This window comes from Bradyrhizobium sp. LTSP849, from assembly GCF_000938255.1.
Taxonomy (GTDB): domain Bacteria; phylum Pseudomonadota; class Alphaproteobacteria; order Rhizobiales; family Xanthobacteraceae; genus Bradyrhizobium.
The window spans coordinates 1-55100 of record NZ_JYMR01000034.1 but is presented as its reverse complement, the minus strand read 5'-3'; the positions used below and the strand labels follow the sequence as shown (position 1 = coordinate 55100).

The 55100-nt window shown below is 61.6% G+C and carries 60 protein-coding genes, 2 tRNA genes and 1 pseudogene (1 of these 63 running past the window's edge); 33 read left to right on the top strand and 30 right to left on the bottom strand.

The features are described from left to right. Both chrA and UB31_RS21510 read right to left on the bottom strand, forming a co-directional pair. On the bottom strand, positions 1–754 hold the 5' portion of the coding sequence (gene chrA / locus UB31_RS21515) for a chromate efflux transporter (RefSeq protein WP_045012316.1). The gene continues 632 nt to the left of window position 1, outside the view; 754 of the gene's 1386 nt are visible here — the first part of the coding sequence; the start codon lies at positions 752–754; the stop codon falls past the left edge of the window. Then, positions 754–1572, bottom strand: coding sequence for a chromate resistance protein ChrB domain-containing protein (locus UB31_RS21510; protein WP_045012315.1), 819 nt, complete (start codon positions 1570–1572; stop codon positions 754–756). The genes chrA and UB31_RS21510 overlap by 1 nt, the downstream gene beginning before the upstream one ends. 195 nt (positions 1573–1767) lie before the next feature. Between UB31_RS21510 and dmeF the strand changes: the two genes are divergently transcribed. The 3 genes from dmeF (at position 1768) to UB31_RS21495 (ending at position 4610) form a co-directional block, all read left to right on the top strand. Continuing rightward, on the top strand, positions 1768–2727 hold the full coding sequence (gene dmeF, locus UB31_RS21505; RefSeq protein WP_045007983.1) for a CDF family Co(II)/Ni(II) efflux transporter DmeF: 960 nt from the start codon (positions 1768–1770) through the stop codon (positions 2725–2727). An 89-nt stretch (positions 2728–2816) separates the two neighbouring features. Further along, the gene (locus UB31_RS21500; RefSeq protein WP_045012314.1) at positions 2817–3647 is read left to right on the top strand and encodes an N-acyl homoserine lactonase family protein; all 831 of its coding nucleotides are present in this window, start codon (positions 2817–2819) and stop codon (positions 3645–3647) included. Positions 3648–3731: 84 nt separating this feature from the next. Then, positions 3732–4610, top strand: a complete 879-nt coding sequence (locus UB31_RS21495) for a DMT family transporter (protein WP_045012313.1) — start codon at positions 3732–3734, stop codon at positions 4608–4610. Here the strand turns inward: UB31_RS21495 and UB31_RS21490 are convergent. Then, entirely contained in the window at positions 4607–4798 is a 192-nt protein-coding gene (locus UB31_RS21490; RefSeq protein WP_045012312.1) for a hypothetical protein, read from the bottom strand. The genes UB31_RS21495 and UB31_RS21490 overlap by 4 nt on opposite strands. A 31-nt stretch (positions 4799–4829) precedes the next feature. Continuing rightward, positions 4830–5987 carry an MFS transporter gene (locus UB31_RS21485; protein WP_045012390.1) on the bottom strand — a complete coding sequence of 386 codons (1158 nt, stop codon included), beginning with the start codon at positions 5985–5987 and terminating at the stop codon, positions 4830–4832. Positions 5988–6153: 166 nt separating this feature from the next. Between UB31_RS21485 and UB31_RS21480 the strand changes: the two genes are divergently transcribed. Further along, a complete protein-coding gene (locus UB31_RS21480) occupies positions 6154–7413 on the top strand; it encodes an adenylate/guanylate cyclase domain-containing protein (RefSeq protein WP_045012311.1) in 1260 nt (419 codons plus the stop codon). 154 nt (positions 7414–7567) lie between these two features. On the opposite strand, the gene UB31_RS21475 is transcribed toward UB31_RS21480, so the two are convergent. Further along, a complete protein-coding gene (locus tag UB31_RS21475; RefSeq protein WP_045012310.1) occupies positions 7568–8818 on the bottom strand; it encodes an MFS transporter in 1251 nt (416 codons plus the stop codon). A 169-nt stretch (positions 8819–8987) separates the two neighbouring features. Here UB31_RS21475 and UB31_RS21470 point away from each other — a divergent pair, with 169 nt between their 5' ends. Next, positions 8988–10340: an Nramp family divalent metal transporter gene (locus tag UB31_RS21470; protein WP_045012309.1), complete on the top strand. Its 1353-nt coding sequence runs from the start codon at positions 8988–8990 to the stop codon at positions 10338–10340. A gap of 105 nt (positions 10341–10445) precedes the next feature. On the opposite strand, the gene UB31_RS21465 is transcribed toward UB31_RS21470, so the two are convergent. The 3 genes from UB31_RS21465 to hemB form a co-directional block, all read right to left on the bottom strand. Further along, positions 10446–11222 (bottom strand): arginyltransferase, encoded by a 777-nt coding sequence (locus tag UB31_RS21465; RefSeq protein ID WP_045007976.1) that lies wholly within the window; start codon positions 11220–11222, stop codon positions 10446–10448. Positions 11223–11341: 119 nt separating this feature from the next. Beyond that, entirely contained in the window at positions 11342–11893 is a 552-nt protein-coding gene (locus UB31_RS21460; RefSeq protein WP_045012308.1) for an RDD family protein, read from the bottom strand. 291 nt (positions 11894–12184) lie between these two features. After that, positions 12185–13246 (bottom strand): porphobilinogen synthase, encoded by a 1062-nt coding sequence (gene hemB, locus UB31_RS21455; protein WP_045007974.1) that lies wholly within the window; start codon positions 13244–13246, stop codon positions 12185–12187. A gap of 123 nt (positions 13247–13369) precedes the next feature. On the opposite strand from hemB, the gene UB31_RS21450 reads away from it, so the two are divergent. The 13 genes from UB31_RS21450 to UB31_RS21390 all read left to right on the top strand — a co-directional run bounded on the left by UB31_RS21450 (position 13370) and on the right by UB31_RS21390 (position 24644). Beyond that, complete coding sequence (locus tag UB31_RS21450) at positions 13370–13873, top strand: DUF6163 family protein (RefSeq protein ID WP_045007973.1); 504 nt, start codon at positions 13370–13372, stop codon at positions 13871–13873. Between the two features lie 381 nt (positions 13874–14254). Continuing rightward, positions 14255–14773, top strand: a complete 519-nt coding sequence (gene ldtR, locus UB31_RS21445; RefSeq protein WP_007603420.1) for a transcriptional regulator LdtR — start codon at positions 14255–14257, stop codon at positions 14771–14773. 197 nt (positions 14774–14970) lie between these two features. Further along, positions 14971–15207, top strand: coding sequence for a hypothetical protein (locus UB31_RS21440; protein ID WP_045007972.1), 237 nt, complete (start codon positions 14971–14973; stop codon positions 15205–15207). Positions 15208–15244: 37 nt separating this feature from the next. Next, on the top strand, positions 15245–15466 hold the full coding sequence (locus UB31_RS21435; RefSeq protein ID WP_045007971.1) for a hypothetical protein: 222 nt from the start codon (positions 15245–15247) through the stop codon (positions 15464–15466). A gap of 271 nt (positions 15467–15737) precedes the next feature. Then, entirely contained in the window at positions 15738–17036 is a 1299-nt protein-coding gene (glyA, locus tag UB31_RS21430; RefSeq protein ID WP_045012307.1) for a serine hydroxymethyltransferase, read from the top strand. A 41-nt stretch (positions 17037–17077) separates the two neighbouring features. Then, positions 17078–17560, top strand: coding sequence for a transcriptional regulator NrdR (gene nrdR, locus UB31_RS21425; protein ID WP_045007969.1), 483 nt, complete (start codon positions 17078–17080; stop codon positions 17558–17560). Beyond that, entirely contained in the window at positions 17557–18705 is a 1149-nt protein-coding gene (ribD, locus tag UB31_RS21420) for a bifunctional diaminohydroxyphosphoribosylaminopyrimidine deaminase/5-amino-6-(5-phosphoribosylamino)uracil reductase RibD (protein WP_045012306.1), read from the top strand. Before nrdR ends, ribD begins: the two co-directional genes overlap by 4 nt. A 1-nt stretch (position 18706) precedes the next feature. Beyond that, positions 18707–19330, top strand: a complete 624-nt coding sequence (locus UB31_RS21415; RefSeq protein ID WP_045012305.1) for a riboflavin synthase — start codon at positions 18707–18709, stop codon at positions 19328–19330. A 122-nt stretch (positions 19331–19452) separates the two neighbouring features. Further along, complete coding sequence (ribH, locus tag UB31_RS21410; protein ID WP_045012304.1) at positions 19453–19944, top strand: 6,7-dimethyl-8-ribityllumazine synthase; 492 nt, start codon at positions 19453–19455, stop codon at positions 19942–19944. A gap of 2 nt (positions 19945–19946) precedes the next feature. After that, a complete protein-coding gene (nusB, locus tag UB31_RS21405; protein ID WP_045012303.1) occupies positions 19947–20444 on the top strand; it encodes a transcription antitermination factor NusB in 498 nt (165 codons plus the stop codon). Between the two features lie 138 nt (positions 20445–20582). Then, entirely contained in the window at positions 20583–21575 is a 993-nt protein-coding gene (gene thiL / locus UB31_RS21400; RefSeq protein ID WP_045012302.1) for a thiamine-phosphate kinase, read from the top strand. Between the two features lie 74 nt (positions 21576–21649). Beyond that, the gene (locus UB31_RS21395; protein WP_045012301.1) at positions 21650–22255 is read left to right on the top strand and encodes a hypothetical protein; all 606 of its coding nucleotides are present in this window, start codon (positions 21650–21652) and stop codon (positions 22253–22255) included. A 268-nt stretch (positions 22256–22523) separates the two neighbouring features. Then, on the top strand, positions 22524–24644 hold the full coding sequence (locus UB31_RS21390; RefSeq protein ID WP_045012300.1) for a sodium-translocating pyrophosphatase: 2121 nt from the start codon (positions 22524–22526) through the stop codon (positions 24642–24644). Positions 24645–24920: 276 nt separating this feature from the next. On the opposite strand, the gene UB31_RS21385 is transcribed toward UB31_RS21390, so the two are convergent. Beyond that, a complete protein-coding gene (locus UB31_RS21385) occupies positions 24921–25922 on the bottom strand; it encodes a Bug family tripartite tricarboxylate transporter substrate binding protein (RefSeq protein WP_045012299.1) in 1002 nt (333 codons plus the stop codon). A 130-nt stretch (positions 25923–26052) separates the two neighbouring features. Then, on the bottom strand, positions 26053–26538 hold the full coding sequence (locus UB31_RS21380; RefSeq protein ID WP_045012298.1) for an outer membrane protein assembly factor BamE: 486 nt from the start codon (positions 26536–26538) through the stop codon (positions 26053–26055). A gap of 98 nt (positions 26539–26636) precedes the next feature. Here UB31_RS21380 and UB31_RS21375 point away from each other — a divergent pair, with 98 nt between their 5' ends. From UB31_RS21375 to UB31_RS21345, 7 genes are all read left to right on the top strand, one after another. After that, positions 26637–27188 carry a ubiquinol-cytochrome C chaperone family protein gene (locus tag UB31_RS21375; RefSeq protein ID WP_045012297.1) on the top strand — a complete coding sequence of 184 codons (552 nt, stop codon included), beginning with the start codon at positions 26637–26639 and terminating at the stop codon, positions 27186–27188. Beyond that, the gene (locus UB31_RS21370; RefSeq protein ID WP_045012296.1) at positions 27185–27748 is read left to right on the top strand and encodes a YceD family protein; all 564 of its coding nucleotides are present in this window, start codon (positions 27185–27187) and stop codon (positions 27746–27748) included. The genes UB31_RS21375 and UB31_RS21370 overlap by 4 nt, the downstream gene beginning before the upstream one ends. A 291-nt stretch (positions 27749–28039) precedes the next feature. Beyond that, a complete protein-coding gene (plsX, locus tag UB31_RS21365; protein ID WP_045007958.1) occupies positions 28040–29101 on the top strand; it encodes a phosphate acyltransferase PlsX in 1062 nt (353 codons plus the stop codon). Beyond that, positions 29098–30078: a beta-ketoacyl-ACP synthase III gene (locus tag UB31_RS21360; RefSeq protein WP_045012295.1), complete on the top strand. Its 981-nt coding sequence runs from the start codon at positions 29098–29100 to the stop codon at positions 30076–30078. Before plsX ends, UB31_RS21360 begins: the two co-directional genes overlap by 4 nt. A gap of 134 nt (positions 30079–30212) precedes the next feature. Next, positions 30213–30554: an integration host factor subunit alpha gene (locus tag UB31_RS21355; RefSeq protein WP_028171641.1), complete on the top strand. Its 342-nt coding sequence runs from the start codon at positions 30213–30215 to the stop codon at positions 30552–30554. A 24-nt stretch (positions 30555–30578) separates the two neighbouring features. Then, positions 30579–31157 carry a MerR family transcriptional regulator gene (locus UB31_RS21350; RefSeq protein ID WP_045012294.1) on the top strand — a complete coding sequence of 193 codons (579 nt, stop codon included), beginning with the start codon at positions 30579–30581 and terminating at the stop codon, positions 31155–31157. Between the two features lie 111 nt (positions 31158–31268). Then, positions 31269–31346, top strand: a tRNA-Pro gene (locus UB31_RS21345). 1253 nt (positions 31347–32599) lie between these two features. On the opposite strand, the pseudogene UB31_RS40565 reads toward UB31_RS21345, so the two are convergent. Beyond that, positions 32600–32854, bottom strand: a pseudogene (locus tag UB31_RS40565) (PilZ domain-containing protein); the annotation flags it as partial. A gap of 115 nt (positions 32855–32969) precedes the next feature. Then, entirely contained in the window at positions 32970–33179 is a 210-nt protein-coding gene (locus UB31_RS21335) for a hypothetical protein (RefSeq protein ID WP_045012292.1), read from the bottom strand. Between the two features lie 829 nt (positions 33180–34008). Here UB31_RS21335 and UB31_RS21330 point away from each other — a divergent pair. The 3 genes from UB31_RS21330 (at position 34009) to UB31_RS21320 (ending at position 35737) form a co-directional block, all read left to right on the top strand. Next, complete coding sequence (locus UB31_RS21330) at positions 34009–34530, top strand: hypothetical protein (protein WP_245306039.1); 522 nt, start codon at positions 34009–34011, stop codon at positions 34528–34530. 347 nt (positions 34531–34877) lie between these two features. Next, positions 34878–35138 carry a hypothetical protein gene (locus UB31_RS41575; protein ID WP_156175484.1) on the top strand — a complete coding sequence of 87 codons (261 nt, stop codon included), beginning with the start codon at positions 34878–34880 and terminating at the stop codon, positions 35136–35138. A gap of 23 nt (positions 35139–35161) precedes the next feature. Next, the gene (locus UB31_RS21320; RefSeq protein ID WP_045012290.1) at positions 35162–35737 is read left to right on the top strand and encodes a hypothetical protein; all 576 of its coding nucleotides are present in this window, start codon (positions 35162–35164) and stop codon (positions 35735–35737) included. Positions 35738–35748: 11 nt separating this feature from the next. On the opposite strand, the gene UB31_RS21315 is transcribed toward UB31_RS21320, so the two are convergent. From UB31_RS21315 to UB31_RS21295, 6 genes are all read right to left on the bottom strand, one after another. Beyond that, positions 35749–36612: a Kiwa anti-phage protein KwaB-like domain-containing protein gene (locus UB31_RS21315; protein WP_156175483.1), complete on the bottom strand. Its 864-nt coding sequence runs from the start codon at positions 36610–36612 to the stop codon at positions 35749–35751. Beyond that, positions 36609–37124 (bottom strand): KwaA family protein, encoded by a 516-nt coding sequence (locus UB31_RS21310; RefSeq protein ID WP_045012289.1) that lies wholly within the window; start codon positions 37122–37124, stop codon positions 36609–36611. The genes UB31_RS21315 and UB31_RS21310 overlap by 4 nt, the downstream gene beginning before the upstream one ends. A 655-nt stretch (positions 37125–37779) precedes the next feature. Then, on the bottom strand, positions 37780–37920 hold the full coding sequence (locus UB31_RS41570; protein ID WP_156175482.1) for a hypothetical protein: 141 nt from the start codon (positions 37918–37920) through the stop codon (positions 37780–37782). 5 nt (positions 37921–37925) lie between these two features. After that, positions 37926–38171 (bottom strand): hypothetical protein, encoded by a 246-nt coding sequence (locus tag UB31_RS21305; RefSeq protein ID WP_045012288.1) that lies wholly within the window; start codon positions 38169–38171, stop codon positions 37926–37928. 64 nt (positions 38172–38235) lie between these two features. Continuing rightward, a complete protein-coding gene (locus UB31_RS21300) occupies positions 38236–39330 on the bottom strand; it encodes a hypothetical protein (protein ID WP_045012287.1) in 1095 nt (364 codons plus the stop codon). A 351-nt stretch (positions 39331–39681) separates the two neighbouring features. Beyond that, positions 39682–39963 (bottom strand): hypothetical protein, encoded by a 282-nt coding sequence (locus tag UB31_RS21295; protein ID WP_045012286.1) that lies wholly within the window; start codon positions 39961–39963, stop codon positions 39682–39684. A 346-nt stretch (positions 39964–40309) separates the two neighbouring features. Between UB31_RS21295 and UB31_RS21290 the strand changes: the two genes are divergently transcribed. Continuing rightward, entirely contained in the window at positions 40310–40741 is a 432-nt protein-coding gene (locus UB31_RS21290; RefSeq protein ID WP_045012285.1) for a hypothetical protein, read from the top strand. Positions 40742–40937: 196 nt separating this feature from the next. Here the strand turns inward: UB31_RS21290 and UB31_RS41565 are convergent, their stop codons facing one another. From UB31_RS41565 to UB31_RS21275, 3 genes are all read right to left on the bottom strand, one after another. After that, positions 40938–41840 carry a transposase gene (locus tag UB31_RS41565; protein ID WP_156175481.1) on the bottom strand — a complete coding sequence of 301 codons (903 nt, stop codon included), beginning with the start codon at positions 41838–41840 and terminating at the stop codon, positions 40938–40940. A 162-nt stretch (positions 41841–42002) separates the two neighbouring features. Beyond that, positions 42003–42074, bottom strand: a tRNA-Val gene (locus UB31_RS21280). 150 nt (positions 42075–42224) lie between these two features. Next, positions 42225–42929 (bottom strand): DUF5343 domain-containing protein, encoded by a 705-nt coding sequence (locus UB31_RS21275; protein WP_045012284.1) that lies wholly within the window; start codon positions 42927–42929, stop codon positions 42225–42227. A gap of 78 nt (positions 42930–43007) precedes the next feature. Between UB31_RS21275 and UB31_RS21270 the strand changes: the two genes are divergently transcribed. After that, positions 43008–43205 carry a hypothetical protein gene (locus UB31_RS21270; RefSeq protein WP_045012283.1) on the top strand — a complete coding sequence of 66 codons (198 nt, stop codon included), beginning with the start codon at positions 43008–43010 and terminating at the stop codon, positions 43203–43205. A 477-nt stretch (positions 43206–43682) separates the two neighbouring features. Then, positions 43683–43934 (top strand): hypothetical protein, encoded by a 252-nt coding sequence (locus UB31_RS41560; protein ID WP_156175480.1) that lies wholly within the window; start codon positions 43683–43685, stop codon positions 43932–43934. A 1083-nt stretch (positions 43935–45017) separates the two neighbouring features. On the opposite strand, the gene UB31_RS21265 is transcribed toward UB31_RS41560, so the two are convergent. From UB31_RS21265 to UB31_RS21255, 3 genes are all read right to left on the bottom strand, one after another. After that, positions 45018–45251 carry a hypothetical protein gene (locus UB31_RS21265; RefSeq protein WP_045012386.1) on the bottom strand — a complete coding sequence of 78 codons (234 nt, stop codon included), beginning with the start codon at positions 45249–45251 and terminating at the stop codon, positions 45018–45020. A gap of 74 nt (positions 45252–45325) precedes the next feature. Next, positions 45326–45607: a hypothetical protein gene (locus tag UB31_RS21260; RefSeq protein WP_045012282.1), complete on the bottom strand. Its 282-nt coding sequence runs from the start codon at positions 45605–45607 to the stop codon at positions 45326–45328. Between the two features lie 157 nt (positions 45608–45764). Continuing rightward, complete coding sequence (locus tag UB31_RS21255; protein ID WP_245306038.1) at positions 45765–46397, bottom strand: hypothetical protein; 633 nt, start codon at positions 46395–46397, stop codon at positions 45765–45767. Positions 46398–46695: 298 nt separating this feature from the next. Between UB31_RS21255 and UB31_RS21250 the strand changes: the two genes are divergently transcribed. Beyond that, the gene (locus tag UB31_RS21250; protein ID WP_045012280.1) at positions 46696–46920 is read left to right on the top strand and encodes a hypothetical protein; all 225 of its coding nucleotides are present in this window, start codon (positions 46696–46698) and stop codon (positions 46918–46920) included. A gap of 481 nt (positions 46921–47401) precedes the next feature. On the opposite strand, the gene UB31_RS21245 is transcribed toward UB31_RS21250, so the two are convergent. Together UB31_RS21245 and UB31_RS21240 are read right to left on the bottom strand one after the other, a co-directional pair. Beyond that, the gene (locus UB31_RS21245) at positions 47402–47596 is read right to left on the bottom strand and encodes a hypothetical protein (protein WP_045012385.1); all 195 of its coding nucleotides are present in this window, start codon (positions 47594–47596) and stop codon (positions 47402–47404) included. A 514-nt stretch (positions 47597–48110) separates the two neighbouring features. Then, entirely contained in the window at positions 48111–49307 is a 1197-nt protein-coding gene (locus UB31_RS21240) for a hypothetical protein (protein WP_156175478.1), read from the bottom strand. A 698-nt stretch (positions 49308–50005) separates the two neighbouring features. Between UB31_RS21240 and UB31_RS21235 the strand changes: the two genes are divergently transcribed. Further along, positions 50006–51856 (top strand): hypothetical protein, encoded by a 1851-nt coding sequence (locus tag UB31_RS21235; RefSeq protein ID WP_045012278.1) that lies wholly within the window; start codon positions 50006–50008, stop codon positions 51854–51856. 18 nt (positions 51857–51874) lie between these two features. On the opposite strand, the gene UB31_RS21230 is transcribed toward UB31_RS21235, so the two are convergent. The 4 genes from UB31_RS21230 to tnpA all read right to left on the bottom strand — a co-directional run bounded on the left by UB31_RS21230 (position 51875) and on the right by tnpA (position 55019). Continuing rightward, complete coding sequence (locus UB31_RS21230) at positions 51875–52594, bottom strand: SOS response-associated peptidase (protein ID WP_045012277.1); 720 nt, start codon at positions 52592–52594, stop codon at positions 51875–51877. A 12-nt stretch (positions 52595–52606) separates the two neighbouring features. Next, on the bottom strand, positions 52607–54085 hold the full coding sequence (tnpC, locus tag UB31_RS21225; RefSeq protein ID WP_045010987.1) for an IS66 family transposase: 1479 nt from the start codon (positions 54083–54085) through the stop codon (positions 52607–52609). Positions 54086–54207: 122 nt separating this feature from the next. Then, positions 54208–54564: an IS66 family insertion sequence element accessory protein TnpB gene (gene tnpB / locus UB31_RS21220; protein WP_045004130.1), complete on the bottom strand. Its 357-nt coding sequence runs from the start codon at positions 54562–54564 to the stop codon at positions 54208–54210. Further along, on the bottom strand, positions 54561–55019 hold the full coding sequence (tnpA, locus tag UB31_RS21215) for an IS66-like element accessory protein TnpA (protein ID WP_045005335.1): 459 nt from the start codon (positions 55017–55019) through the stop codon (positions 54561–54563). The genes tnpB and tnpA overlap by 4 nt, the downstream gene beginning before the upstream one ends. Between the last annotated feature and the right edge of the window lie 81 nt (positions 55020–55100).

The following is a 55100-nucleotide window of genomic DNA, read 5'->3' as shown; positions in this document are numbered from 1 at the left end:
CCTGCCCGAGGGTCAAGAGCAGCACGATCACCGGCACCAGCCACAGCGCAAGCCACAGCGTGCCGACGCGGATCGCGCGCGCGGTGTCCGGGCGAACGTGATCGGGCACGGCGTCGCCGAGCATGCTGTCGATCACGGCGCTGCTGCCGCCAGGGCCGTGACCGGCCGGGGCAAATTCCGGACGGCCCTGTTTGGCGCCGACATAACCGATCACGCCGGCGGCGATGATGATGATCGGGAAGGGGACCGCGAAGAAGAAGATCGCGACAAAGGCGATCGCAGCCAGAGCGATCATGATGCGGTTCTTCAGCGCGCGCTTGCCGACGCGCACCACGGCTTCGAGGACGATGGTGAGCACGGCCGCCTTCAGCCCGAAGAACAGCGCCTCGACAAAACTGACATTGCCGAAGGCGGCATAGACATAGCTCAATCCCATGATGGCGATGATGCCGGGCAGGATGAACAGGCCGCCGGCCATCAGCCCGCCGGCGGTGCGGTGCATCAGCCAGCCGATATAGGTCGCGAGCTGTTGCGCCTCCGGTCCCGGCAGCAGCATGCAATAATTCAACGCATGCAGAAAACGGCCTTCGGAGATCCAGTTCTTCTCCTCGACCAGGATGCGGTGCATCACCGCGATCTGGCCCGCGGGCCCGCCAAAACTCAGGCAGGCGACGCGGAACCAGACGCGGAAGGCTTCGCTGAAGCTGATGCCGTGACCGGCATCAGCTTCTCCTTGGGCAGTGCGCGTATCCATTACGCCTTCACCTTGTTGGTCGGCCAGTTGTGGGTCTCGGTGGTGGCATCGCGGCACCAGCGGTAGAAGGCGTCGTAGAGCAGCATGCCGGCCTCGAGCTGTTCGAGGTCGTCGTCATACATCCGCGACAGCCCGAGCGAGGCCGCGAGCAGGCCGGGCGCCTCCGGTGCGAGGTCGGGCCGCGCGGTGTCGGCGCCGCGCACCAGCGTGGCCAGCCGGAGCAGGGACGGTGTGGCGATCCCGAACTCCTCGACCATCACGTCGAAGGTGCAGAGCTCGCCGCGGTGGCTCCAGAACACGTTCTCGATGTCGAAGGGCGCTGCATTGAAGCGCTCTCCGACGGCGACCACTTCGGAGGGCGCGACGAACAGGAACACCGCGTTGGGATCGACGAAGCGGCGGATCAGCCAGGGGCAGGCGATGCGGTCGACCTTGGGTCGCGCCCGCGTCACCCAGACGGTGCGGCCTTTGGCGTCGCGCGGCGGCAGTTTTGCAGCATCGACCAGCGGCAGCTTTGCGTCCCTCCAGCCTTCGAATCCGCCTTCCAGCGTCTCGGCCTGTACGCCGAGCTGGCGGAGCCAGGCCGCGGTACCCTGCGCGAGCTTTGCGCCGCGCAGGCAGGAGACGATCGCGGAACGGCCCGCGAACTCGCCGCCCCAGTCCGGAACATTGTCATGGCTGAGCTTGATCGAGCCGGGAATCAGCCGCCGGTCGGCGGCAAAATCCTCGTCGGTGCGCACGTCGATCAGGGCAGGGGCGTTCGCCGTGCCGATCAGTCGTGCCAATTTGTCAGACGATATCGTTGTGTAGGAAGACATGATGCGCCCTCGTAAGAACAAACGGGACGCGATACTTGGGCATGTCGCCTCGTGGGGAGATCGCTCAAATCCCCATAAGCCTCATTACCACGAAATCGCGCCGGGCTGTCAATCGGCTCGTTTCATTGATTTTGCCCAGCGGCCCCGCAGGTCTATATTGCGGGTCAACGGACCGGACCTTTCGGAGATATTTCGATGCATTCCCATTCCATCGAACAATGGACCCACGACCACGCCTTTCTTGGCGACAAGCACGACGAGAACGAACGGCGCACCTGGCTGGTCGTGGTCCTGACGCTGGTCATGATGGTGGGCGAGATCGTCGCCGGCTCGCTGTTCGGCTCGATGGCGCTGCTCGCCGACGGCTGGCACATGGGTACGCATGCGGCGGCGCTCGGGATTGCCGCGTTCGCCTACCGCTTCGCGCGCCGGCATCTGGGGAACGCGCATTTCACCTTCGGAACCGGAAAGTTCGGCGACCTTGCCGCTTTCTCCAGCGCGATCATTCTAGGATTGATCGCGGTCGAGATCGCCTATGAGAGCGTGCTGCGGCTGTTCACGCCGGTGCCGATCGTTTATGGCGAGGCCGTCGCCGTGGCTGCGCTCGGGCTCTGCGTCAATCTCGCCAGCGCGTGGTTGCTGCGCGACAGCCATGATCATCACCATGGCCATGATCACGGCCATGCGCATCATGATCACGACGATCACGACCATGATCATCACCACCATCACCACGACAACAATCTTCGCGCGGCTTACGTCCACGTCATGGCCGATGCCGCAACCTCTGTGCTGGCGATCGGCGCGCTGCTTGTCGCGATGTATTCGGGATGGGTCTGGGCCGATCCGGCCGTCGGCCTGATCGGCAGCGCCGTGATAGCGAGCTGGGCGTTTGGCCTCGTCAAGAGCTCGGGCGCGGTGCTGCTCGACGTGCGTGCCGACGAGAAGCTGGAGCGCGCCATTCGCATGCGCATGGAGGTCGGTGACGACCGTGTCACCGATTTGCATCTCTGGCAGGTCGGGCCCGGCCATTGCGCCGTGCTGGTCTCAGTGGTGTCGGACCAGCCGAAACAGCCGGCCGTCTACAAGAAGCGCCTCGCCGGGTTGAAGGGCCTCAGCCACGTCACGGTCGAGGTCGAGACTTGCCCGCACTGACGTGATCGGCGGATGCGGAATTCTGCGGCGGCGCCGGGGTTGATCCTCGGTCGCAGCTTACCCAATTGCTTGCCAAGGAGAGACCAAGAATGATGCCCAGAATCAAGCTCGCTCTCGCTGTCGCCGTGCTCGCTTTGTCCGGCCATGCCGCCTTGGCACAGTCGGAGAAGACCGGTGTTGAAAAGCTCTACGTGCTGAACTGCGGGGAGGGCACCGCCGGAGACATCTCGCGCTGGACCCCGGGCCTGAACGAGGGCAAGACGATGGACTTCGTCGATACCTGCTACCTCATCAAGCACACACAGGGCTGGTTCCTGTGGGACACCGGCATCGCCGATTCCGTGGCTGCGATGCCGAACGGTCTTCCGCCCGCCGACCCCAAGGCGGTCACCTGGCGGCGGCCGAAGACGCTCGCGGCGCAGCTCGAGCAGATTGGCGTCAAGCCCTCCGACATCAAGACGATGGGCGTTTCGCATACGCATCCCGATCATATCGGCAATGTCGAGATGTTCCCGCAGGCGACCCTCTACGTGCAGAAGACCGAATATGACTGGCCCGGCGCCAACAACGAGCCGCGCTTCAAGCCCTCGCATCCCGTCGAGCTGCTGTCGGGCGACAAGGATGTGTTCGGCGACGGCAGCCTGACCATCCTGTCGACGCCCGGCCACACGCCGGGGCATCAATCACTGCTGGTGAAATTGCCGAAGACCGGCGCGGTCGTGCTGTCCGGCGATGCCGTTCATTTCAAGGACAACTGGGACAACCGCCGCGTCCCCAGCATGAACGCCAACAAGGAGCAGAGCGCGGCCTCGATGCAGAAAATCGCCGACACGCTCGACAAGGCGAAGGGGCAGCTCTGGATCAACCACGACAAGGCCCAGCGCGACAGCCAGAAGATGTCGCCGGAGTTTTACGACTAGCTTTCCGAGACGCCCCTGTTGCCACTACGGTGGCAGCAGGAGCGTGCTAGGCGCCCGCAACAGGCTCCGCGACAGGAGACGATTGTGGGGGAGTGGCTCGGGGTTGCGATCGCGCTGGCATCGAGCAGCCTCGGCGGCACCGCTGCGGCGATCACCCGCTATCTCGTCGGCGGCGCCGATCCTGTGCTGCTTGCGATCCTGCGCTGGGGGATCGGTTTCCTCTGTCTGTTGCCTTGCGCACTGCTGCTCCGCGTGCGCTGGCCGCAGCGGTCCGACTGGCCGGCCGTGATGCTGCTCGGCATCTGCTTCTTCGGGCTGTTTTTTATCCTCTACAACATCGCGGTGTCTTATACGACCGCTGCGCGCGCCAGTCTCGCGCTGGCGACGCTGCCGCTGCACACCATGGTGGTCGGCGCGCTGCTCGGCGTCGAGCGACTGACGGCGCGCAAGGTCACGGGCGTCGGCATCGCCGTGCTCGGCGTGGCGGCGGCGCTGGCGGCCGGCCTGGCGCAGAGCCCGCCCGGCGCCTGGCGCGGCGAACTGATTATGACCGGGGCGGTGTTCTGCATGGCGTTCTACAACGTGCTGTCGCGTCCGCTGATGCAGCGCTCGAGCCCCCTCGGCTTTCTCACGGTCGGTATGGGTGCGGGTGCAGGCGTGCTGGTGCTGGTGGGTCTATTGAAGGGCAGCTTTGCGGCGCTCGATCATTTCACGACGGCGCAGTGGATCGCCGGTATCTATCTCGGCGTCGGCGGCGGCGCGCTCGCCTTCATCCTCTGGGTCATGGCGCTGGCGCGCGCGACGCCGACCCGGGTCGCCAATACCATGACGGTAAATCCGATCGCGGCCACCTTGTTGGCGGCGTTGCTGATCGGCGAGCCGATCACGCCGAATCTTCTGATCGGATTGGTTGCAGTGTTCGCCGGCATCTGGATCGCGACCGGCGAAACGAAGACGGCCTAGCTTTTCGGTGCGGTGACCTGCGGCGGGCCGCCCTCCGGCGTCTTCTTCGGCTTCAGTGTGCCGGCATAGAACGAGAGCAGCCACACCAGCATGATGGCGAGGAGATAGACACCCCAGGCCTGCGGCGGCGTCATCACCCAGCGCAGGAGGCCTTTGAACGTGCGGGGCGGGCTTGTGTCTTCGCTCATGGCTCGCTTGTGCGCGAAAGCTGCCGCGCGGTCAATCCGACGGCTGCTCGGCGCGGATCAGGAACAGGGCGGCCAGCGCCGAGAGGCTGAGCGCGGACGAGACCATCAGCACCTTGGCCCCCATGACGTCGATGAGCAGGCCGAACGCCAGCGGCGCCACCGCTTGCGCCATCCGCGCCGGCGCGCCGATGATTCCGAGGCGGTAGCCGAAATCCTTTGGGCCAAAGATCGACAGCGGCAGCGTGCCGCGCGCGATCGTCAAAATGCCGTTGCCGGAGCCGTGGAGCAATGCAAAGGCACTCGCGGCGGTCGCGCCGAAGATGGCGACGACCGCCGCTCCGAGCGGGTGGGTGAGGCAGGCGAGGCGCGTCGACCACAGCGGATGGAAGCGGGAGAGAACGCTCGCTTCAAGGATGCGCGCGATCACCTGCGCCGGGCCGATCAGCGCGCCGGCCGCGATCGCCTCGACATGCGTCGCGCCCATTGTTTCCAGGATGCGCGGGAAATGCACGGCCATCGCGCCGGTGACGGTCCAGACCGCGGCAAAGACGAAGGCGAGCAGGATCATGGTGCGGTCGAGCGGCAAATGCGGCTTGTCTGCCGTCGCCGCCGCCTCCTTCGCGCCCTTGATCGCCGGCAGCATGAAGAAGTTGAGGGGCAGGCCGATCAGGATGTTGGCGGCGGCCCAGGCGAAACAGGTGTCGCGCCAGCCGATATGGGCCAGCCCCCAGGCGGTGAGCGGCCAGCCGACGGTCGAGGCAAAGCCCGCCATCAGCGTAATGCCGGTGATCGAGCCGCGCGCCTCGGCGCCGTAGATGCGGCCAAGCGCTGCGAAGGCGGCATCGTAGAGGCCCATCGCCATGCCGAGGCCGAGCACGAGCCAGGCGATCGCCATCACCGTCACCGATTGCGAGATGCCGAGCAGCACGAGGCCGGCAGCAATCGTCAGGCTCGAGGCCGACAGCACCTGCCGGCCGCCGACGAGATCGATCTGCCGTCCGATCCGCGGGCCGAGCAGCGCGGAGATCACGAGCGAGGCCGAGAAGGCGCCAAAGATCCAGTTGGAGGAGACGCCGAGATCGCGCGCCATCGGATCGGCGAGCAGGGCCGGCAGATAATAGCTGGAGGCCCAGGCCAGGGTCTGCGTGGTGCCGAGCGCCAGGATGATCGGAAGCTGGCGCTGGCTCATATCCCGGTGTTTCTGGTCGTCGGTGTCATCGGTTGCATTTGCGGCCCGCAGCGCGTGCGCGTCAACAGCGTCGGCGACATATTCGATCTGCTGCGAGCGGGAGCCTTGGTTGCGCAACGACCGCCCGCGGCCTTTCGCTCGTCACGAATGCACGCCATAATGGCGTATGCAATTGACCTCGCGCCTCGCGCTGATGAACTGGCTGACCGGCCAGGGGCTCACGGGCCTTCCCGAAAACGAGCTGCTCCGCGGCTTCTGCGAGCGGTGCCGCGCCGAGGGGCTGGAACTCTCGCGTGGGCTGCTCGTCATCGACACGCTGCACCCGATCTACGAAGGCCGCGGCTTCCGCTGGAGCGACCGTCCCAGCAACGAGAGCGATTTGTTCGAATACCGCTCGACCGCCGAAGGCGATGCGGCCGAGAACTGGCGCCGCTCGGTGTTCTTCCACATGCTCGAGCACGGCCACGACGAAATGGTGATCGATCTCGCCGATGCGCCGTCGATGGATTTTTCGCAGCTCGGCGAGCTCGCCGAAAAGGGCCACAAGCATTATCTCGCCTTCGTCCATCGCTTCGGCGAGAACGGCGCGCTCGGACTGATGGACTGCCTCTATTCCTGCTGGACCACGCGCCGCGACAGCGGCTTTTCCGAGTCGGAACTCGTCGCGTTGCGCGATCTCGTGCCGGTGCTGGGGCTCGCAATCAAGTCGGCGCAGCAGGTCGACATCGCGCGCACGCTCGGCCGCGTCTATCTCGGGCGCGGCGCCTCCGAGCAGGTTTTGGGCGGCCGCATCTCGCGTGGCGTTACCGAGCGCATCAACGCCGTGCTGTGGTATTCGGATTTGCGTGGCTCGACCGGGATCAGCGAAAGCATCGGCCCCGACGAGATCATCCCTTTCCTCAACGACTATGCGCAGGCCGTGATCGACGCGATCCACGACGCCGGCGGCGACGTGCTGAAACTGATCGGCGACGGCGTGCTGGCGATGTTCACCGGCGAGGACATGGCGCACGCGCGCCGCGCCGCGTTGCGCGCTGAGCACCTGTCCCGCAAGAACGTTGCCGAGCTGAACGCGCGCCGGACGACCGATGGGCGGCCGATCACGTCGGCCTATATCGGCCTGCATGTCGGCGAGGTCTTTTACGGAAATATCGGCAGCGAGGACCGGCTCGACTTCACCGTGGTCGGCCCGACCGTCAATGAGGTCAGCCGCATCGCCTCGATGAGCCGCTCGGTTGACCGTGAGCTGCTGGCATCGGCCGAGTTCTACAAGGGCCTCGACGCCGCCGGTCGCCGCTATCTCGTTTCCACCGGCCGCTACGCGCTGCGCGGCATCGGCCGCGCGCAGGATCTCTACACGCTCGATCCGGAAGTCGATAGCAGCGAGCCGGTGACGGGGAGTTACGAGCGGTATCTGGCGGGCTAGCCTCGCTGTTCCCGCATCGTCGTCCTGGCGAAAGCCAGGACCCATAACCACCGACTGTAGTTTTGCGAAGATTCGTGGTTGGCAGCTTCGCGCGACAACTTCTCCTTGGGGTAATGGGTCCTGGCTTTCGCCAGGACGACTGCGGAGAGCGCGATTAACACCGCGCCGCCGCGCCCGCGCCGTCCCCCACCATGTCCGGCTGCCGATCCAATGCCACCGCAGGCGAGAGCCAGATCACCAGCGCCTGCACGCCGAACACGGCGGCCGCGAGATAGAGGCAAGCTTCCGCACTGTAGAAGCCACCGACGATGGCACCGAGCGCCGAGCCGAGCGGGCGGGCGCCGTAGCTCATGATGTTGATGGCGGAGACGCGCCCCAACAGCCGCGGCGGCGTCACCGACTGACGCAGCGTCGTGGTCGAGATTACCCACAGGATCGGCCCAACGCCGAGCAGGAAGAAGCTTAAGGCCGCGAGCCAGGGCGATGGCACCAGCACCGTCAGCGCCATCACAACCGCGGCGACGAAGCCGGTGACCGGGCCGAGGCCGACCACGGTGCCGAAGGCGATGCGCTTCATCACGCGGGTTGCGAGCAGCGCGCCGATCACCATGCCGACGCCGTACATCGTCAGCACGGTGCCGACACCGGCCGCCGTCAGGCCGAGATGGCGCACGGCGTAGGGTACGAACACCGCGATCTGCAAGAACCATCCGGTGTTGAAGATGAACTGGGTGATGAACACCGGCCGCAGCAGCGGGTGGTGGAAGACAAACGCCGCGCCCTCGCGGATGTCCTGGAACGGATGGCGCCGCGGCGTCGGGGCGCGCGCCGGCTCGTAGATGCCGGAAAGCAGCACCACGGCGATGGCCGAAAGCGCGGCGGCAAAGCCGAAGGCGGGGCTCGCGCCCCACCAGCCGACCAACACGCCGCCCACAGCAGGGCCACTGGCAAAGGCGATGGTGCGCGCGAGTTCAATCCGCGCATTGGCAGCCGGCAACAGGTCCGAACTCACCAGCGAGGGCACCAGCGCCGGCGCAGCCACGCTGTAGACGACGGTGCCGCACACAGCCGCAAAGCCAAGCAGCGCCAACATCGAGAGATTGAGCGCGCCGAGCGCGAGCAGCAGCACGATTGCCGCGAGGGCTGCGGCCCGCAGCGCTTCGGCGCCCGCCATCAGCGCGCGGCGCGAGATGCGGTCGGCGAGCAGGCCGGCCGGAATGGCGAACAGCACGAAGGGCAAGGTGAGGGCGGTCTGTAGCAGGCCGGTCTGGCCTTCGGCGCCGCCGAGCGTCAGCACGGCGACGATAGGGGCTGCGGCCAGCGCGATCTGCTCGGCCGATTGCGCCGCGAGGTTGGACCAGGCCAGGCGATTGAACGTATCGGGGAGGCGGGGCGTCGTTGACATGGCTCATTTCCTGCAAAGTCGAATTCGCGCCAGTATCCGCCTCTGGGGACGGCCAAACCCACCCGCTTCCCGACAGGGCTGGGTAGAACCGGGCCGCGACGGGAACCGATGCGGCTAGATGCAGTTGCAAATGAGTTGCAATAAGGCTCGACTCCGGTATTGTGCCAGTATGGATGCCCGATCTCCCGAACTGACCCAAAACGCCGCCGGCTGGCGCACCGACGCGCCGACGATCAAGAGCCTGGCCGAGGTGAATGCCACCGTCGCAGTCCCAACGGCGGGGGTGTGGTGGCGCCGGCTGCTCGCCTTCGTCGGCCCGGGCTATCTGGTCTCGGTCGGCTACATGGACCCCGGCAATTGGGCGACCGATCTCGCCGGCGGATCGAAGTTTGGCTACACTCTGCTCTCGGTCATTCTGCTCTCGAATTTGATGGCGATCCTGTTGCAGGCGCTGGCAGCACGGCTCGGCATCGTCACCGACCGAGACCTCGCGCAGGCCTGCCGCGCGACCTATTCGCCTGCAACGAACTTCGTGCTCTGGCTCGCCTGCGAGGCGGCGATCATCGCCTGCGATCTCGCCGAGGTCATCGGCACCGCGATCGCGCTCAAGCTGTTGTTCGGCATTCCCCTGATTGGCGGCGCGCTGCTTGCTGCACTGGATGCCTTCCTGCTGCTGCTCCTGATGAACCGCGGCTTCCGCTTCCTCGAAGCTTTCGTGATGGCGCTGCTTGCGGTGATCGCGGTCTGCTTTGCGGTCCAGATCGTGGCCGCGGCGCCGCCGGTGGCGGACGTCGTGCACGGCTTCATGCCGAAGACCGAGATCGTCACCAATCCCGAGATGCTCTATATCGCGATCGGCATCATCGGCGCGACAGTGATGCCGCATAATCTCTATCTGCACTCATCGATCGTGCAGACGCGCGCCTATGAGCGCAACGACACCGGCCGGCGCGACGCGATCAAATGGGCGACGATGGACTCGACCATCGCGCTGATGCTGGCGCTGTTCATCAACGCGGCCATCCTCGTGGTCGCAGCCGCGACCTTCCACAAGAGCGGACACGCGGACGTCGCCGAGATCGGCCAGGCGTTCGAGCTGCTGTCGCCGCTGCTCGGCCTCGGCATCGCCTCGACGCTGTTCGCGATTGCGCTGCTCGCGTCGGGCCTGAACTCGACTGTCACGGCGACCCTTGCCGGCCAGATCGTGATGGAAGGCTTTCTCGATTTGCGCCTGCCGAGCTGGGCACGCCGCCTGCTGACGCGCGGCATCGCCATCGTGCCGGTGATCATCGTCACGGCGATCTATGGCGAGCGAGGCACCGCCGATCTGCTGGTGTTCAGCCAGGTCGTGCTGTCGATGCAGCTGCCCTTCGCAGTGATCCCGCTGGTCCGCTTCGTCTCCGACCGCCGCAAGATGGGCCAGTTCGCGATTCCGGTTTGGGTCGCCGCGATCGCATGGATCGTCGCGGGCGTGATCGTGGTTTTGAACGTAAAGCTGCTGGTGGATACGCTGTTCGGGTGAGGGCACCACAGCTGTCGTCGTCCGGCTTGACCGGACGACCCAGTATTCCAGAGACGATTGTTTTGAACCTTAGGCGCCCCGCCTTCGCGGGGCATGACGAGAGCACTAGTCCTGCGGCTCGGACGCGGCATCCCCCTGCGCGTCGATGCGCAGCCAGCCTGACGGTGCCAAGCGCTGCTGCGGCAGAAAACGGGCCTTGTAGTCCATCTTCTTCGAGCCCTCGATCCAGTAGCCGAGATAGACGTAGGGCAGGCCTTGCCGGCGGGCGCGGGCGATGTGGTCGAGGATCATGAAGGTCCCCATCGAGCGGCTGACCTGGCCCGGCTCGAAGAACGAATAGACCATCGACAGGCCGTCGCTGAGCACGTCGGTCAGCGCCACCGCGATCAGCTCTTCGCCGCGGCCGGTGATGCCGCTGTCGGGACCGCGCTTGCGGTACTCGATGATGCGGGTCTCGACATGGCTGTCCTCGACCATCATGGCGTAATCGAGCACGGTCATGTCGGCCATGCCGCCGTGGCGGTGGCGGGAGTCGAGATAGGCGCGGAACACCGAATATTGCTCGGAGGTCGGCACCGCGCTGCGCTGCTCGCCGATGATGTCGGAATTGCGCGCCATCACCTTGCGGAAGTTGCGGGAGGGGCGGAACTCGTTGGCGACCACCCGGACCGAGACGCAGGCGCGGCACTGGTCGCAGGCCGGCCGGTAGGCGATCGATTGGCTGCGGCGGAAGCCGCCGTGGGTCAGGAGGTCATTGAGGTCGCCGGCACGCTCACCCACGAGGTGCGTAAACACCTTGCGCTCATGCCGGCCCGGCAAATAGGGGCAGGGCGAGGGCGCCGTGAGGTAAAATTGGGGGGTGTCTCGCGAGTGCTGGGTCAAGGGACGTCGTGGGCCTCCGAACTGAGTATCAGCATCGCGCTACGAAAGCCCCCGGTCAATTGGTCTGCTCAGCAGGTCAGATCAGACAGCTTAGTCGGTCCTGGTTGATAGGTTCTTGATCAATAGGTTCTGGTGGCTTGAGGCACGGGCGCACGGACGGAGTTGTTGATCAGGACTGTTCCCAGCACGAAATCATGCAGTAGGCGCCGACGACCGTTGAACAGGCCGACCAGGACGACGAAGGGGGAAAGGAACGACACCGTCACCCAGAACAGCACGGCATGGGTAGCGCCGAGCACGAAATAGCCGGGTGCGCCGTACCAGGTGCGCAATTCGAGGTCCATCACCCGCATCCCGATCGTAGCCGACGAGGGACCGCCGATGCAGGCGCCGTAATAGACGATGGCCCAGACCACGGAGGCCGGCCAGGCGAGCCAGAACAAGGCCCAGCCGAGGCCGAGCGTCACTACGCCAAACACGGCGATGAAGAGGTAGCCGAGGATGACGGGAACGGAGATCACGACCATGTCGATCAGGAATGCGAACACCCGCCGCGTCGCCACGCCGCGGAACAGTTCCGGATGCAGATAGGGATCGTAAGCATGGGCCGCGCCGTCACTGCGCCAGGCGCCCGACTGGCCGCCTGAATTGCCCGAGTCCGAATACGACATGGTCCGTCCTCCCAGGGAAAACTCCCGTGGCAGGACATGGGAACATGTCATCCCCGTGCCAAGGGCGCGCTGGGATTAACAAGCCGAAATATTCCGGCGATTCGGGGGCGGGGGTCGGGCGGCGATGCTCGCGCCACATCCACAATGTCGTCCCGGCGCAGGCCGGGACCCATAACCCCAGGGAGGAGTTTGGCGAAGACTTACAGTGATTTCTTCATCGGTACGGCTACAGCGCGCCGTCGACAGATCACGCGGTATGGGTCCCGGCCTGCGCCGGGACGACGTTGGGGCCTACCCCTGCGCCCGCAGCTTCTCCGCCGCCTTCGGCGCAAAATAGCTGAGCACGCCGTCGGCGCCGGCGCGCTTGAAGGCGAGCAGGCTTTCCATCATCGCGCGCTCGCCGTCGAGCCAGCCGTTGTTGGCCGCAGCCGCGATCATCGCGTATTCGCCGGAGACCTGGTAGGCGAAGGTCGGCATCGCAAACGTGTCTTTCACGCGCCGGACCACGTCGAGATAGGGCATGCCGGGTTTCACCATCACCATGTCGGCGCCCTCGGCGATGTCGAGCTCGACTTCGCGCAGCGCCTCGTCGGTGTTGGCGCTGTCCATCTGATAGGTGCGCTTGTCGCCGGTCAGCGTCTTGGCCGAGCCGATGGCGTCGCGGAACGGGCCGTAGAAGGCTGAGGCGTATTTCGCCGCATAGGCCATGATCTGCACGTCGAGCAGTCCTGCATGGTCCAGCCCTTCGCGGATCGCGGCAACGCGGCCATCCATCATGTCGGAGGGGGCGATGATGTCGCAGCCGGCCTCGGCCTGAACCAGGGCCTGGCGCACCAGCACGGCGACCGTCTCATCGTTCAAGATCTTGCCGTCAGTGATCAGGCCGTCATGGCCATGGCTGGTGAAGGGATCGAGCGCGACATCGCAGAGTATGCCGAGATCGGGAAACTCCTTCTTGATTGCGCGCACGGCCTGGCAGACCAGATTGTTCGGGTTGGTGGCTTCCGAGCCCTCTTCGTCGCGCAGGGACGGGTCGGTGTAGGGAAACAGTGCGATGCAGGGAATCGTCAGCTTCATTGCGCGCTCGGCGTCGCGCACGGCCTGGTCGACGCTGAGGCGCTCGACGCCCGGCATCGAGGCGATCTGCTCGCGCTTGTTGTTGCCGTCGATCAGGAACAGCGGCCAGATCAAATCGTCGGTGGTCAGCACGTTCTCGCGCACCATGCGCCGGGCCCATTCGGCCTTGCGGTTGCGGCGCGGGCGGATGGTCAGATCGAGGGCAGGGGAGGCTCCCGCACCGGTCCCGCGCGCGACTTCGCGCAGTTCGATCGGACGTCCGTATTTGATCGCCATCACTCTTCCTCCGGCTGGAATTATTCTTATACCAGTTCGCGTGGTTCCCGTCACCGCGGCTTGATCTGCCGCAAAGGATGGCAGCCGATTGATTTTGTGGGGCGAAACAGCCAGAAGGGGGCCATGTCCGAGATCTCCAGCCGCGATGCGGCCCGCGACAGCGCCAATGCCAGGGACGCCGCCCGAGACAATGCCAGAGACAACGCAATGTCGGTGGCGGCGATCTCGTCGGAGCGCCCGGAGTCCGACGACAATGTCTGGACGCGCCGACTGGTGCTGTTCCTGCGGGTGATGGCGCTGCTGTCGATCCTCAAGGGCCTCTACCATTGGGCGCAGGTGACGGGCTTCGTCGGCGGCGAGGACGAGGCGTTCGAGAACCAGTCGATGGCCTGGCAGGCCTCGACCATCTATTTCGCCGTGATCGAGCTCGTGGCCGCGGTCGGCCTGTGGCTGGCAACGCCCTGGGGCGCGGTGGTTTGGCTCACCACCGTGGTATCGATGGCGGTGATCGAGTTGATGTTCCCGGGCATCTACGGCGGCAGCCTGGTCGTCGTCGCGGTGGAAGCCTTCATGCTCGCAGCCTATCTCGCGCTCGCCTGGATGGCCGCGCGCGAACGGCCGCCATAGTCGATGTTCAGCTTCGGGACACGAGACGTTTCACGCGCGCGTGGTTGACCACTCGTTGCGTAAAATTCGAGGTAACTTTTCATTGACCTAGCGCGATCCGCCACAGCTGTTACGCGCGCGTTTCGAAACGGGGCGCCGCTGTTCTGGAATGCGACAGAATGGGCGGACGGAGGGTGAACAGGACCTTGCCACGGTCAACAGAGGGTTGCGAAAAGTGCTTGTGGCACAGGCTTAATGCGCAATTCACTGTCTTAAATTCATGATCTCTTTATTCTCTTATTTAAGCCGATCTTCAAACGCCTCCCCTTAAGTTGCACCTATCAGACGGGACACAAGTTTCGTCGAATAAGTGTCGATAAAAACGACAACAGGGGAAGTGTCATGATGAAAGCCGTCGCAACTGCGGCAGATACCGCGGAACGCGTCTCCGGCCAGCAGGGCTCGGTGCAGACGCTCTATCTGGAAGCCTTGACTCTGGTGGAGCGGCTGCATCGCCGTCTCCTCGACGTGATCAAGGACGAGTTCGATCGTCGTGGTCGCGCCGACATCAATTCGGTGCAGGCGCTCCTGCTCTATAACATCGGCGACAAGGAGCTGACCGCGGGCGAGCTGCGCACGCGCGGTTACTATCTCGGCTCCAACGTCTCCTACAATCTGAAGAAGCTCGTCGAGCTCGGCTTCCTCGATCATCAGCGCTCGCGCGTTGATCGCCGCTCGGTGCGCATCCGCCTGACCCCGCAGGGCCAGGAAGTCCGCCGCATCGTCGACTCCCTCTACCAGAAGCACGTCAAGACCGTGGAACAGGTCGGCGGCATCTCGGGCGAGGAGTTCTCGACCCTGAACAAGTCGCTGCACCGCCTCGAGCGGTTCTGGACCGACCAGATCCTGTATCGGCTCTGAGTTTTTAAGAAGGACGAAGGCCAAGCCGGCCCAACAAGACCGGCGAGCCTCGCGAACGTGCCTCACTTCCCCAAGCGCATCGGTCGGGCTCTGCCCGGACCGGTGCGTTTTGTCATTTCGCGGTTGCGAAAAAAATGAGACGATCTGGCGGAACCAGTTCCCGGCCTCGCGGTTATGTCTCCGGATCGGAGGATGCGATGCTGATCGAACGCGGGTTGCAGGCTATGAACGTCGAGCTCGTGAGCGATGCCTACGCCATCGCCGCGAACTATCTTCGCCGCTCCGGCGCGATCCCTGACACGCTCGTCACAAATGAGCGCCTGCTCGAGATCATCATCAAGCTGCTCCAGCACGGTGAATTCAACAAGATCAGGCTGGCCAACAAGGCCATCACCAGGTTCGAGGCGCAAGCCGAGGTCCGAGCGGTTGCCTGATCAAAACTCCCAAAATCTCAGAGAACCAGAGGGTGCTATGGAAGCCGCTATCGACCGCATCATGCAAACCTATGATTTGCTCGCCAACCGTACGTCCGCGGCGAGCGCAGAGGCGCGGGCCAAGGTGACGAACTACCTGAACACCCTGATGGAAGCCGGCGAGAAAGACACCCACAGGTTGACGGTGTGCGGCTTGACCTATCTGCGCCAGCTGGACGGCACCGTGGACCCGGTCAAGGCGGGCTATACCGGGCTTTAGAACCGGGCGGCCGGCCACCATCGGCCGGCTCCACCCGGCATTAAGGTCCAAATCGGCCCTTCCTGGACAAGGCGAAACCGGACGGTTCGAGTGAACGCGCGGGTCGCCCGTATCCGTCAATCCCCACCATATCTTGCATAAATATCAGGCCTGACCCGCAACTACTTGGCCGGGGGCGGGTGATGTGGTAGATCGCGGTCGCCGCTCCGATCACCACACCAGACCCGCCCGTAGCCCGCCAAAAGGCTGCGGCGGTGGAGATATTCGCAAGATGACCTTCGCCAAAACCGCCTCCGCGCCCGATTCGTTTTTCACCGCTCCGCTCGACCAGGCCGACCCGGAAATCGCCGCCGCCATCAAGGGCGAGCTCGGCCGGCAGCGCCATGAGGTCGAGCTGATCGCCTCCGAGAACATCGTCAGCCGTGCCGTGCTGGAAGCACAGGGTTCGGTGATGACCAACAAATACGCGGAAGGTTATCCGGGCGCGCGCTACTACGGCGGTTGTGAGTGGGTCGACGTCGCCGAGAATCTCGCGATCGATCGCGCCAAGAAGCTGTTCGGCGCGAAGTTCGCCAACGTGCAGCCGAACTCCGGCAGCCAGATGAACCAGGCGGTGTTCTTGGCGCTGCTCCAGCCCGGCGACACCTTCATGGGTCTCGATCTTTCGGCCGGCGGCCATCTCACCCATGGCTCGCCTGTCAACATGAGCGGCAAATGGTTCAAGGCCGCGCACTACACCGTGCGCCGCGAGGACCAGCTCATCGACATGGATGCGGTGGCCAAACAGGCCGAGGAGGTCAAGCCGAAGCTGATCATCGCCGGCGGCTCGGCCTATTCGCGCGCCTGGGATTTCAAGCGCTTCCGCGAGATCGCGGATTCGGTCGGCGCGTATCTGCTGGTCGACATGGCGCACTTTGCCGGCCTCGTCGCCGGCGGCGTGCATGCCTCGCCCGTGCCGTATGCTCACGTCACCACCACGACGACGCACAAATCGCTGCGCGGCCCGCGCGGCGGCCTGATGCTGTGGAATGACGAGGCGCTGACCAAGAAGCTCAACTCGGCGATCTTCCCGGGGCTTCAGGGCGGCCCGCTGATGCATGTGATCGCGGCCAAGGCTGTCGCCTTCGGCGAGGCGCTGCGGCCGGACTTCAAAGTCTATGCGAAGAACGTCGTCGAGAACGCCAAGGCGCTCGCCGAGACGCTGAAGAGCCACGGGTTCGATATTGTCTCCGGCGGCACCGACAACCATCTGATGCTGGTCGACCTCCGGCCGAAGGGCCTGAAGGGCAACGCGTCGGAGAAGGCGCTGGTCCGCGCCGCCATCACCTGCAACAAGAACGGTATTCCGTTCGACCCCGAGTCGCCGTTCGTCACCTCGGGGATTCGGCTGGGCACGCCGGCTGCGACCACCCGCGGCTTCGGCGTTGCCGAATTCCAGCAGGTCGGCGGCATGATCGCCGAGGTCCTGAATGCGATCGCGCAGTCATCCGACGGCAAGGCGCCGCTGGTGGAAGCCGCGATCAAGGAACGGGTCAAGGCGCTCACAGACCGGTTCCCGATCTATCAGTAAGGTCCAAGTAAACTGGTAAGTGAACTGGTCAAGGTAAACGGATGCGCTGCCCGAACTGCAACAGTCTCGATACGCAGGTAAAGGACTCGCGTCCGACCGAGGACTCTTCCGTGATCCGCAGGCGGCGCGTGTGCGTCGCCTGCAATTTCCGCTTCACGACCTTCGAGCGCGTGCAGCTGCGCGAGCTCACTGTCATCAAGCGCAACGGCCGCCGTGTGCCGTTCGACCGCGACAAGCTGATGCGCTCGGTGTCGATCAGCTTGCGCAAGCGTCCGGTCGAACCGGAGCGCGTGGAGAAGATGGTGTCCACCATCGTGCGCGAGCTCGAGACCGGCGGCGAGGCCGAGATCTCCTCCGAGGTGATCGGCGAGACCGTGATGGAGCATCTGCGCACGCTCGACGACGTCGCCTATGTGCGCTTCGCGTCCGTCTATCGCAATTTCCGTGAGGCCAAGGACTTCGCCGATGTGCTCGGCGAGCTCTCCGGTGAGGAGGAAGCGCGGCTTGCAACGGTACGCAAATGATCTTCCGTATCCTGGAAGATCAATTTGCGCAGAAGGCCCGCGACTCTAAGGACGCCGATCGACGCTTCATGGAGCTTGCGCTGGCGTTGGGGAAGCGCGGGCAGGGGCGCACCTGGCCGAACCCGGCGGTGGGCGCCGTCATCGTCAAGGATGGGGTGATCATCGGTCGCGGCTGGACCAAGCCCGGCGGACGGCCGCATGCCGAGCCTGAAGCGCTGCGGCGCGCGGGCGAGGCGGCGCGCGGCGCCACGCTCTACGTCACGCTCGAGCCGTGCTCGCATTTCGGCAAGTCGCCGCCTTGCGCCGACGCGGTGATCGCGGCCGGCATCAAGCGGGTGGTGGCAGCGATCGAGGATCCCAATCCGGAAGTCGCCGGGCAGGGCCATGCGCGCTTGCGCGCGGCCGGTATCACGGTGGATGTCGGCCTGTGCGCGCCCGAGGCCGCATTCGACCATGCCGGGCATTTCCGCCGCATCCGTGACAAGCGCCCGCATGTGATCCTGAAGCTCGCGGTCTCGCCCGACGGCAAGATCGGCGCGGCCGGCGGCAAGCCCGTCGCGATCACCGGCGAAGCCGCGCGTAACCGCGTGCATCTGTTGCGCGCCTCGAGCGATGCCATTTTGGTCGGTATCGGAACGGTGCTGGCGGACGACCCGCTTCTCACCTGCCGCCTGCCGGGGATGGCGGCGCGCTCGCCGGTGCGCGTGGTGCTCGACCAGAGCCTGCGCATTGCGGCATCGAGCCGGCTCGTGCGTTCCGCGCGTGAGACGCCGCTCTGGGCGATCGGCTCGGAGCTTGCGGAGGCCGCGGCCGCGACGCGGCTTGGCGCTGCTGGCACGCATATCATCCGCGTACCGCCGGGGAGCGCCTCCGGGCTCGATCTTCCGGCCGTGCTGCATGCGCTGGCCGAGAAGGGCATCACGCGGTTGATGGTCGAGGGCGGCAGCCGTGTTGCGGCATCGTTCGTCGCCGCCGACCTCGTCGACGAGATCTGGCTGTTCCGCGGCGCGGAAGCGGTCGGCGCCGAAGGCGTCGATGCGCTCGATGCATTGCCCCTGTCGAAAATCACGCAGTCGCAGGCGTTCAAGGTTCATGCTAGCGAAACATTCGACAAGGATACTCTCACCATCTACGAGCGCGCCTAACATGTTCACCGGCATTGTCACCGATATCGGCGAGATCGTCAGCCTGACGCCTGTGGCGCAGGGGCAGCTGCATCGCCTGCGCATCGCCTGCCGCTATGATCAGACCACCATTGCTGATGGTGCCTCAATTGCCTGCAACGGCGTCTGCCTGACCGTCGTCGCCTCCGGCGTCCAAGGCAGCAAGGATTCCTCTCAGAAGACCTGGTTCGACGTCGATGCCGCCGCCGAGACGCTGGCGCTGACGACCGCGAAGCATTGGAAGGTCGGCACGAAACTCAACCTCGAGCGCGCGCTCAAGATCGGCGACGAGCTCGGCGGCCACATCGTCGCCGGCCATGCCGACGGGATCGCGACCATCGTCAGTCGCGAGGACCTGCCTGACATGGCGCGGTTCGAGCTCTCGACGACGCGAGAGCTTGCGCGCTTCATCGCCACCAAGGGCTCGATCACGCTCGACGGCGTGTCGCTGACGGTTAATACGGTGAAGGATGTAACCTTTTCGGTGCTAATCATCCCGCACACACTGACGGTCACGACGATCGGCGGCTGGAAAGCGGGGACCGAGATCAATATCGAGGTCGATTTGATGGCCCGCTATGCGGCGCGGCTGACGGAAATGAAGTGACGGCGTAGCCGTCATGCCGGGCTGGTTTCTCGCCCCGGAATGACGATCTCTCTGGCATTCGTGCTTGGCTTACCCCCTCGCTGCGACTACATAACGCCGACCTCTGTAAAACGGATTTGACTATGGCTGACGCGCGGCGCGCACCCCTAAAGGACCAGACCGACATTTCCGGCGCGCGCGCGCTGATTGTCGAGGCGCGGTTCTATGACGATCTCCAGGACGCGATGCTCGAAGGCGCGGTGGCCGAGCTGAAGGCCGCCGGCCTGACCCATGACGTCATCACGGTTCCCGGCGCGCTGGAGATTCCTGCGGCGATCGCCATCGCGGTCGACGCCGCGGCGGCCAGCGGCAAGCCTTATGATGCGGCGATCGCACTCGGCTGCGTGATCCGCGGCGACACCATCCATTTCGAGATCGTCTCGCAGGAGTCTTCGCGCGCGCTGATGGACCTCGCGGTCGCGCGAAAGCTGCCGCTCGGCAACGGCATCCTGACCGTCAACAATGAGGCGCAGGCCTGGGCGCGGGCGCGCGCCAGCGAGCTCAACAAGGGCGGCGATGCTGCACGCGCGGCGATTGCGATGCTGCGCATAAAACGACGGCTGGCGCGGGCTTGATCATGGTCGACAACAGCAAAAAGCCGCCGGCTGGCACTGAGAAGAAAGCGAACCGGCGCGGCGCGGCGCGGCTCGCGGCCGTGCAGGCGCTCTACCAGATGGATATCGGCGGCGCTGGCATCAACGACATCTTTGCCGAGTTCGAGAGCCATTGGCTCGGCAACGAGGTTGAGGGCGACACATATCTGCCGGCGGAAGCCGCCTTCTTCCGCGACGTCGTCTCCGGCGTTGTGCGCGACCAGAAGAAGCTCGATCCGCTGATCGACGAGGCGCTGTCGAAGGGCTGGCCGCTGAAGCGGATCGAGGCGATCCTGCGCGCGGTGCTGCGGGCAGGGGCCTACGAATTGGAGCACCGCAAGGACGTGCCCGGCCGCGTCGTCGTGTCCGAATATGTCGACGTCGCCAATGCCTTCGTCGATCGCGAGGAGACCGGCATGGTCAACGCCGTGCTCGACCAGATCGGCCGCCAGTTTCGCGGTGACGAGTTCGGGCGGGGGTAGTTACACATTCCGTTGTCATCACCCGCGAAAGCGGGTGATCCAGTACTCCGCGGCAGCGGTAATAAATATCCGGCGTCTCGGCGTACTGGATCGCCCGGTCAAGCCGGGCGATGACGCCGGTGGTTGGGGCTGACATCGATGACGACCTCACACAATCCCTCCGGCGAAGACTCCCTTATCGCGCGCTATTTCAAGCCGCTGGCGACTGACCCCGGCGCGTTGGGGCTGGTCGACGACGCCGCCGTCCTGAGCTCATCTGGCGAGGACATCGTCGTCACCACCGACGCCGTGGTCGAGGGCGTGCACTACCTTGCCACCGATCCTCCCGACACCATCGCGCGCAAGGCGCTGCGGGTGAACCTGTCCGATCTTGCCGCGAAGGGCGCGCGGCCGGCCGGCTTTGTGCTGACACTGGCGCTGCGCAGCAAGGAAGACGCCTGGCTCAGGCCGTTCGCGGACGCGCTCGGCGATGACGCGAAAACCTTCGCCTGTCCGCTGCTCGGCGGCGACACGGTGTCGACGCCGGGGCCGCAGATGATTTCGATCACCGCTTTCGGCCGTGTGCCGCGGGGGCGGATGGTCGGCCGCACCGGCGCAAAGCCGGGCGACCGCATCCTGGTGACGGGGACAATTGGTGACGCCGCCCTCGGCCTCGACGTGCTCACTGGCGGCGCGGTGGCCGCGGCGCTCGCACAGGATCGCGCGGCGCTGGACTACTTGGTCGGTCGCTATCGCGTTCCACAACCGCGCAACGCGCTGGCGGACGTGGTGCGAGATCACGCCAGCGCCGCGATGGACGTGTCCGATGGCCTGGCCGGAGACCTCGCAAAACTCTGCGCGGCTTCAGGCGTTAGTGCGGTGATCGAGGCGCACCACGTTCCGCTATCGCCGTCAGCCACCGCAGCGCTCGCGACCGCCGGCCTCGAAAAGCTCGTGTCCGGAGGAGACGATTACGAAGTGCTGTGTGCGGTTCCGGAGGCGCGCTGCGCCGAGTTCGCGCGGGAGGCGGAACGGGTGGGTATTGCCGTCACGACGATCGGCACCATCATTGCCGGCAGCGAGTCGCCGCGATGGGTGGACGCGCAAGGCAGCCAGATCGCGCTGCGGCGCTTGTCCTACAGTCATTTCTGATCCGCGGCGGGTCCCTCGGCTTTTGCGCCATTGCCGGGTAATATCGGCAATCGCAACTGACGGATTCGATTCGGATGACGGCGGCTTCAAGCGCGAGTGAGCTGCAACCTGTTCCCGGAAGGGAATGCGGAAGCTGCACGCTGTGCTGCAAGGTCTACAACGTTCCCGAGATCAATAAGGCCGCGGGCAAGTGGTGCGGGCAATGCAAGCCGGGCCGGGGCTGCAAGATTCACGACAACCTCCCGGACCAGTGTGCCGCCTTCAATTGCCTCTGGCGGACCGATGCGGCCATGCCGGCGCAGTGGAAGCCGGATCAGGCGAAGATGGTGGTCACCATCCAACCACTCACCCAGAACATCCAGGTCCAGGTTGATCCGGGCCTGCCGTCGGCCTGGAGCCGGCAGCCCTATCACGACCACCTGCGCCAGTGGTCGAAGAAGAACATGCCGAAAGGCATGTATGTCGTCGTTTTCGTCAATGAGCTGGCGACCCTCGTTTTGCCCGACCAGGATGTCCCGCTCGGCCCAGTGACCCCTGAACAGGTGATCACGGTGCGGACGGAGCCCGGTCCCGGCGGCGCTGTCTATGAGATCAAGGTCGCGACCACGCGAACGATGCCGGACGGTCAGACCATCGAGGTCGCGTCCACGTCTCGCCATCCCGTGAGATCGGCGGCCTAGGCGAGCGGTGTCCGTTGACGGACAGTTCCGGGGCCATTTCCCGGGACGACGCGACGATCCTGCCCATAGCCTAAATACCTGCCGAGATCGGCCTTTTCGGCCGCTTACGGCGTTGCACCCGCATTCTGATTTTGGCAAGCTTGTGGCCGACTAGGGCCGCCCCTTCGGGCAAGGGGCGGCCCTGTTCAACATAAAGGCGCCGCACCGCACAACGGAAAAACAAAGGCGCCGGGGGTACGTACATCAAGGATCTGAGGCAAAAAATCACATGACAGCATTATGGTTGATTGTGCTCTGCGGAGTGCTTTCCGTCGTCTACGCGATCTGGGCGACGTCTTCGGTTTTGAGTGCGGATGCGGGGTCTCCGCGCATGCAGGAGATCGCAGCGGCGGTGCGCGAAGGCGCACAGGCCTACCTGCGGCGCCAGTACACCACGATCGGTATCGTCGGCATCGTCATCTTCGTGCTGCTCGTCTATTTCCTCGGGATCTACGTCGCGATCGGTTTTGCCATCGGCGCCATCCTGTCGGGGGCGACCGGCTTCATCGGCATGAACGTCTCGGTTCGCGCCAATGTGCGTACCGCCCAGGCCGCGACGACATCGCTGGCCGGCGGTCTCGAGCTCGCCTTCAAGGCGGGTGCCATCACCGGCATGCTGGTCGCCGGTCTCGCGCTGCTTGGCGTGACGCTCTACTTCGGCTTCCTGGTCTTTTCGCTGAAGCTTGCGCCTGACAGCCGCACCGTGGTCGACGCCATGGTGGCGCTCGGCTTTGGCGCCTCGCTGATCTCGATCTTCGCCCGTCTCGGCGGCGGCATCTTCACCAAGGGTGCGGACGTCGGCGGCGACCTCGTCGGCAAGGTCGAGGCCGGCATCCCCGAGGATGATCCGCGCAATCCGGCCACCATTGCCGACAACGTCGGCGACAACGTCGGTGACTGCGCCGGCATGGCCGCCGACCTCTTTGAGACCTATGCGGTGACCGCGGTCGCCACCATGGTGCTCGCGGCGATCTTCTTCGCCAAGACGCCGATCCTCATGAACATGATGACGTTGCCGCTCGCCATCGGCGGCATCTGCATCATCACCTCGATCATCGGCACCTTCTTCGTGAAGCTCGGGCCGAGCCAGTCGATCATGGGCGCGCTCTATAAGGGCCTGATCGCCACCGGCGTCCTGTCGCTGGTCGGCATCGCAGGGGTGATCTACACCCTGATCGGCTTCGGCAAGCTCGACGGCGTCGAATATACCGGCATGTCGCTGTTCGAATGCGGAATCGTCGGCCTCGTCGTCACCGCGCTGATCATCTGGATCACCGAGTACTACACCGGCACCGATTATCGTCCGGTGAAATCGATCGCGGCCGCGTCGGTGACCGGCCACGGCACCAACGTGATCCAGGGCCTTGCGATCTCGATGGAGTCGACCGCGCTGCCCGCACTCGTCATCATCGCCGGCATCCTCGTCACCTACAGCCTGGCCGGCCTGTTCGGCATCGCGATCGCGACCGCCACCATGCTCGCACTTGCCGGCATGGTCGTCGCGCTCGACGCCTTCGGCCCGGTGACCGACAACGCCGGCGGCATTGCCGAAATGGCGGGACTGCCGAAAGAGGTGCGCAAGTCGACCGATGCGCTCGACGCGGTCGGCAACACCACCAAGGCGGTGACCAAGGGCTACGCGATCGGCTCCGCCGGTCTCGGTGCTCTGGTGCTGTTCGCGGCCTACAATCAGGACCTCAAGTTCTTCATTGCGGACTCCGCGCACCACACTTATTTCGCCGGCGTCAATCCGGACTTCTCGCTCAACAATCCCTACGTGGTTGTCGGCCTGTTGTTCGGTGGCCTCTTGCCGTATCTGTTCGGCGCGATGGGCATGACTGCGGTCGGTCGCGCGGCGAGCGCGATCGTCGAGGAGGTGCGCCGGCAGTTCCGCGAGAAGCCGGGCATCATGCAGGGCACCGACAAGCCGGATTACGGCAAGGCGGTCGACCTGCTGACCAAGGCGGCGATCAAGGAGATGATCATCCCCTCGCTGCTGCCGGTGCTGTCGCCGATCGTCGTCTACTTCCTGATCTACGTCATCGCGGGCGGTGGTGCGGCCGGCAAGTCGGCGGCGTTCTCGGCGGTCGGCGCGATGCTGCTCGGCGTGATCGTGACGGGCCTGTTCGTCGCGATCTCCATGACCTCGGGCGGCGGCGCCTGGGACAATGCCAAGAAGTACATCGAGGACGGTCATTACGGCGGCAAGGGCAGTGACGCCCACAAGTCGGCGGTGACCGGCGACACCGTCGGTGATCCCTACAAGGACACCGCCGGTCCTGCCGTGAATCCGATGATCAAGATCACCAACATCGTGGCCTTGCTGCTGCTGGCAATCCTGGCACACTGAACCTGGGACACGTGTCCTGCGACAAACCCGCGGTGCAAGCCGCGGGTTTTTTGTTGTCTGTTTTACAGGGGACCGTCGCCATGACGTTCGAGACGACCAAATGTATGCGGTGCGGCTGCGACATGTTGGCGGCCGACACCGTCTGTCCGACTTGCGGCAAGGCGCAAAGAGGAGCCCGGCAATCCGGGCCTCGCACAATGTTGGCGGTCGCGCTGGCGGCGGCCGTCCTCTTCGCCTTCAACTGGTTCAAGTCCCCTGCGCCGCACGAAGGGCAGGCTACTGCACATCCATCTGCAAGCCTTCCTTCTCGATGATGCCGGCGAACTTCTTCGTCTCGGCGTCCACGAAGTCGGAAAACTGCTGTGGCGTGCCGTAGTCGGCGCGGGCACCCATGGCGACGATCTGCTTCTTCATGTCCTCGCGCTCAAGCATTGCCTTCACTTGAAGATTGAGCGCGTCGAGCACCGGAGCGGGGACGCCTTTCGGCAGGAATACTGAGAACCACGACGAGATGTCGAAATTCGCAAGCTCCGGCGCGCTCTCGCGCATGGTCGGCAGGTTCAGTGCGAGGTCGCTGCGCTCGGTCGTGGTGACGCAGAGGCCGTTGAGCGTGCCGTTCTGCACCTGCGGAAGGCTCGGATAGAGATTGTCGAACAGGACCTGGATGTCGCCGGCGAGCGCAGCCTGGAGCGCGGGGCCCGCGCCGCGGAACGGGATGTGCGTCATCTTCAGCCCGGTAAGCTGGAGGAACCAGGCACCGGTGAGATGAGGGCTCTGGCCGACGCCGGAGGAGGCGTAGCTGAGCTTGTCCGGATTGGCCTTGAGGAAGGCGATCAGCTCGGCGATCGACTTGATGCCGGTCTTCGGATGCGCCGAGACGATGTTCGGGATCCGAATCATGTTGGAGACCGGCTGGAGCTGGTCCGCCTTGTAGGTGAGGTTCTTGAAGATGCTGTAGGCGATCGCGTTCGGACCGGGATTGCCGATCAGGATGGTGTGGCCGTCGGCCTTGGAGCGGACGACCTCGGCCGTCCCGATGGTGCCGCCGCCGCCCGAGCGATTCTCCACGACCGCCGTCTGGCCCCAGGCGGACTGGAGATGGGCGGCGAGCAGCCGGCCCATCACGTCGGTCGAGCCGCCGGCTGCGGCCGGCACGATGACGCGGATATTCTCGGTCGGCTTCCAGTCAGCGAGGCTCGATCGCGGCAGGATGCCTGCGGCCGACAGGCCGGCAGCACCAGCGAGCACGCGACGACGGGACAGAAACTTCTTGGACACGAATCCACTCCCTGCTTCTTGTTTTGCAGAGAGGGTAGGGAACCCGGTGCACAACGGCAAGTCGCACGCGACGGCAAGTGCCGCGCGGAGAGCGGCACGACGCCGCAGGTGCAAACCTCAGCTCAAGGCCTCAGTTGAAGCTGAGCAGCTTGAACAGCGGTGCGAGGTAGCTCATCTCCTGACCCGAGGTCGGCGTGGTCCGGCTGATGAAGTCGAAGATCTTGCCGTCCTGGAGGCCGTAATTCGCAAGCCGGCGCACGCGCCGGTTCTTGTCGAAATAGATCGCGATCACGCGCTGATCGACCAGCTTCTGGTTCATGAAGGCGACCACGCGCTCGGAGCGCTGCGAGATGTAGTAAAACACCTCGCCATCCAGCGTGGCGACGGTGGAGGGCGTGCCCATCACGATCAGCACCTGATCCTGGCTCGCGCCGATCGGAATTTGCTCGAGCGCGCCGGGCGGCAGGATGTAGCCCTTCTGGAATTGCTCACCGGTGCAGCCGGCGAGCGCCGCGCCGACCAGGGTCACGGCCGCGAGCAGGCGCAAAGCGCGCCAGCGCGAATGAAGGCCGCGCGGTCTGTAGGCGCGCAGGCGGGTCTGGTTCGTTATGGTCATTGCGGAACTGATTCCGTCCCCTTGCGTCGCGCGAGGCGCTGAAGTACCGGGCGGGGGCTCTGAATGCAACTCGCGCGCGCCCGCTTGCGGAAACCACAATGCTTTGGCCGTTCAATCACTTCAGGAAACCCCGGCTAGCCCCGGCCGGCACCATTGAGGCCATCTATGGCATGATCGTGACGCAGGCGCGAGAACCCATATTTTACCGGGACTTGGGCGTGCCCGATACGGTTAATGGCCGTTTCGACCTGTTGCTGTTGCATCTCTGGCTGTTGCTGCGGCGCCTGCGGACGGCCCCGGGCGCCGTAGAGCTGTCGCAGGCCCTGTTCGACCGCTTTTGCGAGGACATGGACGATAATCTGCGCGAGATGGGTGTGGGGGACCAGACCGTCCCAAAGCGGATGCGGGCCTTCGGCGAGGCCTTTTATGGCCGCGTCCAGGCCTATGACCAGGCGATCGATGCCGGGGCCGAAGCGCTGGCGCAGGCGATCTGCAAGAATATCTTGAATGGCGCTGCGATGGATCGGGCGCGGCGGCTCGCCGCTTACGCGCAGGCCGCGGAGGCGAATCTCGGCTTGACCGGCGAACCGGCGCTGCTGCTCGGATCCTTCGAGTTTCCCGCGCCAATTGCGAAGGATGTGACGCCATGAACCGACCGATGACCGGACCCGACCCCTGGCGCGCTCCCGTGATGGTCGCGCATATTCCCGATACCGGCCTGCACCGGGAGCTTGAGGCTTCCGCCGCCGAGCGTCAGGCGGTCGCCGAGGTCGCCGGCCTCCGCGAGGTCCCGTCGATCCATGCCAGTTTCGACGTCGTGCCGAAGAGCGGCGGCCGGGTCCATGTCACAGGCCACGTCCGTGCCCGGGTCGGCCAGACCTGCGTGGTGACGCTCGATCCGATCGAGAGCGAGATCGACGAGGAGATCGACCTGATATTCGCGCCCGAGGCCGAGGCGCGGCGGCTGGCCGACCTGATTGAGGAAGGGCAGGACGATAAGGAGCCACCCGAGGTCGCCGATCCGCCGGAGGCCATCGTCAACGGCATCATCGACCTTGGCCGGCTCGCCACCGACGCGCTGTTCCTGGCGGTGGATCCCTATCCGCGCAAGCCGGGTGCCGTATTCGAGGTGGAGGTCACCGCTCCCGACCCCGAGGACAATCCCTTTGCGGCATTAAAGGCGCTGCAGGACAAGAATAAAGGCGAGTAGCTCGGGCGTCCCTCCCGCGGGAACGTTTTTGCGTCGAGGCCGCGAGGCGGATTGAGAGATCGTCTTATCTATCTGATTTCTATATATTTCACGCGATTTTTGGGACTCGCGGCCGGATCGCCCTCAATCCAAAAGCCTGGGGGCAAGAGGTTGTTTCGGGACCACAAAACGCTATTGTCGCGCCCCGGTCGGGGTGCGTCGTCGCGCTTGGCCGGTCGTCATATCCATGGCGAACCCATTTCGCGGTCCCGCCAGTTGACGACCGCGCCAGACCAGGTTTCCGGGATCTAGATGCCAAGCAAGGTTCGTATTGCGCTTGACGCCATGGGGGGCGACGTCGGCGCCGCCGTGGTCATTCCAGGCGCTGCCGTCTCGCTCGGCAGGCACCGCGAGACCGAGTTCCTGCTGGTCGGGGACCGCGCCAGGATCGAGCCCGAGCTCGATCGTCACCCCCAGCTCAAGGCCGTCTCCCGGATCATCCATACCGACGTTGCCGTCGGCATGGAGGACAAGCCGAGCCAGGCACTGCGGCGTGGCCGCAAGACCTCCTCGATGTGGCTTGCGATCGATGCGGTGAAGAAGGGCGAGGCGGATGTCGCGGTCTCCGCCGGCAATACTGGCGCGCTGATGGCGATGTCGCGCTTCCATCTGCGCATGCTGCCCGGCATCGACCGCCCGGCGATCGCGGGCATATGGCCGACGATGCGCGGGCAGTCTGTCGTGCTCGATCTCGGCGCCACCATCGGCGGCGATGCGCATCATGTGGTCTCGCTCGCGGTCATGGGCGCTGCGATGGCCAGCGTCTTGTTCAGCAAGCCGCGCCCAACGGTCGGCCTGCTCAACATCGGGACCGAGGAGATCAAGGGCCACGAGGAAATCCGCGAGGCCGGCGAAATTCTGCGCGCGATGAACTTGCCGGAGCTCGATTATATCGGCTTCGTCGAGGGCGACGGCATCGGCAAGGGGCTGGCCGACGTGATCGTCACCGAAGGTTTCAGCGGCAACATCGCGCTCAAGGCGGCCGAGGGAACCGCGCGCCAGATGGCCGAACTGCTCCGACACGAGATGCAGCGGAGCTGGATGTCCAAGCTCGGCTATCTCTTCGCCCGCGGCGCCTTCCAGGCCCTGCGCAACAAGATGGACCCGAACAAGTCCAATGGTGGGATGTTCCTTGGATTGAACGGGGTCGTGGTCAAGAGCCACGGCGGAATCAATGCCGAAGGCTTTGCCTATGCGATCGATGTTGGCTATGAGATGGTCAAATTCGATCTCCTGAACAAGATCAATCAGATGCTCAACCGCGAGGGTGGTGCACTCAATTCCGTGCAGACCGCGCAGGAGGCTGTTTCGTGACCAAAATTCGTTCGGTCGTGCTGGGCTGCGGTGCCTACCTGCCGGAGCAGGTGGTGACCAATGCCCAATTGGCGACGCGCATCGACACCTCCGACGAGTGGATCGTGCAGCGCACCGGTATTCGCGAGCGGCACATCGCGGCCGACGGCGAGTTCACCTCGCATCTCGCGATCAAGGCGGCGCAGGCAGCCCTCACTGATGCTGGCCTTGACGCGCAGTCGATCGACCTGATCGTGCTCGCGACCTCGACGCCGGACAACACGTTTCCTGCGACCGCGGTCGCCGTGCAGCATGGGCTCGGCATCAACCACGGCGCGGCCTTCGACCTTCAGGCGGTGTGCTCGGGCTTCGTGTTCGCGCTTGCGACCGCCGACAATTTCCTGCGCACCGGCGCCTTCAAACGCGCGCTGGTGATTGGCGCCGAGACTTTTTCGCGCATCCTCGACTGGAACGATCGCGGCACCTGCGTGCTGTTCGGCGACGGCGCGGGCGCGGTCGTGCTGGAGGCGCAGGAGCAGCCGGGCCAAGCCGCAACCGACCGCGGCGTGGTGACCACGCATCTGCGCTCCGACGGCCGCCACAAGGCCAAGCTGTTCGTCGACGGCGGACCGTCCTCGACCCAGACCGTCGGCCATCTGCGCATGGAGGGCCGCGAGGTCTTCAAGCACGCCGTCGGCATGATCACCGACGTGATCGTCGATGCCTTTGAGGCGACCGGCCACGACGCCGAAAGCATCGACTGGTTCGTGCCGCACCAGGCCAACAAGCGAATCATCGACGCGTCCGCCCACAAGCTTCATATCGCACCGCAGAAGGTGGTGCTGACGGTCGACCGTCACGGCAATACCTCGGCTGCCTCTATACCCTTGGCGCTGTCGGTGGCGCGCAAGGACGGCCGCATCAAGCGCGGCGACCTGGTTTTGCTGGAAGCGATGGGCGGCGGTTTCACCTGGGGCTCCGCGCTCGTGCGCTGGTAAGGCCACAGTCGATAAAATTTTGCCCGAATTGACGCGGATAATCGATGCGTCTGCATTGATGAGCGCTGTTGACCGCCGTATCGTAAGCTCATAATTTCAGACGACAATTGTTCGCCGTGATGTGGGGCAGGGCGATGACCGATACAAGTAAAACCGTAACGCGTGTTGATCTCTGCGAGGCCGTCTACCAGAAGGTGGGCCTGTCGCGCACGGAATCGTCTGCCTTCGTGGAACTCGTGCTGAAGGAGATCACCGACTGCCTGGAGAAGGGCGAGACGGTGAAACTCTCTTCGTTCGGGTCCTTCATGGTGCGCAAGAAGGGTCAGCGTATCGGCCGCAATCCGAAGACCGGCACCGAGGTGCCGATCTCGCCGCGCCGGGTTATGGTGTTCAAGCCGTCGGCGATCCTGAAGCAGCGGATCAATGCCCAGCACCGCACCAATGGCGACGGCAGCAAGGTTCAACCGGAGGCGTAACCGCGCTCCAAAAGGATTTGGCATTTGGACAAGGCGCCGGATGCGTTCCGAACCATCAGCGAAGTAGCGCAGGAACTCGACATTCCGCAGCACGTGCTGCGGTTCTGGGAGACCCGATTCTCTCAGATCAAGCCGATGAAGCGCAGCGGCGGCCGCCGCTATTACCGCCCCGACGACGTCGACCTGCTCAAGGGCATCCGCCGTCTGCTCTACGGGGAGGGCTACACCATCCGCGGGGTGCAGCGGATCCTCAAGGAGCACGGCGTCAAATCGGTGCAGGGCCTGGCCGACAGTTCGGCTGCTGTCTCGTTCGGCGCGATAGAGGACGCCATCGGGGCGAGCCTGATGGAGCCCGAGGAGGAGACGGGCGTCCGCGGCACCCTCGACACCGACGATGACGATTTCCAGGGCGGGGAGGAGGAAGGCATCGACTTCCGCTTCTCGGAGACCGACGACGAGGACATCCTCACCACCTTCCGCAAGGGCGGCACGGCGTCGCCGCCGGCCGGCCCCAGCGCGCTGGACCGGGAGCGCCTGGGTCGGGCGCTCAGCGACCTCGTCGCCTGCCGGGAAATGCTCGATCTGGCGCTGAAAGACGTCTGAGAGCACTTTTCGTCGTCTTTGCGGTCAGTTCCGGGAGCCTTGGGCGGAGACACCAAAATGGTGTGACCTCGCCTTGCGCAAAGCGGCGATCCTAGCTAATGGAACGACGTTCGGAGCGTGGCGCAGCCCGGTTAGCGCACTAGTCTGGGAGACTAGGGGTCGGAGGTTCAAATCCTCTCGCTCCGACCAACAATTTCAAAGGCTTACTCTGAGGCGGGCAGGGCGAGTTTTGCCCCGGGGAAACCTTGGGGAAACTCTGCCGTCGCTGTGACGTCGGACACCCTGCTGTGTGTATTCAACCGTTCTTTGCATTGGGTCCGTCGGCCCCGCTGGACAGAGAATCAGGTGCTGCCTCCCAGCAGCAGTCGCTGCCGATATCGCATTTCCGCCCCCTAAATTTCGAGTACTTCGCACGGCGAAATGCGTCCGCTTGTCCGGCATTCGCCCAGTTCAGCCGTGCACCGAAACGCAGCCAAGGTCGCTCTCGCGATCGTCGGCCTCCTGCCGCTGGCCGTGCTGACGCGAAGCACCGATGAGATTTAGGCCGGCGCGCTCCGTGCGCGAGTTCGTCGATGTCGTGCTGAAGCTAAGAACGGATGCGGCGGAGTGCGCGCTGATCCGATACTTGGCGACCAATCCCAAGAAACGAGAGCTTTTCACCAGGCTAGCCGACCACCTGATTGTGCTCGCCTCGGAGGTTGCGCGCGATTGCGGATGGCATGAAGCGCCCAGGATGAAAGACCTGGTCTGGGGCGGTCTTTCGAGGATCCGATCGAGATCGACGGACGCAAGCTCGCGCCGGCGAGTAGATCGCTGCGCTGCCGAAGAATGAGCACGAGGCGCCGGTATGGCGAGCAGCGATAGAAGCCCTGCTCCGGTGGTCGAGCGCGGCGGCCCAACCATGATGGCGCGCATCGGCATCATGCGCGTTGAACCGTCACTACGTTCCCGAGTTCAACCCAACGGGCAAAGAACCGCACTGGGGCCGGCGCAAGCTGAAGAGAGACCAATGAAGCCGCCAGCTGGTCGAGGAAATGTGGCCTGCTTCATACTCGCACCCTCAGATAGCACATACCCTGAAAAGCAATTACTCACTGCCTTGGGGATGCGCGATGGCGACATGCTCTCAGTGTTGGGGCTCTGGCAAGGTGCCGTGCCCAGCCTCACATTGCAGCCACGGCTGGGTTCCAAAACCGGGCGGCGACGGCATACAGCTTTGCACGACCTGTTTTGGGGCGGGAAAGATCCAGTGCGCTGCGTGTGGCGGCATCACGCCACCGATCAACGGCGGTCCGCTACCGCAACCGTCCCCCAACGTTGTGCTCTGGGTGTTGCTGATTTTATTCGTCGTCTTCATGGTTTTGCCTGGAATAACGTTCCTGGTCATCATGGCCAAGATATTGGCATAACTCGAAGGCCCGCCAGCGTGAACGGCCCACGCCTCATGAATGCTTAGCTTTGCTTTTCGCCGGGGTAGTCAGAAAACGCACACCAACCTGCTCGCCGTTGACCCAAACCAATTCACATCGACGGTACGCAGTACCTCTGGTCGAAAGCACAAGGAAGAACTCGCGCGCGGCGATGCCCTCGATCGATCCTTCGATAGAAAGCTTGCAGCCCGTTTGCGAGGCGTCGCTCATTTTGCAAGGCCGACTCCAAGTCCGATTGTCAGCAGGCATTTGAAAATTGTTTCGCGACCAAAAGAACCGCCGGCTTCATCGGCTGGCGGCAATGCCCATGCGTTCGCGGTACTCGTCACCAATCCTCGAGGAGAGATCCTACCGCGACACCTGTTGACGGCTGGTTACCGCTTCAGGTGACCGGCCCGGAGAGGGTATTCAAGCCTGCCTCGATGGCTGCGATATCCTGCTCGACCTGTGTGATGGACAACCGGTAATCGAAGCCAGTCCTGGCCTTCAGATCGACCGCCAAGCGTCGGCGGTGCATCCTCAGATCCTCGAGCGATTGCCGGTCCTTCAGTCTTGCGTAGCCTTCCACAATCAACTCAATTGCACTCGACATAACGCGACCCCGCAACCAAAATTCGGATTTGCAATACGAGCAGGCTAGCTGGGAAAGTGATGTCTGTAAATTGGGCAAAGAAAAGCCCCGCCGAACTTGGGGAGTTGGCGGGGAGAGTTTATTTGGACTGTGCGACCGGGATTGCCGGCCGCGGCTCGGAGCCTATGCGAGCTTGGGCAGGTGAGTGAGCCTAACTAAGTGGGCAGAGGCCGCCTCAGCCGCCGGCGGTGCGTCATGAGCCGCTGCCGGTCGCGCTTTCTCATCGATCGGCGCGGCTTCCAAATTGGCGTGTCCCGCGGCGGGCGGATGGGCCTTTATGGGTTCTTCTTCGCTTTCCCGCGTGTACCCGGAATCCCAACGCAGGTCGTGAAGCGGAGCGGCAGCCGGCGTAGGCCGCAGGTGCTGCCAATTGCAGTAGCCTGCGGCCGCTCGCGGGCAATCTGATCAAAGGTGCGAATCTACCGCTTTACAACCTTGGGGAAAACCGCCTCTAGGTCAGCAAGTCTGCATTTTCCGAATCGGGCGCACCGTGCTCGCTCGTGTTAGTTTTCAATTTGCGCGGATGCTCGCGTGAGCCAATTCTTATCCGTACTGATGTTGGCGACGGCTTTGACGTTGACCGTATGTCTCGGGGTGGCAGCTTGGCGCCAGTCCTCCGACAAAGACGTCGATATCACCGCAACAATTCCGCATCAGGAATACGGCTGGCGAGCGAAGCCGACCAACTGAAGACCCCCCGCGAAGGCCCCGTATTTCTACCAGCCTGGCGAACGTCCTATTGATCTCGCGCCTTGGTTGCGCTTGGATGCGCGCGGCTGGGGAAACAAACATGCGTAATCTGGGAATCGCGGCGCTAAGCGTCGCGCTGGCAGGGTGTGCTTCGTCGGCAGCCGACATTACGCCGTCCTACGTCTCACCGGTTCAGTATCAATCTTATACTTGCCAGCAGCTGGCCCTTGAGGCTCAGTCAATCTCGGCGCGAGCCGCTACATTGTCGGGAGCTCAGGATAGTCAGCGAACGAAAGATGGCGTGGCTACCGCGGCAGCGATCGTTATCTTCTGGCCGGCAGCGTTCTTCGTCGGTGGCGATAAGCAAACCGCGGCTGAGCTTGCCCAAATGAAAGGGCAGATGGTCGCCGTCGAGCAGGCTTCAATTGCGAAGAAATGCAACATCCAATTCCAAGGCAGACCTGGTGGCGAGGCCGCCGCGGCTGGGGCTCCAGCCGAGCCCGCCCCCGAGCCTCTACAGCCGCAGGCTCAGCCCAAACCCCGCGCGAAGCCAAAGTCGCGAGTTCAGGCGGCAGTTGCTCCCGCTTCACCGCCGCTACCTACCGAACCTGCCAAGCAATAGCGCGGCAAGCTCAGGGCCCTACGCTCGCCCTACGGTTGCGGAAGATTGACACCCGTTGCGAGGTGGAAATGCGAATTGCGGTAATTATAGGCGGCTTAGCCATTTTCATTTTGGCTACAGACGCGCGGGCTCGTGAATTTGGCGGGTATGAATGTTCGGACAATTGTTCGGGGCACGCGGCCGGCTATCGCTGGGCCGAGGCCCACAGCATTACCTCGGATGCCGCTTGTCCTCTGCGGGGCAATGCAATTTCCTTCTATGAAGGTTGTTTAGCTTACGTCGAAGATCCATACCGTGGCGCCGACGAGGACGATGATGGGGACGAGATCGACGATTAGGAAAAATCAATGTTGCAGTCCGATCAGACCACCAAGCGCATTTTCGATTTCGACCGGAAGGCGGTCGCCTTCTGGATGCTGTCAGCGACTGCCGGTTCGCATTTTTGTCACGTACGAAGCGATCCGATCAAAGGACAATTCGGTGATAGATCCTCAGGGATCCGTAGAATTTTGATCGCCTCAGGACCATTATCGAGGCCGCTGCGTCCGCCAAACACGAGCGCGGCGAACTCGCCGATTTCAAGCACGAAGGACAAGACACCGTTGTGATTAGAGACATGGATCTGACCTAAATGAATACCGCCGATTGGGCGCTCGTCATTAGCATCTGCTCGGCAGCGACATCACTGGCCGGCTTCGTTTGGAACGTCTGGTCAAAGTTCATCTATCCGAAGCCGCGAGTCCAGGTGAGTTTCTCCATGGTGAGGGCTATTCGGCTCGGCGTGAGCGAAGACGATCCACCCCGCGCCCTGATGCTCTCCGCAACCAACATGGGACCTTCGGAGGTCACGCTGCGATCGGCACTGGTCAAGTTCAAGCCGTACTGGTTCTCAGAGGTCTCGCACGGCCTGCTCAACACGTTGCCTACTATGCCGATGTCGACGGACTATGAAACCGAATATGAGATGGGCGGCGGAGGGCCGTTCGCTGCCGGCTTCCCCAAAAAGCTCGCCGTCGGCGAAAGCTTCAGTGCGTATCTGGTTCCAGACCACGAAACGCTGGCGAAGGGCAATTACGAGCGGATCGGCTTCGACGACAGCTTCAACCGCATGCACTGGGCGCCGCGGCGACAAATTCTGACTGCGCTGCCGTCAATCCGTGAAGCCTGCCAACGGTCAAGCAAGGACTGGAGACCATCGCTTCGCTGACGGTGGGGAAATCAGACGCGTCGCTTCGAATTTGACAGATGAGGCGTACTTGAAAGGACCGACTGGAAATAATCTTCATCCAGAAAACGGAGCAGTTTTTTAAGTTCGGCCTTTTTTGTGGGTAGTACCAGGGCGAGTTTGTCGCCGTTAGCCTCCGTATCGATGTTGATCCCGAAGACAAGGGCGGACGCCTTGGTTGCCTCGAAATCAATTCTCTCCAGGATGCCGCTCTGCATAACAAGGGCGACCTTTCGCCTTATCCAATTATCGGACGTCGCAATGAACGTAGCGAGGTCATTGATTTTTAGAGCTTCACTTGTCGCGAAGTCATTCAAATCCTCGTCGGTTGCCTCTCTAAAATACTGGGTAAGATCAAAAATTTGACGCGCAGAGTGAAAGTTGAAAAATGAAAGCCTATCGTCCTCCAATATTGCGGAGAGATTAGCGCCAATTGTTAGGCCAACGCCTTCGACCTTTTTAAAGACGTCGGCCGAATGGAAAATCGCGAATCCCTTGTTGGATAAGATTCTCCGCTTATCAAAATTTTGAACTAGCGCGATCCTTCTCCCCTCATGAGTTTTTCCCATGAAAAGTGCCCTAATCATTTCGAATTCAGCTGCATCAGCCGCGATCTGGGGAATACCTAAAGGGGTTGCGATCGCCTCGTGGAGCCCGTCAATATCGTCATATTCATCAATGAAAAGGCACTCGCCATCATCAGGCTTGTATTTCCCATCAAAGGGGATCTGCTCCTCGCTGGATGTTCGGAATCGCCGTTCTTGACCGCTGAAGATCTCGTCCATCTCGCGCTGTACATCGGCTGTCAGCGGAATGCGCACAATTCTTCGATCACTCATCAACGCAAACAAATTCACTCAACGATCTCCAAAAGCATCGATCCTGATATTCGTTTGACAGTCTTCACATCCCTAGGATCGAAAATTTCCCGCCGCGTGATCAGAGTGTACACCATGCCATTTGCGGATTCGGCTTTGTAGAAACGGTACCCAACAAGCCGCATCAATGGACTAGGTATTGTTGCGTCAGTGAGCCAGAACACGACCCAGACGACACAGCCGATCAGCAGGATCGCGCCAACCGTAATATCGGACGCTCTGGCAAGGAAGGGGAAAATATATGTAACCACAACTCCCAAGAGCAGAACGTCATTCGACTCGATCTTCCTCACAGCGAAGGGGAATTCCTCGCCTCTCCACTTGAGCGCCGTCAGAACATAAACGACCATGAGGCTGCCAATTAAGCCCGCGGCCACGTAGTAGATCGCGTCCCAAAACGGACTGCCGCCAAAAAGACGAGCCACCCCAACGCTGATCAGCGCCGGCGAAAAAGCGGCCACGAAGAGGACTGTCTTGAGCGTATTCCTCATTCAGCTCTCACACGGCCAAAAACAGAACATAACGTGAATATACGTAAACCTACGGGAATTGCAAGGTCGCGAATCAACTGCACGTTTAACCCTTGGAGCCTGTACAAAAACCGAACTCGGCCTTCTGTTTCGACGAGATACTAGTCGGCTCGTGCTCGATCTGCCGCACCGGCTAAGGGCCGATGCGGCTTACGGTCTGATGATCCGATCTGCGCGGGCGTGATATCGATTATGGGCGGCCTAGGATCGTGAGTAATGATCTGGATGACCACGCCTGGCGAAGCATGGCCCGGAAGCTCTGCTGACGCCGCCTCAGGCACGACGCCAATCAGGCCTAGGACGAAGCTCGAGGCTCGGTCACGCACCATCTCGTTCGGGCTGTCGAGCAAAGCCAGCTTCGTTGCACCGGCCCGGGCGGCGCCGACGGCAAGCGAGCGCTTGATCTTCTGGCGCAGGTCGCAAGCGTACCGGGCGCGTAATAGGGTTTGCCGGTGCCCGGAGTGACGAGGCCGGACTGCGGGCCAAGACCGGCTGGGCTGATCATTTCGTAGAAGGCGGCTTGCACAGCTTCAGTCATATTTTCCAAGCCTCTTTCGTTTCGAAACGTCAGCGCTTGGGGCAAGCCCCTGGCGGCGGGGTGCGTGACGTCGTGATCTCAGAAATCCGGTGGAAGCTCCGGTTGCTTCGGCGCCGGCTTCTGCATTGGGCCGAGCAAGCCGGCGAAGGGGTCCTGTCGAACCGCGTTCTGCCAGTCTTGCCACGGGATGTAGCCCGGCGAGAGGTAGTGCGCGGTCATGTCATTCAGCCCGACATACTGCCCGGCAGGGCGTGGTTGGCGGCCTGAGTCGCAACCTCAGGGCCGATCGTGCCAAGGGCGCGCGTCCACGGGATCAGTGTGTGCACCGGATCTCGCCAAAGGTTCTGCGTCGTCATCGACATCAGCAGCGCAGCCCGGCGGAGTTTGTCAGCGATGGACGTTCCCGGCGGCCCTGAAATGCTGCCCTCCTGGCCGGCGTCGGGAGCGTTGTGAGTAAATAGCTCGGTCATGGCGCATGTGTTCCTTTTCGTCCAGTTGGTTGAAGTCAATCTGTGAAGGTGCCGAGCACGTCCTCTATTGCCGTCCAAATAAGACGACGTGAGCTGCACTTGGATCAACAGCGGCCGACATAGCCTCGTTGAGGAAGCGCACCTGCACGGACCCGACAGCGCGAGTGCTTTGCTCGACTAAAGGAACGCAACCCTCCGCCGTATTGCCGGTGATCTCCGGAGTGACCAGACAGCAATAGTTCGCGCTTGCGAATGCCGTCGTAAAGGTCACGGTGTAGATGCCCGCTGCAGCGCGATTGACGCTTGCGACGTTATAGGATGCGTCGACCGTAAGCGCGGAACCCGTCCAATGAAATATCACCCAAACCTTTGCCGCGCTATCGTCGGCTGTCACGCCAATGTTGTTGCGTGCCTGTGCCTGTTGTGCAGGCGACGCACCTTGCGCAGCGACATAGCTGACGCCTCCGAGATTGTTCAACGCGGTGTTTGCGTTCGCGACATCCGAGAGATTGTTTCCTGCCGTTAAGTCGCCCACCCCCGGTTGCCCGGCGATGTTGAAATTCCAGTCTGAGAACGTGCCGCTTCCGTTTATCTTGTCGACGTTGATCGTGAGTGTCGTGCCGCTGTATGTCGCGACACCTTCCACCCACTTCGTCGTGTCCCCGTTCGACGCGGCCCGAATGCGGGCGCCGTTGGTGTAGGCCAGTCCTGGCTGCGTCGTGAACGCCTTCGAACCCGTCCCAATCGCGAGTGATGTGACAGAAGAGCCTCCATAGCCCGCCAACACGGAAATCAGCAGCCATTTTCCGGCGGCGAGATCTGTCGCAAACACGCCCGACGTGTGCGCGACAAGTGCCCGGTATAGGCTCGCCCCCTGCACGGCGCTGTTGCCAACGGCGTAGGGCGTCGCAGTCAGCCACGGGCCGGCTGGAGCCAAGCCGGCGCTTTGCAATGAAGGCGCCAATTGGTCGTAACCGATGGTGCCGTTCTTGATCGCACCGTCATCGCGCTGAATCAGCGCAAGATTCGTCCGAATCTGGTCAGTGGTGGTCTTGATGTCCTGAAATTCGATGTCGATCGCCTGCCCCGGGAAATTGGCCAGGGTCGCAGAATCGGAAACGAACGAATGCTGGGGGGAATATGGCTTTGGCTGTGACACGGGGCATCCTCGAGTGGAGGGACGCCGCCGGCGACGCGACTAATTCGGCCATGGAAGAATAATACTAAAATTCGCAGGGCGCATCAAGCTTTCCCCGCTGCTTGGGTTCTTAGCCAGAGAGTAGGCTTGGCTGTGCATGAGCGGAAAAGCGGCCGATACTAGCTGGCTGCATGAGGTAGCCACACGATAATGCGCAGGAGCGATGGTGCTCGGCCCTGAGTGGTTCAATGCAATCGAGGGAGAGTAGCCATGAATCTCAAGTCGATCGCCGCCCCAGGCGAGTTCGTTCAAGGGACTATGCAAGAGAAGGTGAGGCGGCTTCCGCTGAAGGCCGCCCCGGTATCTTGTCCGTTACTTTCCGCCCGCGACGCCGGCCTTGCCTTGACCGCCCTGCGTCGAGCTGCCGCCGCTCGGGGTGGTCGGCGCGCTCGCGCCGCCCGGGGAGCTACCCGAACTCATGCCGGTGGTGCTTTTGTCCATTGAGCCCTTTTCCATCGAACCCTTGTCCATGTTGTTAGACGTGCCGGGCTTGTTCATGCTGTCGGATTGCGGGGCGGGGCCAGTGCTGGTTTGCGCAAAGGCAGAGCCGCACATCAACGCGATGGCGGCGGCGGCGGCGATAATTGTCTTCATAGGTGTTCCTCCTGAGTTGGGCTATCCAAGCCAACGGAACTGGAGATTTGCCGTTCCTCCGACGGGAGTCCGTCGAAGAAAAATGTGTCTCTCAGACGCCGCCCCATTCCAAGGAACAAGGCGTACCTACTCGGGTTTTCCATGCATGTCACAGCCGCTACCAGTGTTGATAGAAAATTCGGTACTGGCCGAAATAGGCCACTCGCAGATTTAAAGTAGGCCAGTGAAATAAATGGGCAATGTGACTTACCTACTTATATCTGAGTAGGAGCACAATTTGTTCTTTTTTCCGAAAGTTCTTGCCTCGTCTACCCTAGACGTTTAAGTGTGTGGTCTAGGAGTGGTCATGGACCTCAAGCCGCAATTGGAAGTTCGCCTGCTCGATATCGACCGCAAGATCGATATGGAGAAGGCGCGCCATGAGTCGGTCATGGGCAAGTATGAGCGGCAGCGCGCCACTGTCTTGGCTATGATTGAGCTTGAGACGGCGGAAGAGAATCCACAGGAAGATATGTTCGCACCGACGCAGGGTCCGAAGCGCGAAGTTACCGCTGCGGATTTGGAGCGAGAGATTTTGGTGCTGCTCAAGGCCCAAAACAATCGGCCGCACGCCGATATGAAAGAAGCCTTGGTGCGCCGCGGCTTTGGGAACTCTACCGATCCGCAGTTCGGCCGCCGTGTGCATGGAACGCTTATGAGCTTGCGACATCGTGGCGTTGTCGAGCAAGCCTCGCCTTCAACGTGGCGGCTTGTCTCCAATGCGGAGACCGCGGCTTGAGAATACGGCTCCCCGATATCAAGGAGCCGAAAAAGATTAAGGCCCCGTAGGGCGGGGCCTTAATTGGTGGGGAGACAGACCCTGCTAGTGCCGCCCACTTGGTATGTGGGATAGGAGGTGACCACCCGGGACCGGGATGCATCTTGGCCCGGGTGGCATCGCTGTGTGTATCACACACAGCGCCTCGATGGAATCCCTATTCTTTCCCACCCTGAATTACCGTGAACTTCCGGCGCCGATCTGGCGGGGTCTCAGTTGGCAGCGCAGGGGCCACAGCGAGCGCAGCGTCAACTAGCTGAGCAATACTCCAAGCACGATCAGCGAGCCCCAGCGCCTTCGCTGGCGTCGTGCGCAGCGCCTCATGTGTACGGCAAAGATTGTAGTGCGCCACGTAGAGCGCGACGGCTGCCACGTGGTTGTCCAGCTTCTTGCTAAAGCCATTCGTCAACCGAGTGAACCGGCGCGACGCCATGCGCAGCGAGAGGTTCTGGCGCTCGACATAGGAGGTCGAAACGTACTGTTCGGGATCGCCCGATACTACGTCACGGCTTACAGCTACTACGGCGGCGGGCGAGTACCGGCCCTGCGCTTCCTTTACCAGATGCGTTACCGAGTACGTCTTTACGATCACGCCATGCGAGGCATTAGGACCAAAGGCGTCGCGGATCGCTACGCGGTAGGGGTGGAAGCCGTCGGTTGAGATTTCCGGCTGACCGATAACCCGGCTGCGGAGGTCGTGCAGGAAATCCATGGTGCTTTCGGCATTCCGCTTGCCGACGCCCCAGCTAATGATTGCCTTCTGCGTGCCGGCCATGCCGATGAAAACGTACTGATCGCCCTTGGCGTTGATCTCATGGCGCTGGACGTTCTTTTGCTTCTTGCCGACGAAGCTCCACAGCTCGTCAAGCTCCAAGCGCTCGGTGCGAACGCCGACCATGATGCGGTCGTGCAATTCCATGCAGCCCATGCCGACACGCAGGGCCAGGTTCGCGACGGTGCCACGGTTGACGCCAGTGAGGCGCGAGGCAGTACGGACGCCGACGCCTTCACAGAGCGCGGCGATGACTTCAATCTGCTTTTCACGGGAAAGGACGTTCATGAGGGCTCAATCCTCTGTTGAGGAATTGGCCCGTCAGCGACTCTAGAAATCACGCCCGCCAAGGCGTATATTCCAGTTTGGTTATCGCTTCGGGGCTCAATCCCGGGGTTGGTAGCTAGGGATCGGCAGCGCGCCAACGCGGTCGGTCCCACTTGATAGAAGTTCAGGGTGCCGGATTCGGACCGACGTTTCCTACTTGTAAGGGCGGGCGTCCTACCTCTAGACGAACCCTGAGAACTTGAAGCCGATTGCAGGGCCGTTGCGTTCCTTATTCAGGGGAGATCGCAGCGGCCCTTCCTTTATCCGCCCCCTGCGCTCGGCCAGCGCGTAAGGGACTCTCGACCCTCCTGGTCAAAACTTGCTCCTCAACTGCGGAGAGGTCCATCAGGCTTCTCCGGATGCTTTCTTGGCCTTCCGCGCAGTGAGATACTGCACGAGCGACCAAATCGAATTCTTCACGTCAGCATCGATATCCGGCTCCGACATCAAGTCGATAAGCTGATATTCGAGCGCCTTTTGTGCATGCTGAGGGGGCGGATCGGGCTCGCCATCGTCGCCCTCACCATCATCTTCAACATCAGTTCGCTTGCGTTGCTTCAGGCTCTTTTTAGCGGCCGTTGAGGTGGCGACGGGTTTGCGCGCCAACAGCAAGCCAGAGAGGGGGATGTCAGCCAATTTGGCACCCGCGACGAAGAACAAGGCGACCTTGTCCACCGTCGACCCTTGCACGCCGTATTCCTTGCGAAGGTGTTCATCGAATTGCCCTGCGGTAATTGTCGTCAGGTCGACGTCGCCCGATAGAAGCGACGGGTAGCCCGCCACCATAATCTTCTTCCAGATTGGCGGCCGCGCATCGTCGGATGCCTTGACCAGCGAAATGAAGTCCTGCGTGGGGGAGCCATTGTCGTTGATTAGCTTGAGATACTTCAGCGAAGCGATTATACTGTAGGCCAAGCTGCCCGATGCGTTACCGAACACGGAAGGATCAACCCGACTGGGAACGGTGGTTTCGCGCAGCTTATTGATAAAGCTAATGAAAGCGCTGAAGGTTGCGTATGGCGGTGAGAAAGATTTGGCCTTATCATTCATGGCGAAAAGTCCTGATCGGTTCTGCGTGGCTATTCTAATAAATGCAGCCACTCAGAAAGTCAAGCGGGAGAAATCAGAATGACTCCGAAAAATCACAAAGTTTCTGTGCGGGGCGCGGATGGCGAGTTGCACGCGCTTGCGTTGGTGCGGCTGGAGGGTGAAGTCGCTTACTGCTGTTCGGAAGCAAAATATGAGGAAGCAATCCGTCATCCCGAGGCATGTATCGAGGTCGGATTTCCGTTGGCCGACGTTAAAATGAAAGAGGCCGCCAACTGAGGCGGCCTTAGTTCATCTTGCGGCGCAGCTTATTCTGTAGCTGGCGCAGGTCATCACAGCGCTCTTGAACGACAAATCGGGCTTCTAGGTCAGCAAGTTGCTCATCTAGGATTTCTAGATGATCCTCAAGATTGCGCATGTTCTGGTCGTATGAGGGTTTCGTAACTCGAGCTCTAACCCGTCGCTGGTCAGCCATAGGACGGTCCTCCCACGGAGGGCAGCATAAGCCTCAAAAATCAAATCAGGCCACTGCATTTTTCAAATTAGGCCACTGAGGGTCGAAACAGGCCAGCACCATGAATCGCTAGAACGTTGTCATGGCAGAGCAAGTGACGGTTTTCTTCTACGGCCTGTTCATGGATCCGGAGGCTCTTCAGACCCTGGGTTTGAGGCCGTCGCGGGTGAGGCAGGCCTATGTCGAGCGTTTCGCTTAGACTCGGTGCACGCGCGACGCTCGCTCCGATCACGGAAGGTCGAGTGTACGGCACCATCATGCAGCTCACCCACGCTGAGGTGGACGAGTTGTATTCGGAGCCCAGCGTCGCCGCGTACCGACCAGAACCGGTACTAGCGCAATTGGCCGACGGCTCAGCCGAGCTCGCTCTTTGTCTCAATCTGCCGACGCCGCCGCAAGGTTTGAGCGGCAATCCCCAATATGCCACCGCATTGCAAGCCGTGGCGCGAAAGATCGGATTGCCAGAGTCTTGTGTCGCGGGACTAGCGGGCTGATGCGCTGACGACATGAGCCCCCGGTTCACGCTGGCGGGCCTGGCACTCCCGGCGCTCTAATCCGCAATTGGATCGGCAGCCGGGAGCATTAGGGGCTGGAAGAGCGAGTCGTGCCATGTTCCGCCGTTAATGACAACTGGTGGAACAGCGGACTCCGGTAGTTGTACGGAGTCCTTATTCGGAACGGGGCGTTCTACTGTGAGAACACCGGCGAGATTTAAGCAGCAATCAATTTCAAGTTGCCCGGGATGGGCCGCAGTGGGGCTGGAACCGCGCTGCGGCCATTCCCTTAAGAAACCAACTTCCGCGAGCGTCGACGCTTTTCGTTAGACGACATTTTCGCGCAGCAATTTGATCCCGAAATTCATTCTCGGAGCGCGGGAGCGCCGTTAGAATATGGGCAAGATCGGATTTGCTATCATCGTTGCTGCCGTCGCGGCATATGCAGCGGATCATCGCTGGAACGATGCCCGCTACACACAAAGCACCGTAGCTGTGCTTCGCAATGTGCAGCATGCGATAGGTTGGTGATGCCGCCTCAGTGGCGGCTCGAGCGTCGGCGCCACTGAAATCGTTTGATTGTCACAAAAATCAGAGAGTCCGCCGGTTCACGCTGGCGGGCCATAAACCACGAAGGCCGCAGCGAGAGACAATCGCTGCGGCCCCGCATGGTCAAAAAAAACCGGGTTAAATGAAAAGGTAGAATATGCAGCCAGCCCCGGCGCCTCAAATGAAGCACCACATTGTTTCAGCCGTGTTTCGTCCCATGAAGAAAATACTGTTCCTTTTGAGGAACTTTGGTCATGTGACAATCGTGCACTGCTGTGATTGTGAAGCCCCAGCACCGACCTCAACCCCGGAGTTGGGGTCTTTGCGTTTCGGGCCGCCAAAGCAAAAAACGCCGCCCCCGATAGTTGTTTGTCCGTGCGATTGAGAAAAGTTCATTCGCTCTAATGATGTCGCTGGCGCCGGACGCGCGTACAGTTGGCTGGCGTGGTCGGTGTTGCAGATAGCGAGCCGGCTGCCTGAAGGGCCCCAGTCCCGCCAGCCCCGGACTGGGGCCCACTTCGTATCGACCTTTGGTCACTGATCCCTCTTCAGCTTGCGCCGGCCCCAATGCGGCTCTTTGCCCTTCGGGTTGAACTCCGGGACGTAGTGTCGGTTCAGTGCGCGCATGATGCCGATACGCGCGAGCATCGTTGGTCCTCCGCTCTCCGCCACCAGGATCAACGCCTGCATTGTGGCCTGCCACTCCGGCGCGGCGTGCTCCTTCTTCGGCAGCGAAGCGATGTACTCGCCGGCGTCCAGCAACGTCACCAGCTTGCGACCGTCTACCTCGATAGGCTCGTCAAAAGGCCGTCTCCACCCCCGTTCGGTCACGCTTCCCCCGGTTACCGATAGCCCATGCCACCGATAGGCCCTTTGGCGTTCCAGTTGAAGTCCGGCCGCACGTCGGCGCCGCGCCCGCCACAGGCCGAGCAAGCGAACCGCGGCTCGAGATCGGAGAGCCTTACAACGCTTGGCCAACGGTCGGCGTCCAGAGCAACATGATGGCCGCAATGGCAATAGACCAGCACGCCGCGCACGCCCATCTCCCTCATCTGGCCGAAGGTGATCTTGATTGGCCGGCCGTCGGCGTGGGTAGGCGTGTGGCGTCGGACGGGGCGAGACATCCAGCCATCGAAACGCAGCGCCGCCGGGAGTCAAATTATCAATCCCTTGAGCCTTGGAACGCGCGCGAGCTACTGCGGGCGGGGTGTGGAAAAGTTTGTGGCTCGCGCAGCGAGGCTCTCGGCTAAGATCTAAGATGCATCCGAATATGCGTCGGGCTCAGACGGATTCGAACGGCAGTTGCCCAATAGCTTTCCATTGCTGCTCGTGAGCTACTCCAGAGTAGCTCTCACGAAATGCATTTGGTTTCCACGCAGTGTGTGGATCGAGACGCCCGTCTCGTGTGAAGAATGCATTTCCGCCAGCTTCCGAGACAGCGGCAAGACCATAGCCATGGGCAGAGCAGAGCTTGGCCAATGCCGTTAGCGATGCGCCGTGATACCATCCTCGGGCATGCTTTTCGTGGCGATCGAAGGTCGGATCATAGGGAACGGTGATCGGATCGAGGCCAAAACTGGAATTGTATTCAACACAGATCACCGCCGGCTGAATCTCGATCAATTCCTTCAAGAACCAATAGTCGTTGCCATCAACATCGATTGAAAGGATTCCGAGCCGAGGGAATGCTTTCTTAATAAAGTCGAGGTTGTTGAGGTTCAAGAATCGCTCGACCACCTCGATGTGCTTGGGCAGAAGCGCTCGTGCGTCTGCGACCTGGCGCGCGCTGCCATCAATCAACAGCCCACGCCACTCGGCATTTCGCGCCAATCTAAGACAATTGAACTCGATGGGATGAAAACCAAACTCGACGAACGTCTTTGGAGCGTCGACAGCAAGCCGGTCGAGGATCAAGGATTCGTCGGATTGTCCATCGGCGCTTCGCATTCGGGCACGGTAATACAGACGCCGAACGGGCGTAATCTTCTCAACCAAAGCTCGCATTGTGCAGGCGCCCAGCGATATCGCCGTACAATCGTTACGGAATGTTTCTACATATTTCTATCCGGATAGGAGAAAGTGAGCGCGGTGTCAACGGGGGGTTGAGGTGCGCAGCCAGGGCACGTCGAGATTCGTATTTTGCGAAATTTGTCTTGCTCCGTCGGGCAAAACAGTGGTCCATAGGGGACTGGTCCAACAAAAGAGCCAGCTCATGCCGAACGAAGTCGAGACGTCGTCCGAGCTATCGAAGATTGCCAAGCTCAACGGAGACTTCCGAAGGAACTACGGAATCCTGCTCGGAGCGTTCTTGTATCTGCGCTCCATCAGTGCCGCGCGCGGGCGGTCCTGGTTCTGGGCCGGCTTGTTTTCACTCGCTTCCTCGGCCGCGTTGGCTTGGCTGGGCCGACGCGGTTGGATGCTGCCAAGCTTTTTTTGACTGCACAGATCAACTCGCCGTAAGTGGCGAAACGAGTTGCGTTTTGGCGGGCCAATGAGAGGTTCGATAGCCATAGGGGCGCGCCGCCGCTTTGTGAGACGGAAAGCAACACGTAGTCTTGAATGGTCCTATTCTTGCTGTCCAATCGCGCCACCGCCACAAGTCCCACAGGAATCGATTTGAGATAGACTCTCCAACGCGGAACGTAACCTGTGCTCGTTGCCATATGGCGAACCACGACAAACGATAGGTTGAGCTTCCGGTTCACTTTCAGACCAAAGCCAGTTTCGGCCTCACTCACTCGGAGGCCATGTTCACTGCGCAGCGCCTCGGCGGCCTCGCTCTTGTGTCTTGCTAAGACATCAGACCAGGAATCTCGACAATCGATCCAATTGCAATCGCGCGATGCCTTGTATCCGGGACCGGCAACGCTGTTCGCGCGGTTCGAAGATTTGATTTTTGCGGGTAGGCAGAATCGCCTTTAAGCGATCCGCGTGGGCTTCGGTGGATGCGCCGTTTTTGGATGGCGATCATGCAGGAACACAGCGAGGGAGTTCGCGATGACGCCGTCATCCACCGAGGCGGCAAAAAGCTGCTCCTGCGCTTCGCGCGGAAGGTCGGGCCATACCTTAAGAGCCGCGTGGCCAAGCAAGGAGGCGAACCGGTTTTCGTCCATGGGCATTAACTCCAGGTACGAGTTGAAGGCGGGGCTTCGAGGCTGCGAAGGGCGCTCAGATGTCCCCGGTGCTGTCACCTCGGTCACCTCATAATGGGCGCCGGTTACCAAGTTCGCGGCTTTGGAGGCCAAAGACACTATGGCCGCGCCTACGGGGAACCTTATCGGTATGTCGGTCTCCGCTGCCATGAATAGCGGCGCAAGCCAACCGACGCAATCGATCCCCGCACCGGCCGCAATCCGACGGATTAGGAACATTGGCCCCGAGGCCGTGTTGGTCGCCGCAAACATCCGCGCGGCAAGCCGGACTGGCCGCCGGCTACGGGGCGGTCGTAAGATTACGTCAAATACCTCGGCAGCGGCGCTACTTCAGACCGAGCTTGCGCAACCTGATCCGAGACGACTAGGGCGCAATCGTCACATCTGAAAAGCCGGCATTCGGCATGATCACCAAGAAATCTCATCAGTTGCAAGCAAAGCTCGCAGCCTCGAAAGCACGGATTGCGGCCCCGCGTTAGAACACAATAATTCTGCTTCTAAAGTTTCGAAGTGGCCTTGGAGAAATAAGATCCATGACTGTTGCCCCTTGAGCGGGGCCAACGGTGAATGCCGTCTGGAGTTCGTTTACAGCGGTTCCTATGTAGAACTCAAACGCGGGGAAGTTGTCGACCGCTCCCCAAATTTCAGCGGTGCGGAGCCTCTTGTCGATTATCAGCGTGCCTACCAAATCTATGCTTCCTAAGACGTAGGACTCGGGTACGCATCGATTGGACGACACGCCTGAAAATTCAACAATGTCTTTTCCTTCGTTAGATCGATTTGGAGGTAAAACCTTGGTTCCGGTTGTATCAGACTCCTTTTCGCAGGCGACTTCGCCTTTTTCGCAGTCATAGGCGATGGAGCGTGCTTTAGGATATCCGGCAGACTGCAATCTGAGTTTTCCTTCTACGTAGGAAAAGACTGCCAGTATCGCAATTTTAGACGTAATCCGTTTGCCGGCACCGTCCCATTCACTAGAAAAAGAGCGATCATCTGAGTTATAACAACGCCTGCGGAATAGATCGCTCGGTGCCCGCGGTCCTTCAAAGATGTACTTGCCTTTAGCGAATGGGGCCTCGAAAATATAACCTGCTTTGGTCGGATGCTCTTTGGGAATGAACGCCCGCGCTACAAGAAGAAGCTCCTTCGGTAAAGGCACTTGCGTCAGAGCGTTCTCGCGAAGCTTCTCTGCGTCTCGGTGGGTTACCTTTTCATCCACCATCATCTCTGGCTTATTTGAAATCCATACAAGAATGACGCGCGGCGTCACGCTCCGTCCCCCGAGTTCCGACATCAAGGGCTCACGATTTGTCCCCAAATAGGCGCTCATAGCTTCGGCCGCAGATTTGCCGCCTCCAACTATTTGAACGGGTCCTAGATAGGATTTGGCGTCAGTCAAATCGTAGATGACCCCTTGGAGCAGTACCCCCCAACCGGAATCCCAATCAGATTTCGGAGATGCAAAATAGCCTTTTGCAAGCGCAGCATTGGCGTCAAATTCAATCTTTGCGTAGTTGATGTCCGAGCGACCTAAGATTTCCCTCTTATAGAGTTCGCGTTCGAATGCGCGAATTCCCCCCCGAATGGCTGTCGCGATAGCCGCCGAGTCAGCGCAATACGACGGCGTACTTCCAAGGAGGATCGCAACGGCTGTAAGAATAATTGCTTTCATTCGGTCGGCCCCGCCGCTAATCTGATCTCTCATTCGCGTCAGTTTGACACGGCACATTACGCTGGATTTGCTTGCGCGAAACTGTCAGAAATAGCGCCGCACAACCTTTAATTGCCCGACATCCGGTTGGAGGGTGTAATGGTCAGACAAACCTTTCTTCTAATGGTTCTTCTCGTCGGCTTTGCGCAAGGCGCCGCGCACGCTGATTCATCACCATCGTGGATGGATGCGAGTGTTTCCCCAGTGAAGAATAATCAGTGCGCCAGGGGCCAAACTGAATGCGGTTATCGCCAGGGTGTCTGCGAGAAAGATGGAGATAGTTGCGTAGCTTGTATGCAGGACTATAAGCGGCTCGGTAACAAATGTTACAGATGTCCGCAGGGTGAAGTTTTGCAGGGGGACGTTTGCAAGAGGTAGCGTCTGCGGCAAGGAACGCGCGTGGCATTTATCAAACACACTGCGACGAGGCGCGCTCTAGGCAGCATTTTAGAGGAGTTCGCGACCAGAATAACATTCGCTGCTTGCCCTGAGCATTCGGAAAATTGTTGACTCAACCACTGCACGTGCGGTGGAATCGAGCTGCAGTGATGACTTATTTTTGCCTCGCCGTGCGAAGCTCAAGGTCGGCGGGCAGCCTATTTATCTTTTGCTGAATTTCGTTTGATTAATGAGGGCGGATCTAAGCGGGAGCTTACCCAATGCTTAAATTGTCTTTTACCGCCGTCTCTACGGCCGCGTTTCTCCTTCTGATGAGTGATCAAGGCTCTGCGCAGCAGTCGACCAAACCAGCTGCATTGCCCGAACTGACTACGACTAACATTTTTGCACAGTCCACGCAGCAAGTAGCTCAAGTACGCTCTGACGAACTGGATGGAAATCTACTGGTTATTTACGAAGCTCAAAGGGTGTCAGGAAACCGTAAAATATACTACTTCCTGCCGTTGCCCTATATTGACTGGAGTAAATTGGCTCGCGACGTCGATCAGCAATGCTCAAGTAATCAAACCAATCAAACCCTTTCCTTTCATGTTCAGTTCTATTGGGATGAATTACTGGACGAAATTGCCCGACTTATCCAAGAGAAGCTGAGGGTGGCGGCGGGCGATTTCACAGTCGGCGTCCCACCAAACGTCGGCGCTACTGGGTACGTGTATGACGAGCAGTCTCATCCGTTCGAAGCATTTAACACGATTCCACAGATTGACTTGCTTCGGAATGTTCAATTGAGTTCGCTTGGTAGCGGCCTGCCAAAAGTTCAAACAGCGCTCGTTCGCGGCACTTGCGATGATTTAAGATCAATAGCTAAAAGGCGTGAACTCCGAACATACGTATTTTCAGTCGGCGCTCGAGCCAAGGTGAACCAATTGGCAGCGGCCGCCGGTCTGTTGGTTAACCAAAATCTATTCTCGGACCTCCAGAACGCTGAATCGCAAGTCTCTAAAACAACCGTAAGCAGTGAAAGCGGCGGTGGCCACATCGCTATAAATGTTGGACCGTTGAGCTTAGGAGGCGGCGGCCAGCAAGCCCAAACAACCACAGACGTCAATCGCTATCGGATTGTGAACCGGGCTTGGATTGATTCCAATCTGGCCAAAGCAGTCACCCAGGCACAAATCGTGGCTGTATGCGACGACGACTGCTCATCGTCGAAAACGATGGATGATTTGTTCAAAATGTTTTTCGGCCAACTACAGTCAGAGAAGATCAAGATCGAACAAGACGGTGACCGCGCTTGGGCTGTCAAGGCGGACACAACTCGATTGCCGATAAACCAAATTAAGTTAGACGAAGCAACAAAGTCCATTTTGGGACAGGCTGGAAAATACAAGGATAATAGCGAATTTGAGTATGAGGGCATTAAAGCCAAAAACGAGAATGACAAGAACATTCAGTTGGATTCGAATGTGGGCTTTGAGCAGCGCGGTGACGCATGGGTGCCAACGACGTTTAATGCTTATGTGATCAACACCGCGCAGTTGCAGCGTAACATCAGTATAAATTATCAGCAGACGGTCATTGGGGCAACTTCAAGCATTGCGATGTACTTGCCTCAACTAACCTCACGGGGCAGGCGAAAAGCGCCCCACATGAAATGGCAACAGTCAGGGAACAACGAACGTGAAATCACACTTGAGCCGGCAGATTCCGTCTCGGAGATTTACCTTCGTCCTTCTTGGATCACGGGCGTTCCGGGCGTGGGCAACGAGCCAATCATTACTCGCAAAATCTGGTCTGCGGACCCCGCCTCGGAAGCGGCAATAGTCGCAGTTGCCCGCATCAACATTCCAGAAGCTAAATGGCAGGAGTTTTTATACTTGCAGGATCGGACCACGTCAAAACTAACTGTTTCTGAAAACACAATTTTGGTGGAGTTGAAACGAAGTCCGGTGGGGGGCGCTGATTACATCTCCGCGATTGGGGGGCCCGCTCCGGTTACACACGCACCGCAGATAATCGTTCGTGATCGCTTGGGTAGAACCTTTACTCTTGATTTTGAATCCCCGAAGTGTCCGGAGTTGCAGCAATGCGCAATTGACGAATTCCGCTGACGGGCGGAAGAGCGTGTTTCATGCGGCAGTTTGATCCTCTTTCACCCCTCGTGCCACGATTCGCAGCGCACCGTCTGCAAGAGGGCGCTGCAGGCCCTTGGCTTCATCCCATGTCGCGGTCATCCAGGTCTCGACCTCCTCAGGGTTCGTCAAAATCACCGGCATCGCTTTCGGGTGGATGGCACCTACCTCGGTATTTGGCTCGGTCGTCAGGAACGCGTAGAGGGCGTTGGTGGTCTCACCCTCCTTGACCTTCCGGACCGACGTCCAGTTGGTCCAGATGCCAGCGAAGCAGGCGAGGGGGCGGCTTTCGTCGAGCGCGAACCAGATGTCACCGCCTTCGGCCTTGTTGAACTCGCTGAACGAGTTGAACGGCACCACGCAGCGATGCTCCTGCCCGAGCCACCTCATCCAGTGCTTGCTTTTGACGTTCCGGATGTTGGTCGTGCCGCTGTCGGGCTCCATCCGGAGCAATTCCTTGAAGTCCACCGTCTTACCTTTGGCCTGCAACTTTTCGGCTCGTTTTTTGGTGGCATCCATAAGTGCCTTGGACGACGACGGCATGCCCCATCGTGCAGTGGCGAGCTCCCGGCCGTCGGTGGCGGTCCGTACTATCGGCGCCTTGTAGTCAGGGAAGACGCCGGGCATAGGCGCCAAGTTACCCACATACCGGTTGACGACACGGAACAGTGCGCTGATCGCGGCTTGGTTCGTGGTGATGCTGTAGAGGTTACACAGTAAGCGCTGTTTTCAGGCCACAGCTCTGAGGTCGTGACGGCAATAGGCCCACGGAAGCAACTGATCGATCTCGCTATTCGGATGACCATTGACGATCCTGGTGAGGACGTCGGTCAGGTAGGCAAGCGGATCGAGGTCGTTCAGCTTACAGGTTTCGACCAGGGAGGCGATGGTGGCCCAGTGCTCGGCACCGCCGTCGGAGCCTGCGAACAGCGCATTTTTACGGTTCAACGTGATCGGACGGATCGAGCGCTCGACGGCGTTATTGTCGAGCTCGATACGGCCATCATCGATGAAGCGCGTCAGGCCATCCCAGCGTGAGAGCGCATAACGGATGGCGTCTGCCAGCTTGCCCTTTTGGCTGATCAACGCGAGCTTTGCGCGGAGCCACAGCTCGAAGGCTTCCGCCAGCGGCCGGCTTTTCTGTTGTCGAACGAGACGACGTTCCTCGGCGCTGCGGCCGCGGATGTCCTTCTCGATGGCATAGAACTCGGCGATATGCTTGAGCGCCTCGCTCGCAATAGGCGCAGGACCGGGGGTGGCAAGTTCGTAGAAGTTACGCCGCATGTGCGACCAGCAGAATGCAAGCTGAACGTTGCCACGCTCGGCGAGCCTGCCATAGCCGGCATAGCCGTCGACCTGCAGGATCCCCTTGAAGCCTGCCAGATGAGCGATCGGTCGGTCGGCCTTGCGGTCGGGCGCATAGACATAGGCGACGCCCGGCGGATCGGCACCGCCCCATGGCCGGTCGTCCGCCGCATAGGCCCAGAGCTGACCGGTCTTGGTGCGCCCGCGGCCGGGATCGAGCACCGGCATCGTCGTCTCGTCGGCGAACAGCTTTGGCCGCTGCCTGAGCTTGCCAAGGAGCCGCTCATGCAACGGGCGCAGATGGAAGGCTGCCTGTCCCACCCAGTCCGCCAGCGTCGAACGATCAAGCTCAATGCCCTGGCGGGCGTAAATCTGCGCCTGCCGGTAGAGTGGCAGGTGATCGGCATATTTGGAGACCAGGACCTGGGCGACGGTGGCCTCGGTCGGCAGACCACCCTCGATCAGCCGGGCCGGGGCCGGCGCCTGCATGACACCGTCCTCGCAAGCCCGGCAGGCGTATTTGGGACGCCGGGTGACGAGGATCCGGAACTGCGCCGGGACCAGGTCCAGCCGCTCACTTCTATCCTCGCCGATCCGGTGCAACTCGCCCTGGCAACAGGAGCAGATCTTATTGTCGATATCGACGACGACCTCGATCCGCCGCAAGTGCGCTGGCAAGGCGCCACGGTTGATCCGGCGCTTGCGAGCCCGAGCCTCACGGCTTTCAGGTGCGCTGACGTCCTGCGCCGTCTCGCTGTACGCTGCGACCTGCTCGACATCTTCCAGGCCCAGCAGCATCTGATCTTCAGGCAAGGTCTCTGCCCGCCGGCCGAACCGATGCCGCTGCAATTCCTTGATGATCTGACGCAGCCGTTCGCTCTCGCACCGCTCGGCAAGCAGCATCGCTTTCAGCGTCTCGGGATCGTCAGGCAGGGCGTCGCTCACACGCAATTCAGAGCATATTCGCCGCCATCTGGCGACGCGCTCGATGCCCCTGATTCACTTCGCCGCAGCGCTGCCAACAACTATCCGGCTTGCGTTGGCGCTGGCGTCTCCCGTACCTCGTGGACACGCCGCCAGTCGAGCCCTTCCAACAGCGCCGACAATTGCGCCGCCGACAGACGCATCACGCCGTCCTCGATCTTCGGCCAGCGGAAGATCCCATCCTCAAGCCGTTTGGCGAACAGGCACAGACCCGTTCCGTCCCAGAACACCAGCTTGATCCGATCCGCCCGCTTGGCACGGAACACATAGACAGCTCCCGAGAATGGGTCAGCCCCCATGCTCTCGCGCACCAGGGTCGCAAGCCCTTCCATCCCCTTGCGGAAGTCCACCGGTTTGGTCGCCACCATCACCCGGACCGCACCCGACGGACCGATCACCGGCTCGCCTTCAGCGCCTGGACGATCGACGCAATCATTGCCGTGTCCGCACCACGACCGGCCCGGATCGTGATGCCGTCGACTTCGATCTCGATGATCCCGGCATCGCAACGGCAAGTTCGGACATCCGGTTTGGGTTTGCAGCGCGCCACTTTGCGCTCCCGGCCAAGAGCAGGCGCCGGCACTGCGACATCCACCACCGCCGGCACAAACTGCACTTCTTCTATTTCGGAATGACCGCCTGCTGCCTCTCGCAACTGACGTCGCCAGCCAAACAACTGCTGCGGTGACAATCCATGCCGTCGGGCTACCGAACAGACCGAGTCGCCGCTCGCCACAATCTCCGCGACGATCCGCGCCTTGTCCTCGTCGCTCCACTTCCGCCGACGGCCGGCGCCGGTGAAGACCTCAAGCCGCCGTACCGGCTCCGTGATAGCAGTATGCACTGTGTCCATTCTAAGCCTAACGGTCCAAATCGAACCGCAGACTCGCAGATCACCCCATCATCCGGTAGGTGGCCGCTGAACAGCGCTTAC

Excerpts from the sequence above, each read along its gene's own strand:
- UB31_RS21440 (WP_045007972.1), top strand. The coding sequence starts at position 14,971 with ATGCTGATCGAACGCGGGTTGCAGGCTATGAACGTCGAGCTCGTGAGC.
- UB31_RS21395 (WP_045012301.1), top strand. The coding sequence starts at position 21,650 with ATGACGGCGGCTTCAAGCGCGAGTGAGCTGCAACCTGTTCCCGGAAGG.
- UB31_RS21500 (WP_045012314.1), top strand. The coding sequence starts at position 2,817 with ATGATGCCCAGAATCAAGCTCGCTCTCGCTGTCGCCGTGCTCGCTTTG.
- UB31_RS21485 (WP_045012390.1), bottom strand. The coding sequence starts at position 5,987 with ATGAGCCAGCGCCAGCTTCCGATCATCCTGGCGCTCGGCACCACGCAG.
- hemB (WP_045007974.1), bottom strand. The coding sequence starts at position 13,246 with ATGGCGATCAAATACGGACGTCCGATCGAACTGCGCGAAGTCGCGCGC.
- ldtR (WP_007603420.1), top strand. The coding sequence starts at position 14,255 with ATGATGAAAGCCGTCGCAACTGCGGCAGATACCGCGGAACGCGTCTCC.
- UB31_RS21380 (WP_045012298.1), bottom strand. The coding sequence starts at position 26,538 with ATGACCATAACGAACCAGACCCGCCTGCGCGCCTACAGACCGCGCGGC.
- plsX (WP_045007958.1), top strand. The coding sequence starts at position 28,040 with ATGCCAAGCAAGGTTCGTATTGCGCTTGACGCCATGGGGGGCGACGTC.
- UB31_RS21335 (WP_045012292.1), bottom strand. The coding sequence starts at position 33,179 with ATGTCGAGTGCAATTGAGTTGATTGTGGAAGGCTACGCAAGACTGAAG.
- UB31_RS21435 (WP_045007971.1), top strand. The coding sequence starts at position 15,245 with ATGGAAGCCGCTATCGACCGCATCATGCAAACCTATGATTTGCTCGCC.
- tnpA (WP_045005335.1), bottom strand. The coding sequence starts at position 55,019 with ATGGACACAGTGCATACTGCTATCACGGAGCCGGTACGGCGGCTTGAG.
- UB31_RS21250 (WP_045012280.1), top strand. The coding sequence starts at position 46,696 with ATGCCGAACGAAGTCGAGACGTCGTCCGAGCTATCGAAGATTGCCAAG.
- glyA (WP_045012307.1), top strand. The coding sequence starts at position 15,738 with ATGACCTTCGCCAAAACCGCCTCCGCGCCCGATTCGTTTTTCACCGCT.
- UB31_RS21240 (WP_156175478.1), bottom strand. The coding sequence starts at position 49,307 with ATGAAAGCAATTATTCTTACAGCCGTTGCGATCCTCCTTGGAAGTACG.
- UB31_RS21275 (WP_045012284.1), bottom strand. The coding sequence starts at position 42,929 with ATGAATGATAAGGCCAAATCTTTCTCACCGCCATACGCAACCTTCAGC.
- UB31_RS21475 (WP_045012310.1), bottom strand. The coding sequence starts at position 8,818 with ATGTCAACGACGCCCCGCCTCCCCGATACGTTCAATCGCCTGGCCTGG.
- UB31_RS21375 (WP_045012297.1), top strand. The coding sequence starts at position 26,637 with ATGCTTTGGCCGTTCAATCACTTCAGGAAACCCCGGCTAGCCCCGGCC.
- UB31_RS21235 (WP_045012278.1), top strand. The coding sequence starts at position 50,006 with ATGCTTAAATTGTCTTTTACCGCCGTCTCTACGGCCGCGTTTCTCCTT.
- UB31_RS21270 (WP_045012283.1), top strand. The coding sequence starts at position 43,008 with ATGACTCCGAAAAATCACAAAGTTTCTGTGCGGGGCGCGGATGGCGAG.
- UB31_RS21355 (WP_028171641.1), top strand. The coding sequence starts at position 30,213 with ATGACCGATACAAGTAAAACCGTAACGCGTGTTGATCTCTGCGAGGCC.
- UB31_RS21460 (WP_045012308.1), bottom strand. The coding sequence starts at position 11,893 with ATGTCGTATTCGGACTCGGGCAATTCAGGCGGCCAGTCGGGCGCCTGG.
- UB31_RS21330 (WP_245306039.1), top strand. The coding sequence starts at position 34,009 with ATGCGTAATCTGGGAATCGCGGCGCTAAGCGTCGCGCTGGCAGGGTGT.
- UB31_RS41570 (WP_156175482.1), bottom strand. The coding sequence starts at position 37,920 with ATGACCGCGCACTACCTCTCGCCGGGCTACATCCCGTGGCAAGACTGG.
- UB31_RS21295 (WP_045012286.1), bottom strand. The coding sequence starts at position 39,963 with ATGAAGACAATTATCGCCGCCGCCGCCGCCATCGCGTTGATGTGCGGC.
- UB31_RS21510 (WP_045012315.1), bottom strand. The coding sequence starts at position 1,572 with ATGTCTTCCTACACAACGATATCGTCTGACAAATTGGCACGACTGATC.
- ribD (WP_045012306.1), top strand. The coding sequence starts at position 17,557 with ATGATCTTCCGTATCCTGGAAGATCAATTTGCGCAGAAGGCCCGCGAC.
- UB31_RS21450 (WP_045007973.1), top strand. The coding sequence starts at position 13,370 with ATGTCCGAGATCTCCAGCCGCGATGCGGCCCGCGACAGCGCCAATGCC.
- nrdR (WP_045007969.1), top strand. The coding sequence starts at position 17,078 with ATGCGCTGCCCGAACTGCAACAGTCTCGATACGCAGGTAAAGGACTCG.
- UB31_RS21310 (WP_045012289.1), bottom strand. The coding sequence starts at position 37,124 with ATGAGGAATACGCTCAAGACAGTCCTCTTCGTGGCCGCTTTTTCGCCG.
- UB31_RS41565 (WP_156175481.1), bottom strand. The coding sequence starts at position 41,840 with ATGAACGTCCTTTCCCGTGAAAAGCAGATTGAAGTCATCGCCGCGCTC.
- UB31_RS21260 (WP_045012282.1), bottom strand. The coding sequence starts at position 45,607 with ATGTCTCGCCCCGTCCGACGCCACACGCCTACCCACGCCGACGGCCGG.
- UB31_RS21370 (WP_045012296.1), top strand. The coding sequence starts at position 27,185 with ATGAACCGACCGATGACCGGACCCGACCCCTGGCGCGCTCCCGTGATG.
- UB31_RS21245 (WP_045012385.1), bottom strand. The coding sequence starts at position 47,596 with ATGGACGAAAACCGGTTCGCCTCCTTGCTTGGCCACGCGGCTCTTAAG.
- UB31_RS21305 (WP_045012288.1), bottom strand. The coding sequence starts at position 38,171 with ATGACCGAGCTATTTACTCACAACGCTCCCGACGCCGGCCAGGAGGGC.
- UB31_RS21470 (WP_045012309.1), top strand. The coding sequence starts at position 8,988 with ATGGATGCCCGATCTCCCGAACTGACCCAAAACGCCGCCGGCTGGCGC.
- UB31_RS21415 (WP_045012305.1), top strand. The coding sequence starts at position 18,707 with ATGTTCACCGGCATTGTCACCGATATCGGCGAGATCGTCAGCCTGACG.
- UB31_RS21290 (WP_045012285.1), top strand. The coding sequence starts at position 40,310 with ATGGACCTCAAGCCGCAATTGGAAGTTCGCCTGCTCGATATCGACCGC.
- UB31_RS41575 (WP_156175484.1), top strand. The coding sequence starts at position 34,878 with ATGTTGCAGTCCGATCAGACCACCAAGCGCATTTTCGATTTCGACCGG.
- nusB (WP_045012303.1), top strand. The coding sequence starts at position 19,947 with ATGGTCGACAACAGCAAAAAGCCGCCGGCTGGCACTGAGAAGAAAGCG.
- UB31_RS21490 (WP_045012312.1), bottom strand. The coding sequence starts at position 4,798 with ATGAGCGAAGACACAAGCCCGCCCCGCACGTTCAAAGGCCTCCTGCGC.
- ribH (WP_045012304.1), top strand. The coding sequence starts at position 19,453 with ATGGCTGACGCGCGGCGCGCACCCCTAAAGGACCAGACCGACATTTCC.
- UB31_RS21390 (WP_045012300.1), top strand. The coding sequence starts at position 22,524 with ATGACAGCATTATGGTTGATTGTGCTCTGCGGAGTGCTTTCCGTCGTC.
- UB31_RS21320 (WP_045012290.1), top strand. The coding sequence starts at position 35,162 with ATGAATACCGCCGATTGGGCGCTCGTCATTAGCATCTGCTCGGCAGCG.
- UB31_RS21480 (WP_045012311.1), top strand. The coding sequence starts at position 6,154 with ATGCAATTGACCTCGCGCCTCGCGCTGATGAACTGGCTGACCGGCCAG.
- dmeF (WP_045007983.1), top strand. The coding sequence starts at position 1,768 with ATGCATTCCCATTCCATCGAACAATGGACCCACGACCACGCCTTTCTT.
- tnpC (WP_045010987.1), bottom strand. The coding sequence starts at position 54,085 with ATGCTGCTTGCCGAGCGGTGCGAGAGCGAACGGCTGCGTCAGATCATC.
- thiL (WP_045012302.1), top strand. The coding sequence starts at position 20,583 with ATGACGACCTCACACAATCCCTCCGGCGAAGACTCCCTTATCGCGCGC.